The organism is Tenuifilum sp. 4138str, assembly GCF_041102575.1.
GTDB classification, from domain to species: Bacteria; Bacteroidota; Bacteroidia; order Bacteroidales; family Tenuifilaceae; genus Tenuifilum; species Tenuifilum osseticum.
In genome coordinates, this window is the sequence record NZ_JBGCUE010000003.1 from 115344 (window position 1) to 173014 (window position 57671).

The 57671-nt window shown below is 43.2% G+C and carries 43 protein-coding genes and 1 pseudogene (2 of these 44 cut by a window edge); 23 read left to right on the forward strand and 21 right to left on the reverse strand.

Translation table 11 applies throughout. The features are described from left to right. A protein-coding gene (locus tag AB6811_RS04135; protein ID WP_369489171.1) for a GH92 family glycosyl hydrolase crosses the window boundary here: on the forward strand, nucleotides 1–1475 show its 3' portion. 1474 nt of this gene lie to the left of the window's left edge; only the last 1475 of its 2949 coding nucleotides appear in the window; the start codon falls outside the window, past its left edge; it ends in the stop codon at nucleotides 1473–1475. Between the two features lie 12 nt (nucleotides 1476–1487). Next, nucleotides 1488–3743: a glycoside hydrolase family 20 protein gene (locus AB6811_RS04140; RefSeq protein ID WP_369489172.1), complete on the forward strand. Its 2256-nt coding sequence runs from the start codon at nucleotides 1488–1490 to the stop codon at nucleotides 3741–3743. A 251-nt stretch (nucleotides 3744–3994) separates the two neighbouring features. On the opposite strand, the gene AB6811_RS04145 is transcribed toward AB6811_RS04140, so the two are convergent. Continuing rightward, nucleotides 3995–5545 carry an Rne/Rng family ribonuclease gene (locus AB6811_RS04145; RefSeq protein WP_369489173.1) on the reverse strand — a complete coding sequence of 517 codons (1551 nt, stop codon included), beginning with the start codon at nucleotides 5543–5545 and terminating at the stop codon, nucleotides 3995–3997. 223 nt (nucleotides 5546–5768) lie between these two features. Further along, a complete protein-coding gene (locus tag AB6811_RS04150; RefSeq protein WP_369489174.1) occupies nucleotides 5769–6056 on the reverse strand; it encodes an HU family DNA-binding protein in 288 nt (95 codons plus the stop codon). Between the two features lie 139 nt (nucleotides 6057–6195). Here AB6811_RS04150 and mutY point away from each other — a divergent pair, with 139 nt between their 5' ends. Both mutY and AB6811_RS04160 read left to right on the forward strand, forming a co-directional pair. Further along, a complete protein-coding gene (gene mutY / locus AB6811_RS04155) occupies nucleotides 6196–7272 on the forward strand; it encodes an A/G-specific adenine glycosylase (RefSeq protein WP_369489175.1) in 1077 nt (358 codons plus the stop codon). Nucleotides 7273–7337: 65 nt separating this feature from the next. Continuing rightward, nucleotides 7338–7775, forward strand: coding sequence for a single-stranded DNA-binding protein (locus tag AB6811_RS04160; protein ID WP_369489176.1), 438 nt, complete (start codon nucleotides 7338–7340; stop codon nucleotides 7773–7775). 61 nt (nucleotides 7776–7836) lie between these two features. On the opposite strand, the gene glmM is transcribed toward AB6811_RS04160, so the two are convergent. Continuing rightward, entirely contained in the window at nucleotides 7837–9216 is a 1380-nt protein-coding gene (gene glmM / locus AB6811_RS04165) for a phosphoglucosamine mutase (RefSeq protein WP_369489177.1), read from the reverse strand. 172 nt (nucleotides 9217–9388) lie between these two features. On the opposite strand from glmM, the gene AB6811_RS04170 reads away from it, so the two are divergent. Then, entirely contained in the window at nucleotides 9389–11689 is a 2301-nt protein-coding gene (locus AB6811_RS04170; protein WP_369489178.1) for a patatin-like phospholipase family protein, read from the forward strand. Here the strand turns inward: AB6811_RS04170 and AB6811_RS04175 are convergent. From AB6811_RS04175 to AB6811_RS04185, 3 genes are all read right to left on the reverse strand, one after another. After that, nucleotides 11686–13476, reverse strand: coding sequence for a response regulator (locus tag AB6811_RS04175; protein WP_369489179.1), 1791 nt, complete (start codon nucleotides 13474–13476; stop codon nucleotides 11686–11688). The two genes, AB6811_RS04170 and AB6811_RS04175, sit on opposite strands and share 4 nt — an antisense overlap. Before the next feature lie 128 nt (nucleotides 13477–13604). Next, nucleotides 13605–14255 (reverse strand): LysE family translocator, encoded by a 651-nt coding sequence (locus AB6811_RS04180; RefSeq protein ID WP_369489180.1) that lies wholly within the window; start codon nucleotides 14253–14255, stop codon nucleotides 13605–13607. Nucleotides 14256–14330: 75 nt separating this feature from the next. Then, on the reverse strand, nucleotides 14331–15758 hold the full coding sequence (locus AB6811_RS04185; RefSeq protein WP_369489181.1) for an aldehyde dehydrogenase family protein: 1428 nt from the start codon (nucleotides 15756–15758) through the stop codon (nucleotides 14331–14333). A 101-nt stretch (nucleotides 15759–15859) separates the two neighbouring features. Between AB6811_RS04185 and lnt the strand changes: the two genes are divergently transcribed. Then, nucleotides 15860–17482 (forward strand): apolipoprotein N-acyltransferase, encoded by a 1623-nt coding sequence (lnt, locus tag AB6811_RS04190; RefSeq protein WP_369489182.1) that lies wholly within the window; start codon nucleotides 15860–15862, stop codon nucleotides 17480–17482. Between the two features lie 116 nt (nucleotides 17483–17598). Here lnt and gatD read toward each other — a convergent pair whose 3' ends face one another. The 4 genes and pseudogenes from gatD to AB6811_RS13810 form a co-directional block, all read right to left on the reverse strand. After that, on the reverse strand, nucleotides 17599–18984 hold the full coding sequence (gene gatD / locus AB6811_RS04195) for a Glu-tRNA(Gln) amidotransferase subunit GatD (protein ID WP_369489183.1): 1386 nt from the start codon (nucleotides 18982–18984) through the stop codon (nucleotides 17599–17601). 25 nt (nucleotides 18985–19009) lie between these two features. After that, complete coding sequence (gene gatE, locus AB6811_RS04200) at nucleotides 19010–21007, reverse strand: Glu-tRNA(Gln) amidotransferase subunit GatE (RefSeq protein ID WP_369489184.1); 1998 nt, start codon at nucleotides 21005–21007, stop codon at nucleotides 19010–19012. 462 nt (nucleotides 21008–21469) lie between these two features. Continuing rightward, a complete protein-coding gene (locus AB6811_RS13785) occupies nucleotides 21470–22582 on the reverse strand; it encodes a S41 family peptidase (RefSeq protein WP_439655711.1) in 1113 nt (370 codons plus the stop codon). 1287 nt (nucleotides 22583–23869) lie between these two features. Next, nucleotides 23870–24724 (reverse strand): annotated as a pseudogene (locus tag AB6811_RS13810) (S41 family peptidase); the annotation flags it as partial. A gap of 122 nt (nucleotides 24725–24846) precedes the next feature. On the opposite strand from AB6811_RS13810, the gene AB6811_RS04210 reads away from it, so the two are divergent. The 4 genes from AB6811_RS04210 to AB6811_RS04225 are packed head-to-tail and all read left to right on the forward strand — an operon-like array spanning nucleotide 24847 to nucleotide 28960. Continuing rightward, nucleotides 24847–25995 (forward strand): proline dehydrogenase family protein, encoded by a 1149-nt coding sequence (locus AB6811_RS04210; RefSeq protein WP_369489186.1) that lies wholly within the window; start codon nucleotides 24847–24849, stop codon nucleotides 25993–25995. 6 nt (nucleotides 25996–26001) lie between these two features. Further along, complete coding sequence (locus AB6811_RS04215; RefSeq protein WP_369489187.1) at nucleotides 26002–26481, forward strand: hypothetical protein; 480 nt, start codon at nucleotides 26002–26004, stop codon at nucleotides 26479–26481. A gap of 3 nt (nucleotides 26482–26484) precedes the next feature. Continuing rightward, the gene (dprA, locus tag AB6811_RS04220) at nucleotides 26485–27606 is read left to right on the forward strand and encodes a DNA-processing protein DprA (protein ID WP_369489188.1); all 1122 of its coding nucleotides are present in this window, start codon (nucleotides 26485–26487) and stop codon (nucleotides 27604–27606) included. Between the two features lie 4 nt (nucleotides 27607–27610). Continuing rightward, the gene (locus tag AB6811_RS04225) at nucleotides 27611–28960 is read left to right on the forward strand and encodes a YihY/virulence factor BrkB family protein (RefSeq protein WP_369489189.1); all 1350 of its coding nucleotides are present in this window, start codon (nucleotides 27611–27613) and stop codon (nucleotides 28958–28960) included. A gap of 1 nt (nucleotide 28961) precedes the next feature. On the opposite strand, the gene AB6811_RS04230 is transcribed toward AB6811_RS04225, so the two are convergent. Next, a complete protein-coding gene (locus AB6811_RS04230) occupies nucleotides 28962–29480 on the reverse strand; it encodes a nitroreductase family protein (protein WP_369489190.1) in 519 nt (172 codons plus the stop codon). 96 nt (nucleotides 29481–29576) lie between these two features. On the opposite strand from AB6811_RS04230, the gene AB6811_RS04235 reads away from it, so the two are divergent. Continuing rightward, complete coding sequence (locus AB6811_RS04235; RefSeq protein WP_439655708.1) at nucleotides 29577–31220, forward strand: SulP family inorganic anion transporter; 1644 nt, start codon at nucleotides 29577–29579, stop codon at nucleotides 31218–31220. A gap of 33 nt (nucleotides 31221–31253) precedes the next feature. Here the strand turns inward: AB6811_RS04235 and rlmN are convergent, their stop codons facing one another. Continuing rightward, nucleotides 31254–32285, reverse strand: coding sequence for a 23S rRNA (adenine(2503)-C(2))-methyltransferase RlmN (gene rlmN / locus AB6811_RS04240; protein ID WP_369489191.1), 1032 nt, complete (start codon nucleotides 32283–32285; stop codon nucleotides 31254–31256). A 410-nt stretch (nucleotides 32286–32695) separates the two neighbouring features. On the opposite strand from rlmN, the gene AB6811_RS04245 reads away from it, so the two are divergent. Further along, nucleotides 32696–34039, forward strand: a complete 1344-nt coding sequence (locus AB6811_RS04245) for a glucose-6-phosphate isomerase (RefSeq protein ID WP_369489192.1) — start codon at nucleotides 32696–32698, stop codon at nucleotides 34037–34039. Nucleotides 34040–34114: 75 nt separating this feature from the next. On the opposite strand, the gene AB6811_RS04250 is transcribed toward AB6811_RS04245, so the two are convergent. The 8 genes from AB6811_RS04250 to AB6811_RS04285 form a co-directional block, all read right to left on the reverse strand. Then, nucleotides 34115–34252, reverse strand: a complete 138-nt coding sequence (locus tag AB6811_RS04250) for a hypothetical protein (RefSeq protein WP_369489193.1) — start codon at nucleotides 34250–34252, stop codon at nucleotides 34115–34117. Nucleotides 34253–34290: 38 nt separating this feature from the next. Continuing rightward, nucleotides 34291–34650: a DUF3575 domain-containing protein gene (locus AB6811_RS04255; RefSeq protein ID WP_369489362.1), complete on the reverse strand. Its 360-nt coding sequence runs from the start codon at nucleotides 34648–34650 to the stop codon at nucleotides 34291–34293. A gap of 463 nt (nucleotides 34651–35113) precedes the next feature. After that, the gene (locus AB6811_RS04260; protein WP_369489194.1) at nucleotides 35114–37537 is read right to left on the reverse strand and encodes a T9SS type A sorting domain-containing protein; all 2424 of its coding nucleotides are present in this window, start codon (nucleotides 37535–37537) and stop codon (nucleotides 35114–35116) included. A 39-nt stretch (nucleotides 37538–37576) separates the two neighbouring features. After that, nucleotides 37577–38116, reverse strand: coding sequence for a hypothetical protein (locus AB6811_RS04265; RefSeq protein WP_369489195.1), 540 nt, complete (start codon nucleotides 38114–38116; stop codon nucleotides 37577–37579). Nucleotides 38117–38237: 121 nt separating this feature from the next. Then, nucleotides 38238–39563, reverse strand: a complete 1326-nt coding sequence (locus AB6811_RS04270; RefSeq protein ID WP_369489196.1) for a lytic transglycosylase domain-containing protein — start codon at nucleotides 39561–39563, stop codon at nucleotides 38238–38240. 113 nt (nucleotides 39564–39676) lie between these two features. Beyond that, a complete protein-coding gene (locus AB6811_RS04275; RefSeq protein ID WP_369489197.1) occupies nucleotides 39677–40189 on the reverse strand; it encodes a shikimate kinase in 513 nt (170 codons plus the stop codon). A gap of 113 nt (nucleotides 40190–40302) precedes the next feature. Next, a complete protein-coding gene (locus AB6811_RS04280) occupies nucleotides 40303–42957 on the reverse strand; it encodes a DNA gyrase/topoisomerase IV subunit A (protein WP_369489198.1) in 2655 nt (884 codons plus the stop codon). A 26-nt stretch (nucleotides 42958–42983) separates the two neighbouring features. Then, nucleotides 42984–44900, reverse strand: coding sequence for a DNA topoisomerase IV subunit B (locus AB6811_RS04285; RefSeq protein WP_369489199.1), 1917 nt, complete (start codon nucleotides 44898–44900; stop codon nucleotides 42984–42986). Between the two features lie 561 nt (nucleotides 44901–45461). On the opposite strand from AB6811_RS04285, the gene AB6811_RS04290 reads away from it, so the two are divergent. Next, complete coding sequence (locus AB6811_RS04290; protein ID WP_369489200.1) at nucleotides 45462–45644, forward strand: hypothetical protein; 183 nt, start codon at nucleotides 45462–45464, stop codon at nucleotides 45642–45644. A 493-nt stretch (nucleotides 45645–46137) separates the two neighbouring features. Here the strand turns inward: AB6811_RS04290 and AB6811_RS04295 are convergent, their stop codons facing one another. Continuing rightward, nucleotides 46138–46911: a class I SAM-dependent methyltransferase gene (locus AB6811_RS04295; RefSeq protein ID WP_369489201.1), complete on the reverse strand. Its 774-nt coding sequence runs from the start codon at nucleotides 46909–46911 to the stop codon at nucleotides 46138–46140. A 408-nt stretch (nucleotides 46912–47319) separates the two neighbouring features. Between AB6811_RS04295 and AB6811_RS04300 the strand changes: the two genes are divergently transcribed. The 10 genes from AB6811_RS04300 to AB6811_RS04345 form a co-directional block, all read left to right on the forward strand. Then, nucleotides 47320–47895, forward strand: coding sequence for a TetR/AcrR family transcriptional regulator (locus AB6811_RS04300; RefSeq protein ID WP_369489202.1), 576 nt, complete (start codon nucleotides 47320–47322; stop codon nucleotides 47893–47895). A gap of 31 nt (nucleotides 47896–47926) precedes the next feature. Further along, nucleotides 47927–48676, forward strand: coding sequence for an outer membrane lipoprotein-sorting protein (locus tag AB6811_RS04305; protein WP_369489203.1), 750 nt, complete (start codon nucleotides 47927–47929; stop codon nucleotides 48674–48676). A 25-nt stretch (nucleotides 48677–48701) separates the two neighbouring features. Further along, complete coding sequence (locus AB6811_RS04310) at nucleotides 48702–50117, forward strand: ABC transporter permease (RefSeq protein ID WP_369489204.1); 1416 nt, start codon at nucleotides 48702–48704, stop codon at nucleotides 50115–50117. 34 nt (nucleotides 50118–50151) lie between these two features. Then, the gene (locus AB6811_RS04315) at nucleotides 50152–51564 is read left to right on the forward strand and encodes an ABC transporter permease (RefSeq protein ID WP_369489205.1); all 1413 of its coding nucleotides are present in this window, start codon (nucleotides 50152–50154) and stop codon (nucleotides 51562–51564) included. 30 nt (nucleotides 51565–51594) lie between these two features. Beyond that, nucleotides 51595–52278, forward strand: coding sequence for an ABC transporter ATP-binding protein (locus AB6811_RS04320; RefSeq protein ID WP_369489206.1), 684 nt, complete (start codon nucleotides 51595–51597; stop codon nucleotides 52276–52278). Nucleotides 52279–52290: 12 nt separating this feature from the next. Next, entirely contained in the window at nucleotides 52291–53433 is a 1143-nt protein-coding gene (locus AB6811_RS04325; RefSeq protein WP_369489207.1) for a hypothetical protein, read from the forward strand. Between the two features lie 844 nt (nucleotides 53434–54277). Then, nucleotides 54278–54862 carry a hypothetical protein gene (locus AB6811_RS04330; protein WP_369489208.1) on the forward strand — a complete coding sequence of 195 codons (585 nt, stop codon included), beginning with the start codon at nucleotides 54278–54280 and terminating at the stop codon, nucleotides 54860–54862. 360 nt (nucleotides 54863–55222) lie between these two features. Further along, complete coding sequence (locus AB6811_RS04335; RefSeq protein ID WP_369489209.1) at nucleotides 55223–55546, forward strand: helix-turn-helix domain-containing protein; 324 nt, start codon at nucleotides 55223–55225, stop codon at nucleotides 55544–55546. Continuing rightward, entirely contained in the window at nucleotides 55539–57137 is a 1599-nt protein-coding gene (locus tag AB6811_RS04340; RefSeq protein WP_369489210.1) for an Eco57I restriction-modification methylase domain-containing protein, read from the forward strand. The genes AB6811_RS04335 and AB6811_RS04340 overlap by 8 nt, the downstream gene beginning before the upstream one ends. A 1-nt stretch (nucleotide 57138) precedes the next feature. After that, nucleotides 57139–57671, forward strand: the 5' portion of a protein-coding gene (locus AB6811_RS04345) for a BsuBI/PstI family type II restriction endonuclease (protein ID WP_369489211.1). Its footprint extends 403 nt past the window's final position; the window shows 533 of its 936 coding nt (coding positions 1–533); its start codon is at nucleotides 57139–57141; its stop codon lies off the right edge, out of view.

Here is a 57671-nt window from a genome sequence, read left to right on the forward strand (position 1 = left end):
AATCGTATAAAAACCTATACGACCCCGATACCCGACTAATGCGGCCACGCCTGAACGGAGGTTTTAAGCATAATTTTAACCCTGCCGAGGTTGACCAGCATTTCACTGAGGCCAACAGCTGGCAGTACAGCTTCTATGTGCCACATGATGTTACTGGTTTGATAAGTCTGCATGGGGGTATGGAAAAGTTCGAGGCAAAACTCGATGACCTCTTTAGTGCACCCTCGCAGCTTGCCGGCCGAAATCAGGTTGATATAACAGGGTTAATTGGGCAGTACGCCCATGGTAATGAGCCAAGCCATCATATGGCATACCTTTACAACTATGTGGGTAAACCCTGGAAAACACAACAGCTTGTTAAACGTATTATGGTGGAGATGTATAGCCATAAGCCCGATGGTATTTGCGGTAACGAGGATTGTGGTCAGATGAGCGCATGGTACATCATGAGCGCCATGGGTTTTTACCCGCTCTGCCCCGGTTCAACCCAGAATGCCATTGGCTCACCACTATTCCCAAAAATCGCTATAAACATTGAGAATGGTAAAAAATTCACGGTGATTGCTGAAAATTTAAGCAATCAAAACATCTACATTCAAAGTGCTACGCTAAATGGTAAGCCCATTACAAGGAGTTGGATTGACCACACCGAGATAATGGCTGGTGGCGAACTGGTTTTAACTATGGACAGTATACCAAGCGATACCTGGGGTACTCAGCCAGTTGATTTGCCCAGCACCTCAATTAATGAAAATCCAATAACAATAGCGCCATTTTTAGTTGCAGCATCTGATGTATTTACCGATACCTTAACAGTTGCCATTTCATCGGTTCAGCCCGATGCTCAAATTTTTTACTCTGTTGAACCGCTGGACAAACCCCTGCCTAAAACCAATTGGAAGCAAGGAAATAGGGTAACCCTTACTGAAAGCCAAAAGATTCGCGCCTTTGCTATTTTGCCCAATGGGCAAACAAGTGCCGTTGTTGAAGGTACATACAGAAGGGTGAACAGCATTGCCAATGTTCAGCTGAAATCAAAATACAGTTCACTCTACACGGCTGGAGGCGATTTGGGCTTGGTTGATGGGGTGAGAGGAGCTAAGAACTTTAGGATTGGCGGGTGGCAAGGCTACCAAGGACAAGATTTTGAGGCCGTTGTCGATTTGGGTGAGGTAAAGCCAGTAAAGCAAATTTCTGCGGGTTTTCTTCAGGATGCAAGTCCTTGGATAATGATGCCTCGCGAGGTGAGTTTTTCGGTATCCACCGATGGGCAAAGCTTTGTTGAGGTTGGAACTATTAAAAGCGATATTCCCGAAAACCTGATGGACCCTACCATTAAAGACTTTACAGCTAATGTTGATACTAAAGCCCGATTTGTAAAAGTGTATGCAAAGGCATTTGGTCCTCTTCCTTCGTGGCACGAGAGTGCCGGTGAGCCATCTTGGCTTTTTATTGATGAAATTACCATAAAGTAAAAAGCTTATGCCATGCGTAAATTATTGATATTGGTTCTGGTGTTAGCGGTTTTCATATCGTGCAGCAAGAATAGCGATGTAAACATTATACCCAAGCCCGTAAATCTTAAACAGGCCGAGGGCAATTTTTCCATTAGCGACAAAACGATAGTTAGAGCCGATAGCGCCGATAGTGTTGCTGTAAATAATGCAATTTCCCTTGTTGAACTGCTGAACCAAAAAGGGGTAGGCTGTAATTTTAAGCCTGAAGTAGGAGTTGATTCCACCAGTAGCATTGTTTTTACTACAAAGGGTTGCCCCGATAGCTTGGGTGCTGATGGCTACATGTTGAGTATTGGACCCGAGCTTATCATCATTAATGCAAATGGGGCTGCTGGTTTTTTCTATGCCATACAAACCCTCAGGCAACTGATGCCCGCCAATTTCGAAAAAAACGATTTCAGGCAAAAATCGGTAACAGTACCTTGTCTTAATGTTATTGATAAGCCGCGTTTCCCCTGGCGGGGGCTTAACCTTGACTGTTGCCGTCATTTTATGTCCAAAGATTTTGTGAAGCGCTACATCGACCTGTTGGCATACCATAAAATGAACGTACTGCACTGGCACATCACCGAAGATCAGGGCTGGCGAATAGAGATAAAGAAGTACCCTAAATTAACTGAGGTTGGGGCTTGGCGGACCAATGCCGATGGAACGGTTTACGGGGGTTTCTATACCCAAGATGACATTCGCGAGGTGGTTTCATACGCCGCAAAACGCCATGTGACGGTAGTTCCTGAAATTGAGATGCCCGGGCATTCAGTGGCCGCTTTGGCGTCATACCCGAACCTTTCTTGTACAGGAGAGCCATTAAAGGTTGAAACCAGCTGGGGCGTTTTTAAGGATATTTACTGTGCCGGGAACGATTCTACCTTCATCTTTTTACAGGACGTTCTTACTGAGGTTGTGGAACTCTTTCCTTCGCCATACATTCATATCGGCGGCGATGAGGCGCCTAAGTATCGTTGGGAGAACTGCCCAAAATGCAATGCAAGGCTTCATAATGTGAAATTAAATAGCTACGAGGAGCTACAGCGTTACTTCATTAGCCGAATAGCAAAATTTTTGGAGAGCAAAGGGAAAACCATTATTGGCTGGGATGAGATTCTGGAGGGGGGCAGGCCGCACAATGCTATGGTTCAGGCATGGCGTGGTATCGATAGGGCTACGGAAGCCCTGAACGCCAACGCACCGGTTATTGTGTCGCCAACAAGCCACTGTTACTTCGACTATCCCGTTGAGGTTACCAACCTGCAAAAGGTTTACAGCTTCGACCCCGTACCCGCTCAAGTCGATTCAGCAAAGGTTTCGCTGATTCTTGGTGGCGAGTGTAACATGTGGACAGAGTATGCCCCTCAGGAAACAGTCGATTCAAAGGTGTTCCCGCGTATGCTTGCCATTGCAGAGGTTTTGTGGACATATCCACAGGAACGAAACTACAACGAGTTTCTTAAACGGGTTCGTAACCATTATGCACGTTTAGAGGCTTTGGGCGTATCCTATGGTTTTGAGCAATCGGCTGTTGAGTTTAAATCAAGTATAGGTGATGATAAAAAGTCCATTTGTGTTGAGATGAATAAAGGGCAGGAAAATCTTATTATTCGATATACCACAAATGGAGATGAGCCAACCCAGAATAGCGCACGCTATCGTAAACCAATTGTTTTAACTTCGTCATCAATCTTAAAGGCTGCTGCATTTAACAATGGCAAACGGGTGGGTGATGTTTTTGAACGATCATTTGTGGTATCGAAAAGTTTAGGTAAACCCATAATGCTTGGTTTTGTTCCTGCCGAAAAGTATTTGGGCGGTAGTCGGCAGGCTCTTGTTGATGGCCGGCTGGGAACACCCAAGTATAACGATGGCATTTGGCAAGCCGTTCAGGGAAGCAATATGGAAGCTACCATTGACCTTGGTGCTAATCAGCGAATAAGTAGTATTTCTCTGGGCTTTTTACAAAATATTCCCTCATGGATATTCCTGCCCAAACGGGTAGATGTTTTTGTTTCAGGTGATAGTATATCCTTTGAGCCAATTGCCCAGATGCATTGTCCTGATAACATAACGCGCCAACCTCTTGTAGTTTATAGGTTTAATGCTTCTGCAGGAAAGGAAATCATGGGGCGTTACGTGCGTTTTGTTGCCCATAATCCAGGTCCCTGCCCTGAGTGGCATCCAGCATCGGGTTCACCTACCTGGATTTTTGCCGATGAGGTTGTGGTGGAATAAAAAAGCGGTTAATCCTATTTCCGGAAATACTGACTCTAAATGGTAGTTTGAAGCTAATTTAGTTCCGAGTGAAAAACTCTGCAAGCCACCCATCTTATTAACATAAGGGGATAAATACCATTAATGCTTTCTTCATTCCTCTTAGAGAATATGTTGAGTAGGGGTTTTACTAATTCTTAAAACTTAAGCAGGGCAGTAGAGATTTTAAAAATAAAAAAGGGGTGTCATGCCTTGACACCCCACATGGTTGGCTAAAACTCTATCTCGTTATCGTGTTTATCAAAGAAATGGTACTCCAGAAAATGGTACGACGACATGGGTAATAGGTTAATGGCGCACTTAAACCTCAAAGCCCACATAAACCGTTTAGAAAAGAATCCCTTTTTTATGTAAGCAGCAATGTAAGGGTGTAGCTTAATGGTAACGGAGCGATACTTTTTGCTTGCGCATATCAGCGAAAGCTGGTTCTCAATTTGTTCATCGAGCAGGATTGTGGCTGTAACCTTTCCGCTTCCGTTACAGGCAGGGCACTTCTCGCTGGTGTCGATGTGCATTTCGGGCCGAACCCGTTGGCGGGTAATTTGCATGAGCCCGAACTTTGTTAGCGGCAGAATATTGTGCTTGGCACGGTCGCGGCTCATGAGCTCCTTCATGCGCTCGTACACCATCTGCTTGTTCTCGTTGCTATGCATGTCGATAAAATCGACAACAATAATACCGCCCATATCGCGCAACCTGAGTTGCCGGGCAATCTCGTCGGTTGCGGCCAGGTTAACCTCAAGGGCGTTTGTTTCCTGATCGTTCGACGATTTGGAGCGGTTACCGCTGTTCACATCAATCACATGAAGCGCCTCAGTGTGTTCAATAATAAGATATGCTCCGCTTTTAATTGAAACCGTTCGGCCAAAGAGCGATTTAATTTGCTTTTCAACGCCAAACTGGTCAAATATGGGCACATTCCCGTTGTAAAGCTTTACAATTTTTTCCTTTTCGGGCGCAATGCTCTCAATGTATTCGCGTATTTCTTCGTAAACATTCTCGTCGTTCACATGAATGCTGTTGAACGATCCGTTAAGCATATCCCTCAGGATAGCCGAGGTGCGTTTGATTTCACTGGTAAGCAGAACCGGATAACCCGGATTCTTAAGTTTTTCAACGGTGATTTCCCACCTTTTAATTAAGCTGCGCAACTCTGCATCGAGTACTGCAACCTTTTTGCCCTCGGCGGCAGTGCGGACAATAACCCCAAAATTCTTTGGAATAATACTTTCCATTAACCTTTTTAGTCGCTTGCGCTCCTCTGGGGAAGTAATTTTTTGCGAAATTGAAACCTTGTCGTTAAAGGGCACAAGAACGATATTCCGGCCGGCAATTGATATTTCAGAGGTGAGTCTTGGCCCTTTGGTTGAAATGGGCTCCTTGGCAATTTGCACCATTATCGGTTGCCCAGGGTTAAGCACATCGGTTATTTTCCCACCCTTATCAATGTCGGGAAGCATCCCATACTTTGAAATGGGAATGGTTTTGTTTTTCCGCGAGTAGTGATCCTGAACGAACTTCTGGAGTGTTTTAAACTGTGGCCCAAGGTCGAGGTAGTGAAGGAATGCGTCCTTTTCGTAGCCCACATCTACAAAGGCTGCATTCAACCCGGGCATAATTTTTTTTACTTTACCGAGATAGATGTCGCCAACCGAGAACTGAACGTTGCTCCGCTCCTTGTTGAGCTCCACCAGCTGCTTGTTTTCGAGCAGGGCAATCGCAACTTCAGTGTCACGAACATCGATGATTAGCTCGGTATTCACTTTTTAGGTGTATTTTTTGGTTAGCGATTAAACAATGCAACCTAAAGCACCTTGAGGCACTTTAGGTTGCTTATGTCACCATGCTGATTAGCAAATGGTTATCTATTTTTCTTTTTATGGCGGTTCTTACGTAGGCGTTTTTTACGCTTGTGGGTTGCCATCTTGTGTCTTTTTCTTTTCTTTCCGCTTGGCATTGTGGTAAATTTTGATTGTTAGTACTAAACTATTTCTTTACGTGGTTCTTAACCTTGTTTACGAACGATTTTGAAGGTTTGAAGGCAGGAATGAAGTGTTCAGGAATAATGATAGTGGTGTTCTTTGAGATGTTACGAGCGGTTTTTTTGGCACGCTTTTTAACTATAAAGCTGCCGAAACCACGCAGGTAAACATTCTTCTCCTTTACCAAGGAATCCTTTACGGCTTCCATGAAAGCCTCAACGGTTTTCTGAACTGCTACTTTCTCGATTCCAGTACTCTTGGAAATCTCGTTTACGATATCAGCCTTTGTCATTTCTTTTGAAAATCTTTAGTTATCAATAAATTACACAATCACTTTCAAATTTGGATTGCAAATATACATGTTTTGTATCGATATTTAAAATGGTTAAGGTTAATTTTGACAAGATTTTTTTTTCTTTTGATTTGATAGCATGGATTTTAGCTCAATACTTTTGAAGTGGTATCAGGCCAATGCGCGCGATTTGCCGTGGCGTAATACCACCAACCCTTACTATATTTGGGTGTCGGAGGTTATACTCCAGCAAACCAGAGTTGTGCAGGGCATTTCGTATTACTACCGCTTTATTGAGCGTTTCCCAACCATTCAATCGCTTGCCGATGCCGATATTGATGATGTGATGAAGGTCTGGCAGGGCTTAGGCTACTACACAAGAGCACGCAACCTTAAGGCAGGGGCAATTCAGGTTTTGGAGCAGTATGATGGCAGGTTGCCAACAACCTGTAAGGAACTTTTAAAGATTAAAGGGTTAGGTGCTTACTCGGCTGCGGCTATTGCATCGTTTGCATTTGGCGAGGCTGTCCCTGCAGTTGATGGCAATGTTTACCGAATTCTATCCCGTATTTTTGGAATATTTACGCCTATCGATTCCATAAGTGGCAAAAAGGAGTTTTTTGCTTTAGCAAATGAGCTCATCTCCAGGTCTGAACCCGGGCGGTTCAACCAGGCTTTGATTGATTTTGGTGCACTGCAGTGTACCCCAAAATCGCCACGCTGCCCAGAGTGCCCTTTTGCCGACTACTGCTATGCATTTCAAAATAACCTGATTGCTGCACTCCCGGTAAAGGGTAAAAAGAAACCACCCACTGACCGATTCTTTTACTACTTCATGGTAAAGCACCAAGGGTATTCCTACATCAAAAGGCGCGAGCAAAAGGATATTTGGCACTCGCTGTACGAGTTTCCCATGCTTGAAACCTCGGCTGCACTGAAACCCGACGAATTGATTGCAATGTTAAATAACCTAAGTTTCTTATCGGGCTCCAAGGTGAAAGTGTTGAATATCTCACAACCCATCCGTCATGTATTGAGCCATCGGACTATCTGGGCAACCTTTTTAATACTTGAGGTTGATAAACCTAACTATGTGCTTGCCGAAGAGTACGTAAGGGTTCCAATTGACAACATTAACAATTACTCCTTGCCAAGACTGATTGATGCATACATGGCTGCTGAGCCTGCAGTAAAATATTTTTCTGCAAAAAAATAATTGCATTGTTGCATTATTTTTTTTAAATTGGATTGGTAATAAACCTTAACCAAAAATTAGTAACGATGTCAGTAAACAAAGTAATCCTGGTAGGAAACGTAGGCAAAGACCCTGAGGTTCGTCACCTTGAAGGTGGAGTATCCGTTGCCCGTTTCCCATTGGCAACCAATGAAACCTATACCGATAAGTCAGGTAAAAAGGTAACCCAAACCGAGTGGCACAACATTGTTGTATGGCGTGGCTTAGCCGACATTGCTGAAAAGTACATAAAAGCCGGAAAGCTTTTGTATGTGGAAGGACGTATTCGCAGTTCCTCATATGAGGATAAGGATGGTAACAAACGTTACACAACCGAGATCCTCTGCGATAACTTCCGTTTCCTTGGGCCAAATACTGGTCAGGGTGAAAAAGCACAATCCTACGCTGAGGAAAAGAGCGAGAGTGCAATGGCAAGCGATACCGAAATCACAACCCCTCTACCCGACGACGATTTACCTTTCTAGTATAAAAGCGAACTCCGGCAAAGCCGGAGTTCATTATTTTTTTACCAAGGTTATAGGAAATCTATTTTGTAGCCTCATCCATTATTAGCTGTGCCAACTCGTTAGCCTTACTGGGCGATTTGGCTTCGGCATAAATTCGAATAATAGGCTCGGTGTTCGATTTGCGCATGTGTACCCAACCCTCTGCAAAGTCGATGCGCAAACCGTCGATGGTATTTATTTGCTCATTCGAAAATTTGGCCATGAGACGTTCAAGAACCGCATCGGGATTTAACCCCTGTCTGAGCTCCAGCTTGTTTTTTGAAATGAAGTAGTTAGGGTATTGCTGTCGAATCTCCGAACACTTTTTACCGCTTTTTGCAAGCAGAGTGAGGAATAATGCAATACCCACAAGGGCATCGCGACCGTAGTGCAGCTCAGGTAGTATAACCCCACCATTACCCTCGCCACCAATAACAGCGTTTACCTCTTTCATTTTGGTAACCACGTTTACCTCGCCTACCGCGGAGGCAAAGTATTCCTTGCCGTATTTAAGGGTGATATCGCGCAGGGCGGCAGTGCTTGACAGGTTCGATACCGTGTTACCGGGTTTCTGGCTAAGTACATAATCGGCACAAGCAACAAGGGTGTACTCCTCGCCAAACATAGTGCCATCCTCATTAATAATGGCAAGCCTATCCACATCGGGGTCTACCACAAAGCCCACATCGGCTTTGCGTTCCTTTATCACCTGTGATATCTCTGTTAAATGTTCGGGAAGCGGCTCGGGGTTGTGCGGAAAATCGCCAGTGGGGTCGGTATACAGCTCAATGATATCCTTTACACCTAAGGCTTTTAGTAGCCGTGGTAGCGCTATTCCGCCAACAGAGTTGACACAGTCAATTGCAACCCTAAAGTTTGCTTTGCCAATAGCATCAATATCAACGTATTTAAGGTTGATAATGTGCTCAATGTGTTCGTCTATGTAGGAATACTCTTCGTTGGTTACGCCAAGGTTGTCGATATCGGCAAATGAAAAGTTTTCGCTATCTGCTATTTCAAGAACTTTTCTGCCATCGGTGTCCGAAAGGAATTCGCCTTTCTCGTTTAGTAGCTTGAGGGCGTTCCACTGACGGGGATTGTGGCTAGCAGTTAGAATAATTCCCCCATCGGTTTTCTCATGTATTACCGCCATTTCAACAGTGGGCGTTGTGGCAAGTCCAAGGTTAAGTATATCTACTCCACATCCCATGAGTGTTCCAACTACCAAATTGTTAACCATCTCGCCTGAAATGCGCGCATCGCGACCTACTACAACCCTGCAACGCTTACCATTATTACGTTGTTTCAACCACTCGGCATATGCCGATATGAACCTGACAATATCAATAGGGGTAAGGTTTTCACCAACTCCACCGCCTATAGTTCCGCGTATTCCTGATATCGATTTAATGAGAGCCATTTTGGTTTGAATTTGTAGCGCAAAGTTAGAAAAATAGTTGTATGTAGGGGGGATATCTTACCTTACTTGTGTTTTGCTAAAATATGTTATGCTTGCGTTATTTGTTTTGCTTGGTTTTGAAGAGCAGTCAAAAAATAATTAAATTTGGGAATAGCATGTATTTGAGTTAGCCATGGGCCGATTAAAAGTAATTATTCTGTTAATTCTTCTATTTTCAAATGGGCTTTTTGCCCAAAAGGTGAGCCTGGTTTTAAGCGGTGGCGGAGCAAAGGGGTTAGCCCACATTGGGGTTATTAAAGCTCTGGAGGAAAACGGAATTCCAATCGATAACGTTTCGGGTACTTCGATGGGTGCCATAATTGGCGGCCTTTATGCCATGGGTTATTCCCCCGATGAGATGGTTGAAAAGTTTAAAACACGCGACTTTTACAACTGGAGCAAGGGTATAATAGGGGAATCGCTCAAGTACAACATTAACGATTTCTCGTTAACCGATGCCGAAAATCTTAGTGTTGGGCTTATGCTCACATCAAAGGGCATAAAGCCCAAGGTTGCATCGAGTTTCATCCCCACCGTTGGGATGGATATTGCCTTTGATGAACTTTTTGCTCAGGGTACTGCCGTTTCAGGGGGCGATTTCAATAACCTTTTTGTGCCCTTTAGGTGCAACGCCTCCGTTGTGGTTAGTAAAAAAATTGTTTATTTCCGAAATGGCGACTTAGGTAGAAGCATTAGGACTTCAATGACTTTTCCGCTTTACTTTAAGCCTATTTATGTTGATAGTTTACTACTTTTCGATGGGGGAATCTATAACAACTTCATGTGGCCTGAGGCCTTAAAGGAGTTTTCGCCCGATTTCATTATTGGTAGCAAGGTGGCTAACGACTCTAAAAGCCCCTCGGACGACGACCCCTTTGAGCAGCTCGAGGCTATGATTGTAGGTATGACCAACTATGATATTCCCGATTCTATAGGGATTGTTATTGACACCCGATTGTCAAACGTTAGCCTTTTAGATTTTGAAAGGGTTGATGAGATTGTTGGTTTAGGGTACCAATCTGCAATTAACCTAATGGATAGTATTAAGGCTAAGGTTTACCGTAGGGTCCCCCTCGATAGCCTTACCCATGCCCGCAAAAAGTTTCGTGAAAAACTTCCACCATTATACATATCGCAAATAAGCGTTTTGGGGTTGAATCCTAAGCAGCAAAAGTATATCGACAAGGTGTTAATAAACAAGTTCAGCATTATTACCTTTGATAGGTTTAAGGTTAACTACTACCGGTTAATGTCCGATAAAGTGTTTACTCGTCTTCAACCCCAGTTCGTTTACGATAGGAATAGCGGACTTTTTGATGTGAAAATGCAAGCCACGCTTAACCGGTACCCCAGTCTTGGTTTAGGTCTGAGCCTTTCATCAGATATTGGCAATGAGGGCTTTTTTTCCGTTACCCACAACTGGTTAACCAGGACATCGAATACCCTGTACGGCAATATTTATTTCGGAAAATTTCACAGTAGCGCAAGGCTAACAGCCATGAAAACCTTCCCGTCGCGAATACCAATCTCGCTGGTTTCGACCCTTGTAGCCAACCGTTACGATTACCATAGCGGTAATCCGGTTCCTTTTTTTGAGGATGTGAAACCTGCCTATGCCATTCAGGAAGAGACCTTTGCCACTATCGCATTGCGCTTTAGCCATACAAGTGCGCTGAACACATCAATGTTTATAACGAGTGGTGAAAAGCTGGATGAGTATTACCAAACCGAAAACTACTACTCATTCGATATTCCCGATAAAACCCGTTTCCGGTTCTTGAAGGGTGGAATTAGGCTGGAAAAAAATACCCTGAACCATAAGCAGTATGCCAATCGGGGGCGACATCAGCTAGTATCGTTATCGGGGTACTACGGACACCAAATTCATAAACCCGGTACAACTGCCATGCAACTGTCGGAATTTGACGATTATCAATCGTTTATCACTGCATACCTTCACAATGAGAGTTACCATAGGATATTTGGACAGATTTTCTGGCTTGGCCTTTACCTGGACGGTTACTGGTCGTCGCAACGATTTTTCGATAATTACTGGGCAACAATTCTATCAATGAACCAGTTCTCGCCAACCCCGCATTCGCGAATATTGTTTTTAAAGGAGCTTCGTTCAAACAAGTATGTTGCTTTGGGTTTATCGCCGATTGTTGATTTTGGCAGTAATGTGAGTTTCCGATTCGATGCTTTTGTTTATCAGCCTTATAAAGCCATATTGGCCGATAGCAATGGTTTAGCCTACTACGGCGATGCCTTTAAAAGCAGGGAGTATTTGATGTCGGCCTCGGTAATTTATAATTCTCCGGTAGGCCCAGTAACAATATCGGTATCGCATTACCCCAGAAACAAGGGCAAAAATTTCTTTTTTAATTTGTCGTTTGGATACTCGTTGTTTAACCCAAGGGTTTTTGATAACTAACGGTTTGCCTCGAGCAGGTTGCGCATTTTCTGGATTAGCACTTCAATCTGGAAAGGTTTGCTGATGTAATCGTCCATTCCGGCGGCTAAACATTCTTCCCGGTCGCCCATGAGTGCATTAGCAGTTATGGCAATAATAGGGGTGTGCGAGTTTGTGCTTGCCTCAATTTCCCGAATCTTTTTAGCTGCCGTGTAGCCATTCATGATTGGCATTTGAACATCCATCAGTATGATATCGTACTTGCTGGTCCCAAATTTATCCAATGCCTCTTTGCCGTTTACTGCTACATCAATATTTTTAACCAGCTTTTTAAGGCTAAGTAATACAATCTTCTGGTTAATTAGGTTGTCCTCAACCAGCAAAACATTAGCGTTTTCTAAGCTTACATCCGATGTGGGCAACTTCTCAGCCTTGCTAATTTCAGAAGTTACGGGTACGGTTTCATCAACACCTTTCCCCTTGCCCTCAGGTTGTTGGATTTCTTCTTTTAGCGATGTGGGAACTTTAAGTAGCCTGATGTTGAAGTTTATTTGTGATTCCTGCGATGTTAGCTTAACATTTAGTTTGCCCCCATTTTCACGAATAAGCTTGGCTGCAATTTTTAGGTCGAGCATCTCAATAAATACCTGGTTACTCAGTGCGGTTGAGCTATCGGCTAGGGTAGTTGACGATACACCATCGGCATGGTGCAGGAGTAATGGGGTGTTTGTTTTGATTTCAGTATAAATGTCAATTCCATCGCCGGCTTCCTGCATTTTATTGATCTTAATATCAAGTATTACCTTTTGGCTACTTTTGTTTTTAATGATACTCTCCACAATGTTTAGGAAAATCTGCTTTAGCTTAACGGGGTCGCCAAGTAGGTTTTTGGGAAGGCGCTCGTCATACTTAAAGGAAAAACTAACAGTGCCCGATTGGGTTGAAAAGAGGCGGAATGTGTTGTTTACCGTATTTTGAAGGTCGAATGGCACGAGTACATCGGAGTCTTTTGGCATCTCGCTTATGGATAGGTCAATCATACTGTTCAGGGTGCTCATAAGGTTATTTGATGAAGCTTGAATGGTATCAATCATATCCTTGAGCTTCTCTTCCTGAATTTGGTTTGACAGTATGTTTGAAATTATGACAATGTTATTGAGCGGTGTTCTTATGTCGTGCGAAAGCTTGGCAAGATTCTCGGTTCGTTTTTTTATGTCATTTTGAAGTTCAATGCTTTTTCTTTCCAACTCTTGTAATTGTTTAGTTCTGATGAACCAAAGCAGCGATAGAGCGGTTAGGTAAACAATAAATCCAACGCTAATGAAATAACGGTTTTCATAAAAAATATTTTCGTTGGGTAAGCCAATAAAAGGTAGGATAAAAAGAACTATGGTGAGTAATGCTGTAAATACTACAAGTATCACCGATGCTTTATTGAATGTAGTAGAGCTAAAAAACATCAGGGGTAATAACATTGTAACTGCAAGCAGCATAAGGTTGTTTGAACCCAGAAGTATATTAACCAAAATTCCTATAGCAAAAATGTAAGAAATGCCAAGCCCAATACTGCCAAAGCGGTTTGAGCGGTAAAGCATAAAAAGTAAAACCAGAGCTACGAAAAATGTAGAAAAATTAAGGATTGAAACAGGTATAGATGATTTAAGCGATGCAATGGCTAGGATTATGAAAATGAGCAGTGAAGGAATAGCAATAAGGTTAAGCTGTATAATCTTATCGGCAAAATCTTTCGATTTGTTTGTTTCAACACCAAACGATAAAACCTCTATGAGTTTATTGGCTATTTTCATCTGAAATGATTTTTCAATTAAATCAACAATCCAAATATAGCAATATTTTGAATTAATAGGCTAATATAATTCAGTTCAAGTTTTCACAAAAATTCGAAAAGCCAAACTTTGAGAGATTGGTAGCGGTGTTAAAAGAACACCTTGTGGATTACGTTTAAAATGGCAAGGCCTCCTAGGGTGAAAATTACAGCACCCGAAATTTTATTGATCCACCAGAGTTGCTTTAGCCTAAAGTGCCTGCGAAAGTAGTTTACGGTAGATGTAAGTATATACCACCAGAGAGCACCGCCAAGGAAAACTCCAGCGAGCGCTATTAGGTTCACCCATATACTTTGGTCGTGGCTAATTACTCCCGCTGTGGCAAAAAGGGCTATAAAAAAGAAAACGGCGAGAGGATTGGAGCCAGTTAGTAGAAGAACCGACATAAAGTCTTCAAGCAAATTGCTCTTTTTGCGTTTGTTCCGTTTAAGCTGCGAAATTGGATTTGTAGCGAAAATCTTTAAACCAAGTAAAACTACAATAACTCCGCCAATCAGTTCGATAATTGTTTGTCGTTCTTCCAGAAAGCTGATTATGAACGAAAGGCTAAACCCTGCAATGGCAGCAAAAAGGGTATCGGCAGTGGCTGCGCCTAAACCAGAAAGGAAACCGCTAATTTTACCCTTGTTGATAGTTCGTTGTACGCAGATAACCCCAATGGGCCCAAGCGGTATGCTTGCAGCCAATCCTATAATCATTCCTTTGATTAGCAGGGTTAAAAGCATGGTAGTTCCGTTCATAGATGCGGTGCAAATATACCAATAATTAGCAAATAACTGACCGTTATGTTTTGGGAATTGAGAAATAGTGTTAAACTAAAGCGTATTTTTTACTAAAAGCCTTGGCTCAAGCATTTCGAGCATGGCATACTTGACTCCCTCGCGCCCAAAGCCTGAGTTTTTAATTCCACCGTATGGCATATGGTCTACCCTAAAGGTTGGGACATCGTTAATAATTACGCCGCCAACACGTAACTCATTGAATGCAAAATTCATTTCATCGAGCTGATTGGTGAAAATGCCTGCCTGCAACCCATATTCCGATTGGTTTATGAGGTTTACTGCTTCGTGAAAATTGGTGTAGGGTTCAAGTGTAACAACAGGGCCAAAAACCTCCTGGGCGCAAACCTTCATGCTGCTGGTGGTGTTGGTAAGAACTGTGGGCGGGAAAAATGAGCCCTGGCGTTTACCCCCGAGCAATAGTCTAGCGCCAGCCTCAACCGCTTCGTTCACCCATTCCTCTACTCTAATTGCATTTTCCTCGTCAATCATTGATGAAATGTCGGTGTCGGTGTCCAACGGGTTCCCATTCTTTAGTTTTACAGCGCCTTGTATGAACTTTTCGGAAAAGGCTGTGAAAACCGATTGATGTACATATATACGCTGGGTGTGAATGCATACCTGACCAGCATAGGCAAAGGCTCCGCTCAGGCACTTGGTAACGGCCTGTTCAAGGTTGGCAGATGGAGTTACTATTACACCTGCGTTGCCACCAAGTTCAAGCACCACGCGCTTATGACCAGCCTGGCTTTTCATTTTCCAACCAACCTGTGGCGAACCGGTAAAGGATAGTAAGGCAAACCTAGGATCGGTTACCAGCTTGTTACCAACCTCGCGGTTAGTGGGTAGTATAGATAGCGCACCCTTGGGAAGCGAAGTGGAACTCACTACCTCTGCAAGTTTTAGTGACGATAGGGGAGTTGAACGGGCTGGCTTTAAAATAATTGGACAACCAGCCGCAATAGCGGGTGCTATTTTATGAACGCTAAGGTTCAGGGGGAAATTGAATGGTGCTATACCTGCAATTAGCCCAATAGGAAAGTACTTTACCAGTCCCTCTTTGCCTTTCCCTTGCGGTGTCCAATCGATACGTATGAGCTCTGCAGGCGGCCTTTTGGCTTCTTCGGCTGCAATAATAAATGTTTGTATAGCCCTGTCAATTTCACCATAGGCAAGTTTAATGGGTTTACAAGCCTCCAAGGCTAGTGTTTTAGCAAAATCATCGCGCTTTCCCTTTATCCCATGAGCAATTTGCATTAAAATCTCGTATTTTTCATAGGCAGCCAACTCAGCCATTGGGCGCTCCGCTTGCTGTGCAAGCAGTATTGCCTGTTCAAGTTCTTTCTCTCCTGCAAGATGAACCTTGGCAATGGGAGAATTGTCCCAAGGACAATGAACTTGGTAAGTCTCATTTGTGGAAATGAATTCACCCCCAATGTATGGGAATATTTCGGGTAAAGCCATAGCTAGCAAGTTTTAAATTTCACCCAAAAATAGCTTTAAATGGATTAGTTCGAACGGCAAATCGTTTATCTTTACACATGGTTTTTAAAACAACATCCACCATGCAGCTAAAAAATCTGTTTAAATCCAATTTATTTCTGATGTTTCTTTCGGGGTTGCTTTTAGCGCTCCCATGGTATGAGGGTTTACCCAGCTACACCATTTTTTTTGCGTTTGTTCCCCTCTTTGTGTCATACTATAGGCTGGTTGAGCAAAAAGCTGGTTTTTGGAAAATATTTAGGTATGTATACCTCTCTTTTTTCACCTGGAATATTTTAGCTACATGGTGGATATATAATGCTACTGCAATTGGAGCCGTGTTGGCTGTTTTCATTACTGCTATGCTAATGACCACTGTTTTCAGTATTTACCATTTCATTCATATAAATACGAGTAAAACCATTGGTGCTTTTGCGTTTATAACTCTTTGGATTGCCTGGGAGCAGTTTTTTCATAATTCCGAAATAACCTGGCCATGGCTAACCCTTGGCAATAGCTTAGGTAATCATCCTATGGTAATCCAGTGGTACGAGTACACAGGTGTGTTGGGCGGTTCCCTTTGGATTTTAGTGGTTAACTTTTTTATTCTTTCACAGATAACCGCTTATCGCGACAGAATTTATGGTCGCATTGCATGGTTCTTTTCCGATGTTCTGCTCTTTTTTACAATCCCCTTTGCTCTGTCGCTTTACATCTACTTTAACCACGAGGAGAAGGGCGAAAAAGTGAATGTGCTCATTGTTCAACCCAACATTGATCCCTACAACGAAAAGTTTAGCGGGTTAACTAATGAGCAGCAAATGGATATCATGCTTAATCTTGCTGAAGAGAACATTGACAGTACCATTCGCTATGTGGTATGCCCTGAAACGGCCATCGACGACCGTATTTGGGAGCATCAGCTGGCGGATAACGAGAGTGTAAAAAGGCTGAAAGCCTTTGTTGATAGGCATCCCAGGGTGATGTGGATAACCGGTTTGGTATCTCTCAAACTATATGAGCCGAACGAGCCATTATCGCATACTGCACGAAAGCTGCCTTACGATGAAAGATACTACTACGATAGGTATAACTCAGCCATTCAGGTCGACACTTTGTTCAATTTGCCCATTTATCACAAATCGAAGTTAGTGGTTGGGGTTGAGATGATGCCCTACCCGCAATACCTTAAGTTTCTTGAGAAACTTTCAATCGATTTAGGTGGGATTACCGGGAGTTTAGGCACCCAGCCCTATAGAGGTGTTTTCCGTTCAACCGATGGCAAGTGTGGCGTAGGGCCGATAATCTGCTACGAATCGGTTTTTGGGGAGTATGTGGCAGGTTATGTGCAAAATGGGGCAAACCTACTCTTTGTGATTACAAACGATGGTTGGTGGGGCGATACACCGGGCTACAGGCAACACTTATCGTTCTCTCGCATTCGCGCAATTGAGATGCGCCGTTCAATAGCCCGTTCAGCCAATACCGGTATATCGGCCATCATAAACCAGCGCGGCGAGGTTGTTGATTCCCTTGGCTGGTGGAAGCGGGGAGTAATAAAGGGTTCCGTATATGCCAATAATGATTCAACCTACTATTCCCGTCATGGCGATTATATAGGAAATATATCAGCGTTTATGGCTTTGCTCTCGTTTGCCTACGGTATTTCAAGGTTCCTGATGCGAAGGAAGGAACAGGAGTTGTAATAAAGGGCAAACTATATTACTTAGGCCAAAGGGGGAAATATTCCCGAGGTACAAAATGGCTAAAATTTGTGACAGCCCATCAAGCCTGGGCTATTGTGTATTAATCATAACCTTGCCTACTTCCTGAATTTCCTGATGAATTCCTCAACCTCTGGTACGCCACCTTGGTAAATGAGGTAGCCGTTATAGGGTTCACGTGGGGTAATTTCATCGTTAATGGGGGTAAGCATCAGGCGTTTCACTTCCTCGGGGTCATCGGTTTGGCCAAGCACCCAACCCAATTTGATGTAGGCAGTTTCGGGGAGCATGTTCTCGGCGGGGATGATTCCCTTGGCCATCAGGTCGCGACCGGTGTCGTACACGTACATGTGGGCATACCCCCAAAGGGTTTGAACGGTCATGAACATGTGAACACCCTTCTTTTTAGCCCGCTCAATGGCGGGGTATAGAGGTTTGTTAACGTGGCCAAGTCCTGTCCCGGCAATTATTATACCCCTATATCCATTATCGACCAATGAGTCGATAATATCGGGTTTCATATTTGGGTAGTAGTACACTATCGATACTTTTTCTTCAAAGTAGGGAAGTATTTTGGCTTTTCTGTCCTTACGGCGGTGGTTGTAGGTGTCCTTAATGGGTTTAACGCCATCCTTTAGGCTAACGGTTGCCAGCGGCGTATCGCCAATGGTACGGAAGGTGCTGCGGTACGAGGAGTGCATTTTACGTACCCTTGTGCCCCTGTGAAGGAATCCGTACTCGTCGGAGGTGGGGCCAAACATACATACCATTACCTCGGCAATATCGGAATGGCCTGCTGTGTATGCAGCATGCATCAGGTTAAGCGCTGCATCGCTGCTGGGGCGGTCGCTACTTCGCTGGGAGCCAACCAGTACAATGGGGATTGGTGAGTTTTGAACCATAAAGGTGAGTGCCGCTGCAGTATGGCTAAGGGTGTCGGTGCCATGACCAATTATTATTCCATCAATCCCGTTTTCAATCTCTTTGCCAATGGCTATTGCAAGTGCCTTGTACTGCTCTGGGCCCATGTTCTCACTAAATACTGCAAATAACTTCTCTGTTGATAGGTTGCAAATATCGGCTAGTTCGGGTACAGCGCCGTATAGTTCGCCAGGCGAGAATGCTGGTATTACAGCTCCAGTTCGGTAATCGAGTCGCGATGCAATAGTACCTCCGGTTCCCAGCAGCTTAACCTTGGGAAGGTTAGGGGTGTATGGAAACTCCTTTTCTGGAATTTTATAGGTGGCCTTGTAGTACCCCACCTCTTTCATGGCTTTAATTGTAAAAATGTCGATGCCGATATTGTAACCCGTTGCTATCTTTAGCACAATGTGAGTGTCATCGTCGTTTTCGGCACGGGGTAAAACAGTACCCTGAAACTCACCTCGGGTAGTTTCAATGATGGCTTTTCCCCAAACCCTAACGTTGAACTTTTTTAGAACTTCAAGCGCACGGCCTTTATATCCCTGAAAAATATCTTCCATAATCTTTTGGTTATTCATTGAGTTTTTAGCTAATTCGTTGCTTTATCCTTGAGTGCAATACGGCAGGGTCAACATTCCCCAGTGCTTGCTTATGCAGCTGTCCCATTACCCAATTTATAGCATTCTCCGGCTTATCCTTTTTGGCAATCTTTATCTCCTTGAATTTTTCAATGAGGTAATCTACAGGAGCAAGCAGTTCTTCCTCGGTCTTTCGCTTGAAGTTGATACTGGTTAGTACCGAGTTGAAATCCATGTTGGGGTACTGGTAAACAACCGGAAGCATAAGCTTAGCTATGGAGTGATGCAGCTTGTTCTCTTTAATGAAACGGAATAGTTCTACAATTCGGGAGTAGTTAAAATCCTTATGTTTAGGGTATTTCCCTTCAATTCGTTTCAGCTTATGCCCAAGCAGTGAACCTACATAGCGCGAAGGGAATCCCAACCCAACAATTTCCTCGATAACCGGAACCAGGTTTCGCCTTAACAGGAAGGGATGGGCATCCTCAGGAATTTGCATTTGGGCAAGCTGTTGGAAACGGCGCCAGATGTCGACAGGTAATCGCTCACGCAATTTTTCAATATAGGCCTCGTCCAGAGGAATGGGGGCTGAGTCGGTATCGGGGTACATGCGGTCGGCACCGGGTAGAACGCGTTCAAAAATGGTTGTTCCATCGGTAAGCGGGCGGCGGGTTTCGCGTGGAACCCCCTCAAAGGCCATGCGGCATCGCTCCTCAATGGTTTCAATAGCTGTTGGGATATCGTTGGCGGGGCCCCAAATAAGTACAATTGCGTCGTCGGGTGAGGCTTTGAGCAGCGATGCTAAACGTGTAGTGTCGCTTTCAGAAAGCGGAATTTCCAAATCCTCATTACTGGTGATGTTGGGTCGTTCAATGCAGGCTATAACCTTGAGCCTATCAGCTAGTTCATTGGTGAAGCACTTTCCTGGCTGGGTGAAATGCGAGAGTATGCCATGGAATGCCGGAAGGGCAATTGCTACAACCTTGTAACCCATATCGGCAAACCTATTTGCAACCGCATGCTCAATTCCTTGTGAGTAGGGGTCGATTTCAATATGGCGCATTACCCACTTTTCGGGCGATGGCAAGCGCTCCAAAAGCAGTTTTCTGATGTGGAGTAGCGCCCACTGTCTGAAACACTCATTATGCGAAAGCATTGGTAGCCACTTGTTATGCGAAACTCCCTTGATTTCCACACGTGTTCCACCCTCGCAGCTTACGTTTGTGTCCTGTCGTGCAGCACCAATACCAGTACGAACCTTGCCGGTACTACGGTTCAGAAACCGAATATAGTCAGCAGCCTCGCGGAGCTCATCGGGAGTAAGGCACTGAGGATGCGTAACGGTTTCAATTAGCGGCATGCCCAACCTGTCGGTTTTGTATATGCGACGATGCCCAACATCTGAGATTTCACGACAGGCATCTTCCTCAATACTGAGCTGGATTAGTCCAACCTTTTTATTCTTTAGCTGAATCTGACCCTCAACACCCAGAATGGCGGTTCGTTGGAATCCGGTTGGGATGGAGCCGTCCAGGTATTGCTTACGGGTAATGTGAACCTCGCCCACAATGTTGAACTTGCAAAGCAATGATATTTCAAGAGCTATTTCCAGCGCCTCTCGGTTTATGGGAAAAGGAGGCGTGTCGTCAATTTCATAAGTGCAGGTGGTTTTGTTGTTTATGCGGTAAACAATCTCCTTTCGGGTTTTAAACTCCATAAGGGCAGTACCGTCGTATTCGCCCATTTCGCTGAGGGTTGGTCGCATATGGCGAATAATTTCCGCATGGTAGTCATTATCGTCGTGGTAAATGCCTGCCGGACAGCGGCAGAATAGTTTTTGCTTGGTTTTGAGTTGCTGATGAACTTCAAGCCCCGATTTGAATCCAATGCGTTCATAATCCTTAGGGGTGGCCTCGGCTCGGGTTACATAGCCAATAGCCTTCATGGTTTCCCGGTAGTTCTTTTGTGGGTCGAAATGCTTACCGGGCGTTTGTTTTTTGGCCATTTTGGTTTAGGTGTGGGTTGGTTAACAGCCTTCTAAGTTAAAAAACTGCTAGGAATTTCCAAATGATTTATCAGTGCAATGTGATTGCTAGAAAAATTGCGTATAATTATTAAGTAACAGAAAATTAACTTTTTAGTGGTTTTTTGTTGATGATTTATCGGAATTTTAAATTGAAATGATTGCTAGTGGCATAGTGTTTGATGCTAGTTAAATGTTTTTCTCTGGTTTTGCAATTATTTTGAAACCATTCAAAATGTAATCTAAAACCAAACCAAAATCCAATCTAAAAAAATCAACCGCCCCAAAAGGGGCGGTTTTTTTATGCTAAAAGCAAATAAAGTGCAGGCTTAAAAAGGTGTGGCAATGAAGTTTACCCTAATGAATTTCGATGGGACAGCAGCGGTCTAGAAACGAAAAAGCTCAGGCATAGCCTGAGCCAAATCACTTAGAAAGATTGAAACACTACTTTACAGTTGCTTCCATTAAAGTTTTAATGGCCTTTTCGAGTTGCTGGTCGCGTCCCTTAGGTGCAACTGATGGTTCATTCATTATCACGTAATCGGGAATTGCTTCAACATTTTCCATCCAAACACCATACATATCTTTGGCACTGACCGGTACCATACCCCAGCGGATTTGATTATCCTGAAGTGTTTCCCAACCAGCAAAGCTACATGTGCCAGGAACAGGCATTCCTATAAGTTTCCCAATGCCCAATTGCTTGTAGCCACAGGCAAAGCAACTACCATCGCTGTAGTTTGCTTCGTTTACAAGTGCTACAGTTGGTTTTGTCCACCGGAAAGTTGGCTCGGAGCCAAGTTCGCGAACGTGGTTATGGTATGTGATAAACTTAGTGCCGGTAAAAAACATAGCCAAATCCGAAACCAGGTCGCCACCACCATTGAAACGGGTATCAACCACTACGCCTGACCTGTCGTAATACTTTCCCATCATTTCGCCATAAATATTGCGGTATGGGCCATCGCTCATCCCGGGAATATGGACGTAACCCAATATGCCCTTGCTCAACTTTTCTACCTCATCGGCGTTACGCTTAACCCAACGGCGGTATAGCAATCGGGACTCCTGGGATAGGTTTGTAGGTTTCACTGTAACCTGTCTTTCCTTTCCATTGCTTAGTTCTGTAAGGGTGAGTAGAATATACCTATCGGCTTTTCGATTCAGGTAGTATGCCCAATCCTTATCGGTTCCAATGGTATTCCCGTCAATTGCAGTAATAATGAAGGGTGTAGAGAGGTTTAGTTCCTTACGGTCAAGTGGCCCCCCAAGCAGAATCTCATCAACCCTAATGCCTTGCCCCTGATAGGTTACATCGGGTATAATACCAAGCGAAGCGGTTTGGTCACCATTGGGGTTGTTGAGGTAGAAGCGTGCACCTGAATGCGATACGTTAAGTTCGCCAAGCAGTTCGCTGAGCAGCTCTGCAAACTCAAAACCGTTTCCTATATGGGGGAGGAATTTCCGGTAGTGCTCTGCCATGAAATTCCAGTCAATGCCATGGTATGTGGTAGTGTAAAACCCTTTTCGGGTTCTGATAACCACATGTTCATACATGGCTTGCCTTTCGGCATCGGTGTTAACTGTAAGCTCTGCTGCTATTTTTAATGCTTCCCGTTTACCCTTGTCTACATCAACCCTATAGATTTTGCCATCGGCAAGCATGAACATGTTTTTTTCGTCCTTATCCCAGTAAAGCTTAGCATAATCAACATCCATCTCAACAAGGATTTTTGCCTCTTTCTCACGGATGTTCATCGACCAAAGGTTGTAACCCTTATCGTAGCGGGCAAGGTAGTAAAGGTTTTCGCCATCCTTGCTCAGTAGGGCATCGGCAATATCGGCTGAGGATGTGGTCAGGCGTGCTGAACGATACTCAAAGCCTTCCCAGTCGAACTTCAATGAGCTGTCAACCTTTTCATTATCTTTTTTATCCTTATCCTTTTTACCCTTTTTATCGTCAACCTTTTGTTGCTTAGCTTCTTTCTGTTTATCCTCAATTGCTTTCAGCAAGTTGTACTCGTCCTTACTAAGCCTGAATTTATCCCATGAGTCGCGGGTAAGGAAAAGTGTGTAAACATCGCTTTGACGCTCACCGCTATTGGCGTAACTTCTAAGCCCATCGCGAGTTGAAAGCCAAAGAACCTGCTTGCCACCATTTGACCAGCGAGGGGTAAAATCGTCGTAACCATTTTGTGTAAGATTCCTGAAAGGTTCAGAACCATCGGCGGGTATGACAATTATCTCGTTGTTGGACATGGTTGGTGAGTATTCAACCAGGAGCCAGTGGCTATCGGGGCTCCAGCAAAAGCGTTGGTCGCCATCGCTCATGTAGTATAGTTCCTTTGATGTGAGTAATGTTTTTGCTGATTTGCTTTCCAAATCTAAAACCTTAAGGGTTGTTCTATCCTCAATGTATGCCAACTTTTTGCCGTCGGGTGAGGGGAGGGGCTGGTAGTTGTCGTGTTCGTTACTAATCAGCAATTCCTCATTAATTAGGGTTGATGCAAAAAAGAAGGGTTCCTCCGGGCGAACACGCGAAGCTTTAAATATTTGCCAGCGGCCCTCCCGCTCACTTGCATATACCAGGCTTTTACCATCGGGAGTAAAGGCTACAAAGCCTTCCTGTTCAGGGGTTTGGGTTATTCGTTTTGTAAAAGCCCCCTCTACCGAGGTTACAAATACATCGCCTCGTGCAATGAAAGCAACCTCTTTGCCATCGGGCGACACGGAAAGTTCGCGTATGTTTCCGCTAAGTGTTACTGTTTGCTCAGGGTTCTGCTGGAAGTCGCGATTTATCTTTATTTCTACTTTATTGCTAATTCCATTATTACCCATAGTGTATATGGAACCATCGTAGCCAAAGCAAAGTGTTCCGTTTTGGCTGACGCTTAAAAAACGAACCGGATGGGTGGTAAAGTTGGTAACCTGCTTAACCTCCGATGAGTTGGATAGTGAAAGTTTGAATACATTAAAATTACTATCCTCACGGATGAAGTAAATTACTGAATCGCCAGGAGCAAAAACCGGATTACGATCCTCACCCTTATAGCTTGTGATCTGTTTGTATTCCTGGGTTTGGGTGTTGTATATCCAGATATCGCGTGCAATAGAAGAAAGGTGATGCTTGCGAAACTCATTCTCGCCGCCTTTCTTATCGTGAAAGGCTAAAAGCTTCCCATCGCCTGAGACCGATACCCATTCTGCGGGAACGGGTAGAACCTGATTTACCAAGCCCCCGTTGACCGGAACGGAATAAAGTTCAGGTTGCGATGCGGTTGGGTATAGGCGGCTGGAGGCCATGTCGTATCGTGCGGCACCGAATAGCACATGCTTGTCGTCGGCTGTAAAGGCGTAGGGTAACTCATCGGCTGAATGGTAGGTTAAACGTTTGGGTTCCCCACCCCTGGATGGTACAATAAACACATCCATATTCCCATACCTATTCGAGGCAAAGGCAATGTAATCGCCGTTGTGACTCCATACCGGTAGGTAATCGTGTGCCGGGTTAGCTGTCAATGCTACTGCCTCGCCTCCGCTGGCAGAAACCGTGTAAATATCACCCTTGTAAACAAATGCAATGGTTTTTCCATTAGGCGAAATGGCTGGGTAACGATACCATTCTACTTGGTCTTGGGAACTGCTTGATATTGATATGCTCGCAAGAGTTAAGGCGAAAAGTATTTTAGTGAATTTCATTTTGGTATGTTTTAAAAAGTTCGTTTAGTCATACTCTAAATTAAACCGCTTATCCAGTTAATGGTTTAAAATGTTTAGTTTTATTTAAAAATTGATAATTTTGAAGATAAAATTATGAAATAATGTTTTCGCTCAGTAATACTGAACTTGTTTTTGAAGGAAGAAGCAATGCCTCGCTCCGCTACGAATCCTTTATTCTTTTCATTCTTTCCAAAAAAATGCTGGCAAAGTCCTTAATTCTATTCTCAATTTTTGCCAAAAGGTTAAAAATTTTTAGGGATTTTCCGGGTAAACTTTTAGTAAAACAATTTTTTAGCCACAATTCCATAGATGAGCTAAAAGGAATTTCTACCGAAAATTTTCACAATAGAATTCTATCCTGCATTTTGCCAGTTTCAAGCGGAAATGGTTCAGCGGTCAATTTGTTATCGGATTTAGCCAACGATAAATATGATATTCCGGGGTTGGAATTCCTTTTTCTTAATGTTGACGATTACATAGAACCCCGCATTCTTAGCCTGGTATCAAACGATGGATTTTTGAATCAGGTCGATAAGAAAGCTTTTCAATCATTTACTGATTATGTTGATACGCTATGCGAAATTGCAAGTAGAAATAACAAATCGATAATCCTATATACAGCCAATTTTGCAGGTTTTTCAGCAATTCATGCAATAGCCATTGACTTAATGCAACGGTATAACACCCAAAAAGTAACGGTATTTTTACTTTTCCATTTGTGCCATCTTAACTCACAAAACAGAATAGTTGACCTTGTAAGAAGGGGCTCAAGCCAAGGTTTTACCCCTGGTATTGCAATTGCCAAGTATTTAACCACAGAGTATGTGAATAAAAAGTTTGTCGATAATAGCCACAACGACTCTAGCTGTCATGGTTTTAATCAGACCAAGCGAGTGTTTTATGAGGTAACTAAATTTCTGCTAAATAACATCGATCATGTTTCAGCATTACTGATTAGCCACAACCCCGATAATATACTTTACCTTACATCGCTTATGGAGGGATGTGGTGTAGGGTATAGCAATAAGAATGTTACCTTTTTGCAACGTTACGGAATGGCAAAATCCTTAACATTAAACCTTGCCAACAGGGGATATAATGTTGCAACAATTATACCCCACGGTAACTTAACTGATACATTACGATGGATGCATAGACTTTATGGCTTCGACCCGTCGTTGCCAAATATTCTTACCGAGCAGCGTTTTGCCATTCTAAGAGAGCTCAATAGGCGCAAATTTGAAAATTGATACATTATGAAGTTCGATAACCAGGATACTGTATATGGAATCCACTCCCTGAAACTTGTTTTAGCGGTAGTGGTGGTAATTGTTATTGTATTAATGTATTTAACATCAATTCCCGATTACATTGAGAGTAGTATTGGAATTAGCCAGGGATGGGTGATAGCCATTGTTGTAATACTTTACCTTATGTTTTTTGGGTATTTTATTTGGATGGATGCTGCATTTGTCTCATATAACGATGAGGGCAACAAGCTGGTTATTCGAACTTTCAAGCTACGTCCTTGGGGTGGTAAAAAGATATCGATGGAAATACCACACTCTGAATTCTACAAGTATGAGATTACCCACAAATGGCCCAAAAAACAGCTGCACATTTATGTAAAAAAGGGGAATAAGATCATGAAATACCCTCCCGTGTCAGTTGTGTCGTTAACAGCAGAGCAATACCAAAAAATGGAGAGTTCCCTTAACCAACTATCGAAAGCATAATGCATGGGCGAAAGCGAGTTGCAATATCGCATAGCAATTGAGCTTATCCCAAAGGTAGGGAGTATAACCGCTAAGCGTTTAATTGCCTACTGTGGAAGTGCCGAGGCGGTTTTTCGTCAGTCCAAAAAAGCACTGCTCAAAATACCTGGCGTTGGCGAAACCATTGCAGCTGAAGTGGTCAATCAGAATGTGTTACACCTTGCCGAAAAAGAGATTGAGTTTATTGAGAGGTATAAAATTAAAGCCCTATACTTTACTGACCCTGAATATCCCGAACGGCTGCGCCAGTGTGAGGACGGCCCAGTAATGCTTTACGTGAAAACTCATTCCAGCATAAACTTTAATTCTGATAAGATAATCAGCATAGTGGGAACCCGAAAGGCAACGGCCTATGGAAAGCAGGTTTGCGAAGCCATTGTAAATGGACTTGCCGCCAAGGGTCATAGCCCAATAATCGTTAGCGGATTAGCTTACGGGATTGATATCGTAGCACACAAAAGCGCATTGAAAAATAACCTGCAAACAGTTGCAGTGCTGGGACATGGACTGGATGCCATCTATCCTGTGGCTCACAGGACAGTAGCCAAGGATATGCTAGAGCAGGGGGCGCTGATAACCGATTTTATTTCGGGAACGCCATTTGACCCCAATAACTTTCTGAGGCGAAATAGGATTATTGCCGGCATATCCGATGCAACCATTGTGGTTGAAAGCGCCCTGGAGGGTGGTGCACTTGTAACAGCCGATATTGCAAACTCATACAACCGCGATGTATTTGCCGTGCCCGGCAATGTAACATCAACATACTCCACGGGTTGTAACATGTTAATAAAACAGAACAAAGCAGCACTGGTGGAGTCGGCCGACGATATTGAGTTCCTGCTGGGTTGGAGCTCAACCAGTAAAACCCAAACCGTTAAGCAGTACACAATAAACTTTGACCATTTTACCAACGAGGAGAAAAAAATTATTAACTTTCTGAAGGAAAAAGGGGAAGAAACCGTTGACCTGATTGCCCTTGGAACAGGACTTCCGGTTTCAACCGTTTTGTCCTCGCTTCTTAATTTGGAGTTTTCGGGAGTAGTAAGCAGCAAACCAGGCAAAGTATTCGCCGTAAAAAACTAATGCAATGAGCAAACAACGAAAACCAAACAGGTTTATAATGCTGTATAAAAAGGCTCAGCATTTCCTGCTTCACGGTATATGGAGCATGAACCTTGATGAGCTTCCGCCTAAACTGAAATGGCCTTTTAAGTATTTACGGGTGCTCTTGCTTGCGCTCAAGGGTTTCTTTGAGGATAAGGTAATTGTTAAGGCTTCGGCTTTAACTTACTACACACTAATGTCCATTGTTCCAATTTTTGCAATGGCATTTGGAATTGCAAAGGGGTTTGGGTTTGAACGATACCTTGAGCAGCAGCTAACTACCCAGTTTAAGGGACAGGAAGAGGTGATTAATAAGGTTATTGTGTTTGCAAACTCTCTACTAGCACGAACCGGGGGCGGCTTAATTGCTGGAATTGGTGTTGTACTCCTTTTTTGGTCAGTTATCAACGTGCTATCCAGCATTGAGCATGCCTTTAACGATATCTGGCAGGTAGAAAAACCTCGCAGCTGGGTACGCAAATTTACCGATTACCTTTCCATTATGCTCATTTCGCCTGTTTTACTTATTGCTTCCGGGAGTATTCATATTTACCTTGCTACCACAGTGAAAAGTATTGCTGAAACGCATGAGCTTGTGAGTTACATCAGCCCATTCCTGATTGATATGCTCCAGTTTTTGCCATACCTGTTAATTTGGATACTTTTCAGTTTTATTTTTATTTCTATTCCTAACACAAAGGTTTCCTACAAATCCGGTATTATTGCAGGAGTTATAGCTGGTTCGGGTTTTGTAATTCTCCAGTGGTTGTATATCACCCTTCAAATTGGGGTTTCCCGATATAACGCAATTTACGGGAGTTTTGCAGCTCTACCCTTATTCCTTTTCTGGGTTCAAATTAGCTGGCAAATCGTGTTATTTGGTGCTGAAATATCTTTTGCATACCAAAATGTCGATATGTATGAATTTGAAAGGGAAACAACCCATATAAGCCATAAAAATCGGAAATTGTTAGCCTTGCTGGTGCTAAGTACCATTGTTAAACGATTTATGAATGGAGAGAAACCGGCTACAAACCTTGAACTATCTGTAAATCTAAAAATACCCCAACGACTCATGCGCAACCTACTCGATTTGATGGTTAACTGTGAACTGCTAAACGAGGTGGTAATTAACGAGAGTAAAGATATTGGCTATCAGCCGGCACGACATGTAGAACACCTAACAATTGCATTTGTTGAGGAAAAACTCGATAGCTATGGGTTTGAGATTGAACCCGATATCCCAGAGTTGAAGCAGGTAAAACAGGTTTGCACAAGTTTTACCGAGCGTTACCGCGAATTGACCGCTAGCACTTTGATAGGTAGCATTTAGTCTACCAGTGTTGCCAGTGGATGTTTTCTACTTTAAACTTTTCCTTGGGTTGATGCTCCCCTTTAGGAAAACCAATTGGTATCACGTTGAGTGGTAAAACGTTATCGGGGAGTCCTAAAACCTCCTTTACAATTGTAACCCTATCGGGGCGGGGGTAAACGCCTGTCCATACAGCCCCCAAACCCATTGCCTCAGCGGCAAGCAGTATATTTTGCGTAGCAGCAGAGCAGTCCTGAACCCAGTATCCTTCAGGGCTATCGCCTGCTTTGGAAAGGTCGCCGCAAACAGCTATTGCGGCAGGTGCCTCAAAGAGCATTTTGGCGTATGGTAAACGCTTAGCAAGAGTATCCAGGGTGGGCCGGTTAGTAACTATAACAAATGCCCATGGCTGAAGGTTTCTTGCGGAGGGTGCAGCCATACCCGCACGGACAAGTTCTTCTAGTAGTTCATTGCTTACTTCCTGGCCAGTGAAGCTGCGCACGCTTTTGCGGTTAAAGATTGTTTTTAGGCAATTGGTCATATGCATGTTGTTATGTTGTCAAAAATATCAAAAAACATAAAAAGATTGAATAACGAGTTACGGTTTAATCTACTTTTGCAATCATTTAATAAAAACATGAAAGATAGGAAAATGGAAAGGGTTTTTAAGCCAAAACTATTCTCGGTAATAGGTAAGGACTATTTTAAAACACAGTTTACAAAGGATCTTTTTTCCGGAATAATAGTTGGTATTGTGGCATTACCTTTAGCTATAGCTTTTGCTGTAGCATCGGGAGTTTCGCCCGATAAGGGACTTGTAACTGCTGTGGTTGCTGGCTTTATCATATCGTTTCTTGGAGGCAGCCGCGTTCAAATTGGTGGACCAACCGGTGCATTCATAGTTATTGTTTACGGCATTATTGAACAGTACGGCGTAGATGGATTAATTATTGCTACAGTACTTGCCGGATTAATTCTAATTGGGTTTGGATTGCTCCGCCTGGGTACACTGCTAAAGTTCATACCATATCCATTAGTAGTTGGGTTTACCAGTGGTATTGCATTAGTCATTTTTTCTACGCAAATAAAGGATGCATTAGGGCTTAATATCGATAAAGTGCCTTCGGCTTTCATTGCTAAGTGGAGCGTATATTTTAGTTCGCTCGATACCATTAACCCGGCAGCAGTAATTATCACTTTGGCTACCATTCTAATCTCGGTTTACTTTAAACGGATAACCACTAAAATACCCGGTTCGTTTGTGGCTATTATTCTGGTAACTGTTGTTGTGGCAGTTTTAAAAATACCTGTTACTACCATTGAGAGTTTTTTTGGCGAAATTCCTAGCAACTTCTCAGTTTCAGTTCCACATATTGATCAAATTGGCTTTTACATTGCTCCGGCGCTCACCATTGCGCTTTTAGGCGGTATTGAATCGTTACTTTCTGCGGTGGTTGCCGATGGTATGATTGGGGGAAATCATCGTTCCAACACTGAGCTCATTGCTCAGGGTATAGCCAATGTGGTTACACCGTTTTTTGGTGGAATACCTGCAACTGGGGCAATTGCACGAACTGCCACAAATGTAAAGAATGGAGGGCGAACACCCGTAGCCGGTATGATTCATGCCCTCACCCTTCTTCTGATAATGCTTTTCTTTGGCAAATGGGCAAAGCTTATTCCCATGTCGTGCCTTGCAGGTATACTGATAGTTGTTTCCTATAACATGAGCGAATGGCGCAACTTTGTATCTATCTTAAAAGCGCCTTTCTTTGACCGTGCAATCCTGCTTACCACATTCCTGCTCACAGTTCTTGTTGATCTTACCGTTGCTATTGAGGTTGGCGTTGTAATGGCTTCGTTCCTGTTCATGAAGCGTATGTCCGATGCTGCCCAGAAGGTTGAATTTGAAGTTGATTCCGATTTGGTAGAGCAATATCCCGATATTCCAAAAGAAATATCAATATATGAGATCAGTGGCCCATTCTTCTTTGCATCGGCAAAGGAGTATAGCGCTGTAATAAAACAGTTAGGGTTAAGATCTAAGGTGATGATTATCAGGATGCGTCATGTGCCCTTTATTGATTCAACTGGCTTAAACAACCTTAAGGATACCATTAAAACTCTTCAAAACTTTAACGTTAAGGTGGTTCTTTCTGGTGTAAGGAAGGAGGTTTATGCCGATCTGGAGCGATGCGGAGTGGATAAGCTCATTGGGAAGGAGAATATTCTACCATCGTTCGATCTTGCTCTAGACCGGGCAAAAGGTTTGATTGGTTAAGGTGTGGATACCGCCCGTTTACTTTACTGTAAACTATTTTGGGGTGTGTTTGCCAGCCATTTGGCCGCAGGCCGCCCCAACCTCGTTTCCCCTTGATTGACGTATAGTCCAAAGCGCTCCATGCTGGTTTAACCAGCGAGTAAAGTTTTCCAGCTCCACAGGGGTTGGTTTCCTGAATTCGCTAGCAGCAGAGTGCTCGTTCCAGGGAATTATATTGATATGGTTATTCAGCCCTTTCAGCAGTTCACACACAGCTTTGGCGTGCTGCTCACTCAGGTTAATTCCTCCAAGAGCAACATACTCAAACGAGAGCCGTAAAGGCTTTGGTATAGGGTGTTTGAGTAGCATGTTAATCACTCGACCAATCGGATTTTTTATTTCCGATGGCATCAGCATTGCCCTTTCATCGGGAAAGGGCGAATGAAGGCTAATGGCCAGATTGCATGGCGGGTTCATCAAGAAACTCTCTAAACCCTCAAGGATACCTACGGTTGAGAGCGTAATATTTGACCTTCCAAAGGCAACCCCCCAAGCCGATGTTAAAATCTCCAGCGCTTGGCTAACCTCAGCCCAGTTATCGAAAGGCTCACCCATGCCCATGATAACCAATCGGTTTACACTTTTGCTTTCGGGGATTGCTAACAGCTGTCCTACAATACTGCCGGCATCCAAATTACCTTTGAAACCTATACTCCCGGTCATACAGAACCTACATCCCATGCGACACCCAGCCTGAGTTGACACGCAAAGCGTTTTACGCTTGCCATTGTCCATGTAAATCGATTCGTAGTGCTGCCCTTGTGCATTGGTAAACAGGTATTTTACTGAACCATCGGTTCCAGGAAATCGCTCATAGCCGATGTGACCATGTACCTCACCAAATTCATCTTTTAGCGTTTTTAGTATATGCTTGGGAATATCATTTATATCAGCATAATTCTGAATTCGCTTACGATAAATCCATCCAGTGAGTTTAATTCCATAGTGGGTAGGGAATCCCAATTCCGATAACCATGCTTCAACCTGCTTTAGGTCTTTACCAACTAACGTTTCCCCTTTCTGCATTTCGGAATTAGTTTAAACTGCAAATTTAGCTTTTGTTATAATTTTTATTTGAATAAGTGTGGTTTCAGCTTCAAACGGTTGAAATATAGAATATAGGCAATTTATTATCAAACCATACTTGAAATCAAAATTACTTTGATTTTAAATTCTTTGTAACTTCGCGGAGCAATGAGAAATCTTCTAAAAATAGTATTCCCTGTTGCGGCAATTTTTTTATTGCTGCTTGCTTACGGGTGCAATCGGAGGGTGGCGCCCAAAAGCGCTAAGGTTGATAAAACCCGAAAACTAAAGTGCAGGTGTGGTAAAACCAAATTTCCCAAAAGCCATTTCCAGGTTACTATGACCAGTTTTGATAACAGGTGATGCTAGTTAATTTAACAATGATTGGAATACATAAACCATAGACAAAGATGAGTAAACTACAGGTTAAACTTAACAACATTTACCAGTTTGTTGATGCTAGCGATGTGCTTTCGCTTAAGAACAAGGTAAACGATTGCCAAAAGCTTATTGAAGGGAAGACTGGAAAAGGGAGCGATTTTCTGGGCTGGGTAACCTTACCTGCCGAAATCACTGACGATCAGCTGAAAAGCATTGAAAAGGTTGCCAATGAGCTCCGTTCCAAGAGCGAGTTTGTGGTAGTGGTAGGTATAGGTGGCTCTTACCTTGGAGCAAAGGCTGTGATTGAGGCCTTGGGAAATAGCTTCTCCATGCTCGACAACGGTGGCACTAAGGTGCTTTTTGCCGGCAACAGCATTTGTGAGGATTACCATGCCGAGCTTTTAAAGTTACTCGATAAGCACACCTATTCAATAGTAGTTATTTCAAAATCAGGAACTACCACAGAGCCTGCCATAGCATTCCGCCTGTTAAAACAGCACCTTGAGGGGAAGGTGGGGAAAACCGAGGCAGCATCGCGTATAGTTGCAATAACCGATCAATCTAAGGGTGCTCTGCGCAAGTTAGCCGATACCGAAGGCTATCGCACTTTTGTAATTCCCGATGATGTAGGCGGACGTTACTCAGTATTAACCCCTGTAGGGCTTTTGCCCATAGCCATTGCTGGTTTCGATATCAGACAACTGGTTGAAGGCGCACGCCAGGCAATGACCGACACTTCGGTTGGCGTCCCTTTTGAGCAAAACCCTGCCTGCCAGTACGCAGCAGCCCGCAACGTACTTTACGCCAAGGGCAAAAAGGTTGAGATAATGGTGAACTATACACCCAAGCTACACTATATAACGGAGTGGTGGAAGCAGCTTTACGGCGAAAGCGAAGGCAAGGAGAATAAGGGTATTTTCCCCGCCGGCGTCGATTTTACCACTGACCTTCACTCCATGGGGCAGTATATCCAGGAGGGGGAGCGCTTTATTTTTGAAACCGTAGTCTCGGTTGAAAAGCCATCGCACACACTCAACATTCCAAACGACCCCGAAAATCTTGACCAACTTAATTTCCTTACAGGCAAGCGTCTTTCGGAAGTTAATCATATGGCCGAATTGGGCACCATTGTTGCCCACAACGATGGGGGTGTACCATGCATCCAGATTAGCATTCCTGAGCTTAGTGCATTCTGGATTGGTTACCTGCTTTACTTTTTTGAGCGCGCTTGCGCCATTAGCGGTTATTTACTGGATGTAAACCCATTCGACCAACCGGGAGTGGAGGCTTACAAGAAGAATATGTTTGCCCTGTTAGGTAAACCCGGTTTTGAGGATGAGGGAAAAGCCTTACGGAAACGTTTAGGGATTTAGCTACCAAGTAATTTCTGCAAATAAAAAAAAGAGGTGCCCTAAAAAGCACCTCTTCCTTTTATTGATTTGAAAAGATTAGAAAGCAAAACCAATTGAGAATCCAATACGAATACGGAAACCCTCAAATTTTTCCACATCAAAATTTTCACCCGTAGCACCTTCTTCGGTTTCGATACTTCCTTTGCTGTAATGGCCACCAAAGAAAAGATCCATTGTAAAACCAGAGTTAGTAATCCACTGACGACCAATGGCTAAACCACCACCGTAATTTGCATAGGTTCCTTATCGTTGGTTTCAGTATTTTCAAGTTTGAAATTCTGATACCTGAAGTAGGGAGCAAGGTAGAAACCATCAATGGCATTGCTTTTTGGATAAAAGCGTACCTCAGGGGTTAGGATAAGACCAGAGAATTTTGAATCCTCAATTTTGTAGCTAAGGTAGCCAACACCCATTTGTCCGGAAAGATTATCGGAGAGCTTGCGTTCATAGAAAAGCGAACCAGTTCCTACAAGTAAACTTAAAGTGTTTACATTAACAACATTGGGCCCTCCGAAACGGCAGGTTTTTCCTGTGCAAACATGGGTAATGCTAGCATTACCAGGGTTGCAAATGTAATTAGTTTTTTGGCTTAATAGACATTTTTCAGGCTGGCATAGTGTTTAACTCCAATAAATATCGAACTTTGGAGAATTTGAAAGCCTTGAATGGAAGATTTGCTTTTTTTGCTAAGTGTCAAGCTGAAAAAAAACTATTAAATGAGTTTTCGAAGGCATCTGCTCTTGGAATTGTCAATAAATAAAGGCTGACGAGTGTCAGCCTTTATGACCATTCCAGTCGGTCAGGATATTCCTGACAGGTTGCTCTCCAGCAGAGCCTGTTTCTGCTTACCTGACATACAAATCTATTAATACTATTTGCTTCTTTCGAAAAACATTAAAATAAAAAGCCTGAAAAATGTCCATTAGAACAAACTACCTAAAAAATAGCCTGAATTTTGTCCATTACGCCAGTTTTTTCATTTTTTAAATTTGGATTAGTTTACACGACCATTTAAGCAAACATTATACCAAATTACTATTTTTTATTAAACTTGATAGTTTTTGTACTGATTACTTGTAAACTGGACTGGTTAATCGTACTTATTTTAATAATATAGATCCCTTTTGATAAAGCCGATAGGTTAACAGGCATAACATTTTCGCCAGCAGTCAGGTTGCTAATCGATTGGGAGATGATCACCTGCCCAAGCATGTTAATCACTTCGATGTTTGCGTTAATGGAGTTTTGGTTATTAACAAATTTAATATATCCATCGTCTTCAACAGGGTTAGGGTAGAAGGATATGGCGTTTCCCTCTGCTGAATTAACTGGAACATCGGTAGTTTTATCGGATACAATGGCTCGAATTAGAAAGTTGTAATCCAGGTTGGATTGAGCAAGTTGATTCCATTGGGTCCCGTTTGTTGTGTACCAACCTCCCTTATCGGGCACCATGGGGCCTCTATCGGTGGCAAAGGGATAGCCGCCGGAGGCGGTTGCAGTGTAGCCTACCCAGTACTCCTTATCGGCCTTTATTTCAACTGGTGTAGTAACGTTGTGGGTTGTCCATTCATCCACCTTAACCTCGGCCGAAGCGCTTTGGGAGTATACCAGGGTGCCGGGGTTTCCTATTGTTCCACCTTCCCAAATCTTAACCATTTCACCTGAGGTTAGCCTTTGTCCATTATCATTTCCCCTTAGGAAGAAATCAACCTTTTTGATGTACTTACCTACATGGTTAGCCATATCGCTTGCGGAAAAGCGTGTAGCCACAGTTAGGGTAGTAGCTCCATTACCAATAGCCGAACCATACCCTCTATCGTTTTTAAGCACAATCCAGGGTGAGAAATCGATAGTTGCATTGAACGAAATGGTAGAGCCTGCGCTAGTAACGTTAGTGATATTTATTCCTCCATTTGATCCGTCGGAAAGGAAACTGCGCGGGTTGGTTTGGTCATTCATGGTGGTACGACCATAATCGGCATTAAATGTGGCACTACTTATAGTTCCATTCAATGTAAGAGAGCCGTTTGGTCGGTAAACATATACTTCGTCGGGTGGGCCATCGGCATTTCCCATGCCTTCAAGTTTGGAGTTAATGCGGTAAACCAACATCCCATCGTTAGGTAAACTGGCATCGTAGGCCTCGCGCTTACGGTACTCAACCAGAAAATACTCAGTATGAGTAGCAGGCGAGGGAATAATAAAGCTATTGTTGGCGGCCGATGTTGAAAGCGGGTTTAACGTGTAGGTGCCTGTTTGGTTAATCACAGGAATGTTATCTATCCAGCCCCCGTAAAGATACTTCATGTAAGCACCCATGTTCTGTGGCTCATCCTTGGTGCCTTCCATTATATCCCAAACTCCAACCGGTGCACGGTTTAAATTATCGTCGTAGTGGTAAAGGTCAGGAGCTCCCACTGCATGAAACATTTCGTGGCAAAGTGTTCCAAGGTCAATTCTGGAACTGCCAAAAAATTGTAGTTGTAGGGTATAATCACCTACTTGCTTGCCGTTTATTGATGCATTTTGACTCCATAAACTCCATTGGTGTGGCCAAAGAAGATCGTTCCATGAATCGTTTGTGCCAGCAATGATAAATGATACAACATCAACGTACTCGTCATTGTTAATATCAAGGTTGATACTTGTGGGTATCTGGCTACTAACCGAATTTATGGCATTTTTAAGTAAGGTGTGCTCACGGTAGGTCTGGCTTTTATTGCTGGAATAGTTATCGTCATCGGGATCATAGCCAATGGGATTTGTTGTTGCATTGTAAGGGCGGTAGTAGTTCCGGTTTTGAGAATCCTGGTACCACACCACATAGCTGTTTGAGGTTGTTGGGTAAAAAGTGGTACTTATTGTGAATTTCCCGTAGGAAACACTGTTGTAGTAGTCGGTAACCGACATTGAGGCACCATTATAGATGTTCTGGTAGTAATCAATGGGTTCATCACCCGGATTGTCGTCGGCAAAGCGAATGAATATAACGATGTTATTCATAACGGTTGCTTCCTTTGTATCCTTTGCCCTAAGTGGGGCAATACCGTTAGCACCTTTCGCTGGATTTAAGGAAGAGTAATGAGTATTTACCCTTTTGCTCTTGCGCTTTGCAATGTACTCCTCGCGCGTGATGTTGATAAATGGCTCTAACCCTTTTGTTGCGGTTGGTTTTACTTTCCCAACAACTAAATCGCTGGCTACAAGTTTTCCGTTCTCTTTAACAGCATAAACATAGTAGCCCGTTTTAGGATGCTGAACGATGGTGTAACCATCAGCATCGTGTAGCCAGTTGTGGAATTCATCGCCACTGGCAAAACATTCAATTTTTGTCCCATCGGGTTGGTAAACTACCATGGGAACATACTTTTTGGGCACCCCAAAAAGCAATGAGTACGAGGTTAAAAGCAGCAACAATGCGGCTACTAAACCCAAATAAATGCCTCTTTTCTGCATAAAGTTGATGTTACTGGTTACTAATACCTGAGTTATTGTTTATTTGTTTTTAACAAACCCTGTAAATGCTACCTTCCAGGTTGTGGTGGTTTGAACCGCTGTGGTGTTAGGCAAAGTGTCGATTCTGGTTTCGGTAAATAGGAATTCCTGGCCTGGTTTTAAAACAAACCTTTTACCTTTATAGGAACAACCAACTTTGGTTTTGGTTGCATTTGTAATTGTAAAATCGTTATGGGTAAATGGCAGGTTATTTACACCAATAATCATACTCGATACCCCTTGGCCGGCAGTACCCTTAAGCACCTTGCCAACTCCAAGATATAGTTTAATGTTTAGTGTGTCAGTAAGATTGTTGCGGTATATTTCCAATTTTTGGGAAACTGAATCGTAGGAATAACCTGGGCCATCAATTCTCCGTCCTGGGGTTGTTGTTCCGCTCAGAACTTTACCCTCCGTGATTGTATAGAACTCAACAAATGGAATTAGGTTGTTTTTACCCGGAACCTTTTCCATTTTGGAGCTCGAAGCGCAGGATAAAAGTAAGGCGAAAGCCACACCCGTTGTAATGATTCGTTTCATACTAATCCTTATTGGCTGCAAAGAAAACATAATTTATTGGGTTACGCATTGAGTAAAATAATGAAAAGGACGAACAACAGGTTTTGTTCGTCCAACTGCAAGAAAAATGACCTAAACTACATCACGATTTTTTTTCCCGAACAATACCTAATCTTGTTGCGGTTCGTTCAGGAACATAAATAACCAACCGTTGACCTACCCTGATAAGATTTCGGTGTAGGTTATTCCAGCCCTTGAGCTGCCTAACCGATACATTGTATCGTTCAGCAATTTTGCCCAGTACATCGCCTTCCTTCACCTTGTAAACTATACGAATTGAACCCGGGGGAACCTCGTACTGATACGATGCAGTGTATTTAGATGGGTTTGCCAAAATTTTTTGGTTGAAGAAGATGCTGTCCTTGTACGCATAAATGTCCTTCTCCCTATCAAGGAATGGGCCTACCATCTCTTTGGGTAATCGTAAAACATACGATTTGCCCTTGGCAGGAATTATATCGATTTTGTATTGCGGATTCAAATCGCGAAGCAGTTCAATGGGATAATCGAGCACCTCGGCAATCTGTTGCAGGTGTAACATGTTGTTAACAATTATTGTGTCGGTAGCAGGGGGTAGGGTAATGGGTTTAGGTTGTAGGTTATGTTCCTTGTAAAAGTAGTAGGTGTAGCTGGCTGCAATGAAAGCCGGGACATAACCACGGGTTTCACGGGGTAAATGGTAGTAAATATCCCAGTAGTTGCGCTTTCCACCCGAACGTCTGATGGCCTTATTTACATTGGCAGGGCCGCAGTTATATGCTGCAATTACCAGAGTCCAGTCGCCGTAAATGGAGTATAGATCCTTGAGGAAGCGACATGCTGCATGGGTAGCAGCCAGTGGATCGCGGCGTTCATCGATGAAGGAGTTGATGGTAAGGTTGTACATTCTTCCTGTTCCGTACATGAACTGCCAAAGCCCCGTGGCTCCGGCCCTGGAAACAGCACGTGGGTTTAAAGCCGATTCAATAACAGGTAGAAACCTGAGTTCCTGTGGTAGCTGATACATGTCCAGTATCTCCTCAATCATGGGGAAGTAGTAATCGGTTAGCCCAAGCATTACTTCAACCTTGTCGCGCTTTTTCTCAGTGTAGGCTTTTATGAAGCTCCTAACAATATTATTGTAGGGTAAATCAATTAACGAGTTGATGGTTTGCAGACGCTTTATGTAAAATGAGTCGGGGAGTTCGGGCCCTTCAATGGTATCGCCCTCAATATCGGCTACTAGGTTATTATCTTCATTGGGTTGCTGGATATACCACTGGTAAAGCAGACTATCCATCTGGTTTATTTGTCTTTGCTCATAAATGGTGTCGGAGTTTAAGCTCTGGCTCTCAACCTGAGCAAATACTGGAGTGTTAAAAGTTAGGACTAAGCACAATCCACCCAAAATGTATCGTATTGCCTTCATTCTGTTTCAAATTATTAGCAAACATAAGTATTTTAAAGAAATAATCAAGAGGAACGGCCAAAATGTTTAAGTAAAACTATTTGTATTGCACCTGAAAATGATATTAAGCCTATCTACTCAAGTGCTGACATAATTATTTTGGCCAAATCGATTGGTTTGGTATTGTCGGCATCCACAATGATTTGAGCTTTCTCGTAAAATTTTTTTCGTTCGTCAAGAACACGTATAATGTAATCGTTCAGCTCCTCGCGAGTTTTGCCCCAAAGTAAAGGCCTATCGATTTTTGACTCCACCAAACGCGAAACCAGGGTTGAAACCTCAAGCCTAAGGTAAACAGTGATACCATTTCGGTTCATGTAGTCGATATTGTTGTAAAAGCACGATGTTCCACCACCCGATGAAATCACAAAATCGCCTTTAAATGAACAAACCTCTTTAAGTGCTTCGTTCTCAATAAGCCGGAAGTGCTCTTCGCCTTTTGTTTCAAAAATTTGTTTAATTGTTCTATTGTGCTTGGTTTCAATATACTCATCCAAATCGAGGAATTGGTAACTTAGGAAATGAGCCAACTCCCTTCCAACTGTGGTTTTCCCGCTCGACATGAATCCAATCAGAAAAATCTTCATCGCTTAATGCTTTATTTAAGTTTAATGCAATATGTCTAATTCACAATATTTTATAAAAAAAATTAAGGGAGATCAAAGATATAAAAAAAGAGCAGAAAAACTGCTCTTTTTTGCTAAAGTTCCAAGCTCATTTGCTCAGCTGAAGAACCTGAATCGTTATCTTCCGATTCTGAATCAGTAATTACGCTTGTTTCTTCCTCAAAAGCTGATCTTTCTTTTTCCAGGGGCTCAGTAAACTCAACCCGTTTTACTTCGAACGTGGTTAGACGTTTGCCTTTTGCCTTGTAGCCCTTTACGGCAATAAAGGCATCAACATCGATATTCTCAGGTTCGCGATTTGCGTGCTTGCCTCCAAAAACAAGTTTCAAAGCCGGGAATACGTCGGCATTCAAAGCTATAAGCTTTGAGCTATACTCGTCGGGGATAAAGGATTGGGTTTTCTCGGTGGGTTCAAAACGGAAACGTTTAAGGTAGTGCTGTTTTTGTTCGCCATCGAAATAAACGGCCGAGAACACCTTGTGGGGGTTAAACTTTTCAACCAGTAGGGGTTGCACATCGAACCTGAGTGCATAATTGGTATTGGCAAGGAAATAGGTACCATCGGGGTTTACAACCAGAACGCGTTCATCGGGCAAGAATTCGCCAAGCGGTTCACCATGTCCCTCGTGGTTCAAGCGCATTACCTCAGGGTCGTACCAAACCTTTACACCCTCCACTGCGCCAGCAATCTTTTCCTTGAGCATGATTTTGTGGATAGCGTATCGGGTAAAGATATTTCCCTGGGAGCCGCGTCCTTTAACTGCCAGCTGGCTGAAATCCAGCTCAAGTATAAGGTTACGGAGGCGTGGCCTTGGTTTCAGGTAAACCTTCAATACTTCGGTTTCACCATTTGGGTTTGCCGAAAGCCAGAGTATTTGTGAACCCTGCGTCCCCTTTGTTATGTCGTACTCCTTATCGCGTGTGGTTCCGTTAATGGCGCATCGCTTCATCATGATATCGCCGTTTAGGCCATCGCGGTAAACCACATTGTAAATCGTTCGGGTATCGTTCTTCTTATAAACTCCAACGTGGACAATATCCTTGCCAAAGAAGTCCTTTTCCTGAACTTTACGGATGTAGTACTTGCCATTGCGGAGAATAACTATTACATCGTCGATATCGGAGCAATCACAAACGTATTCGTCCTTTTTCAGACCTGTACCCACAAAGCCTTCGGCTCGGTTAACGTAAAGCTTTTCGTTTGCCACAACCACCTTAGTGGCAACAATGGTATCGAAACTGCGGAGTTCGGTTTTGCGTTCCCTTCCTTTCCCGTACTTCTTTTTGATTTGCTGGTAGTAATCGATGGTATAAGTTACAATATTGGCAAGGTGATGCTTGACTTGTTCCATTTCGGCTTCAACGGCCTTGATATGCTCATCGGCCTTTTTGATATCGAATTTCGATATCTTGCGCACGGGCTTCTCGGTTAGCTTCAGAATATCGTCGCGGGTAATCTCGCGCCGGAGTAACTTTCGGTAAGGGTCAAAACCCCTCTCAATGGCTTCGATTACCAAATCCCATGTTTCTGTATCCTTTTCCAGCTCGCGGTAAATGCGCTCTTCAAAGAATATCTTTTCCAGCGACGAGAAATGCCAATCCTCCTCCAGCTCTGCAAGCCTAATGTTAAGCTCCATGGTAAGGAGTTCCTTAGTTCTATCCACCGAAGCCCTAAGGATATCCTTAACGCCCATGAAACGGGGCTTATCGTCGTAAATGACGCACGAGTTGGTTGATATTGACATCTCGCAGTCGGTAAAGGCGTAAAGGGCATCAATTGTCATATCGGGGTTGGCGTCGGGGTGCAGGTGGATGAGAATTTCAACATTCTCGGCGGTATTATCGTCAATCTTTTTGATTTTAATCTTCCCTTTGTCGTTCGCTTTAAGGATTGATTCGATAAGCGATGTGGTGGTTTTCCCAAAGGGAATCTCGGTTATGGCAAGGGTTTTACGGTCGATTTTTTGGATGCGGGCGCGTACCTTAACCGCGCCGCCGCGTAAACCATCGTTGTAACGGCTACAATCGGCTAATCCACCTGTGGGGAAATCGGGGTAAAGTTCAAAATCCTTACCCTTTAGGTAGCTGATTGCCGCATCAATTAGCTCATTGAAGTTGTGGGGTAAAATTTTAGAGGCTAAACCAACTGCAATTCCTTCCACTCCTTGCGCTAGCAAAAGCGGGAACTTAACCGGAAGCGTTACAGGCTCCTGGTTGCGGCCGTCGTAGCTGAGCATCCACTCAGTGGTTTTGGGGTTGAAAACCACCTCAAGGGCGAATTTTGATAGTCTAGCCTCAATGTAACGGGGTGCGGCTGCACCGTCGCCTGTAAGTATGTTGCCCCAGTTACCCTGGGTGTCAATCAACAAATCTTTTTGGCCTAGCTGAACCAAGGCTTCGCCAATTGATGCGTCGCCGTGGGGATGGTACTGCATGGTGTAACCAATAATATTGGCCACCTTATTGTATCGCCCATCGTCGAGCCGTTTCATGGCATGCAGTATGCGGCGCTGCACGGGCTTTAACCCGTCATCGAGGTGCGGAACGGCGCGTTCCAGTATAACATACGAGGCATAGTCCAAAAACCAGTCCTTGTACATCCCGGTGATGTGGGTCTTTTTGGCGGCCTCGCCGGTAATCCTTTCTATTTTGGCATGAAGTTCGGGCGAAACTGGTTTCCCTTCGCCTTCGCTTAAAAGCTCATCCGCTTCAAAATCGTCCAATCGCATTTTCTTGAGCTATTGTAGGTTGATGTTTATGCTACCAGGTTTTTATTCTCATCGTCAAGGTTGCCCTCCTCGTCGATGTTATTCTCATCGGCTTTTGGGGCTGGTTCCTCATCAATAATATCCTCCTCAATTCTGAGGTTATTGATAATGAAATCCTGACGGTCGGGCGTGTTCTTGCCCATGTAGAACTCCAAAAGGTCATGTATTTGGTCTTCCTTGGTCAAACGAACCAGGTCGAGCCTCATGTCGGGGCCAATGAAGTTCTTAAACTCATCGGGCGAAATTTCACCTAACCCTTTAAACCTTGTTATTTCAGGGTTTGGGCCAAGTTCGGCTATTGCCTTTTCCTTCTCCTCGGGGGTATAGCAGTAAACGGTCTTCTTCTTATTACGAACCCTGAAAAGTGGGGTTTGGAGGATGAAGAGATGCTCCTGGCGGATTAGCTCAGGGAAGAACTGTAGGAAAAAGGTTATGAGCAGCAACCTGATGTGCATACCGTCCACATCGGCATCGGTGGCTATTACAATTTTGTTGTAGCGGAGGTTTTCCATGTCCTCCTCAATGTCCAGCGCAGCTTGTAGTAGGTTAAACTCCTCGTTCTCGTAAACTATCTTTTTGGTTAGCCCGTAGGTGTTTAACGGTTTACCGCGGAGCGAGAATACTGCCTGTGTATTTACATCGCGCGATTTGGTGATTGAACCGCTTGCGGAGTCGCCCTCGGTAATAAAAAGGGTACTTTCATGCGCACGGTCATCCTTGCTGTTGTAATGGATCCTGCAATCGCGTAGCTTGCGGTTGTGCAGGCTTGCCTTTTTAGCCCGCTCACGGGCTATCTTTTTGATACCCGATATAGCTTTACGTTCCTTTTCGGACTCAATAATCTTTTGTAGCAGAATTTGCGCAGTTTCGCTATTGCGATGCAGGAAATTATCGAGTTTTTCCTTAATAAAATCGGTGATGAATTGCTTTACCGAGGGACCGTTAGGGCCCATGTCCTTGCTACCAAGCTTGGTTTTGGTTTGTGACTCAAATACGGGGTCTTCAACCTTAATGCTTATGGCTGCTATAATGGAAGTACGAATATCCGATGGGTCAAAGTCCTTTTTATAGAACTCCCGGATGGTTTTAACGTAGGCTTCGCGGAATGCGGTTAGGTGTGTACCACCCTGAGTGGTATGCTGGCCGTTCACAAAGGTATAGTAGTCTTCGCCGTAGCCAACACCGTGGGTAATTGCCACCTCAATATCTTCACCTTTCAGGTGAATAATGGGGTAGAGTGGCTCTGTTGTTATGTTTTCGTTCAGTAGGTCGAGAAGTCCGTTTTTTGAAATATACTCCTTGCCGTTAAAGCTGATGGTTAGGTTGGTGTTGAGGTAGGTGTAGTTTCGGATCATGGTTTCGATATACTCATCCTGGAATGAGTATTGACCGAATACCGCCTCGTCAGGAGTAAACTGAACGTAAGTACCGTTTGCCTCGCCATTGGCGGGGTATTGCTTGTCGTTTACAATGATACCTCCGGCAAACTCGGCCTCGCGAACTAATCCCTCGCGAATACTCTTTATGATAAACTGGTTGGAAAGCGCATTTACCGCCTTTATACCAACCCCATTTAAGCCTACCGATTTCTTGAAAACCTTGGAGTCATACTTGGCACCCGTGTTCATCTTGGAGGCCACGTCAATTAGTTTCCCTTGCGGGATACCACGGCCATAGTCGCGAATGGAAACAGTTTTTTCATTAAGCTGAATGTCGATGCGTTTACCGTTTCCCATCATGAACTCATCAATGGAGTTGTCAACCACCTCCTTAAGCAGAATGTAAATGCCATCGTCGGGCTGAGAGCCGTCGCCAAGCTTACCGATATACATTCCCGGGCGCTTGCGAATGTGCTCCTGCCATTCCAACGTTTTAATACTATCTTCAGAATATCCAACACTCATGACTACTTCTCCAGTTTGCTGCAAAAATAACCAAATTGAATTGGCATGAACTTTTTTTACCCAAATAAATATCAACAGGTTTGGGCGACTTGTAAACCGATTGGAATTTAATGAGTTATTGTAATAATTTGGCTTGCGGTTTTAAATCATTAAGCCAAACTCGTTGTTTCCGAAAATTGGGAGATTTAGCTATGCGTTATTGGCAATGTTTGGGTATTGTTTCTTGTAAATCAATGTTGTTTGGTTAACAAAAATATACATGTCTGTCATCCTGAGCGCAGCGAAGGATCTCTAATCGACCCTTTGAGATATTTCGCTTGCGCTCAACATGACAATAACTTCACGAACAACAAACAACGCTTCCAGCCCCGTAGGGGCGTAATATTTGTAACACCATGATTATTCTTAACTGTATAGCGATGCACGCAATACATTTTCCAAAGAGCAAGGGGAAAGCGTTGCATCGCAACAGAAAAGTATGGTAAAGAGCGGTTTATATGTTCTTTCTTGTCTTGATACAAGAAAGAACCAAAGAAAATCAAGGCTGAAAAGCCCGACCCGATGGGTATCCCGCGGGGGGAACTTCCACGCGATACTATTCGCCACGCCTACGGCGTGACTCATGTGGTATCGCTTACTAAGCCCAATGCCACGTTCCACCCCCGACCCATTGCCGGGTCAGGCTTTTATGCCTCTGCTAGCTTCTTCTGCTCCATTCCCTCTCAGGGAAAAGGGCTGGGGTGAAGTCAGTTTCACGAACAACTCTCCCAGCCCCGTAGGGGCGTAATATTTGTAACTCCATGAAACTCCCTCATGTATAGCGATGCACGCAACTCATATACCAAAGAGCAAGGGTGAAACGTTGCATCGCAACTGGAATGCAATGCAATGAATGATTGGCGGAAAACCCATCAAAAGAGAGAAAGGGAAGGAAAATTCAAGAGATGTTTCGGCTAGTTCAGCACGACAAGGGAGCAGAAAGGAAGATAGGATTTTTGTCATCCCAAGCAAAGTCGAGGGTTCTCTTCAAAGGATTGAAGAGAAAAGAGCAATGTAATGCTTCGGCGAAGTCTATCCCTATAAATCGGGACTTAGCACAACAGCGTGAAGTTTCGCTTGCACGTAACATGAAAAATAACCTTAACTTAACAACATTGTCTTGTAAATGTCAGCATGGATATGTAAAAAAAGGAAAGGGCTACGGCATTTGAGGGTGTAGCCCCTTCCTACTAATCAACTACATTTTCTTCCCAATATAGAAAACATAGCCATAGTAATCCTTGTACCTGGCGTAGAGTTGAGCCTCGTGTTGTAAGTTTTCAACCAATCGCTTGGCATTCAGATTGTCTGCATACTTTTCCATGAAAAGTTTCTGCGCTGATACTTGTGGAGCATAAAAATGCTCAGTCCAACAGTTTTCGGGCAGTATGAAAGTAGCAACCGGAATATAACCAGCCTTTTGCATGATTGCCACCTTGCTTGGAATGGTGTCAATTTCCGGGTAGGCATCTAACCAGAACTGCTCAATTTCTGCAGGACGCTCTGGTGTAAACCACGATGCTTCAGTTACTGCCACGTAGCCCCCTTTCTTGAGGAATCGCCGCCATTCGGTTAGGCCGCGTTCAAAACCAATGTTATAGATGGCTCCCTCTGACCACATAAGGTCCAACTCTTCGTCCTGAAAGGGCAGGTTGTCCATTGATCCAACTATTGCTTTGGCTTTATCCGTTAGGCCTAGCTTGGTAGCATTTTGGTTGAAAATATCAACAAATTTTGGGAACAGGTCAATGCCTAGTATTGTTCCCGGTGTGTTTTGGGCAAGCACCATGGTTTGCCCCCCTGTTCCGCATCCTATGTCGGCAATTTTGGCGTTTTGGGTAAGATTGTCGATAAAACTCAATGCCTTGATTGTTACCTCAGGGCTACCTGGCCCTTGACGTTCGACATACGAAAAATACTCACATATTAATGCTATATCGAAATCGTGTATGGAGTTGTTTTCTTGTTCCATGATCTAGTAGTTATGTTTTAACAGGCAAAAGCATCGCTTTGCCGTCATTGAATTGTTTGAAAATTATTAAAAAGATAATAGATGGCAAATTGCTGCCAAACAGAAAAGGTTGTGTAATCTTGTGATTTACTCAAGATTACCTAACCTACCAGCTCCGAATTCGATATATACATCCAAAGTTTTTAGACCTTTCAAAGGTAAGCATATTTTTTTGAGTTTCAATTTTTTTTACAACAAATTATGTAACAGTTAAGTTTAGGGTAGATTGAATAGATTTTTTATTGATAAACACGATTTTTCGTAGTGTTTATCAATTCAGGAATCAAACGCAAAAATTTTCTTCCAAAAAAATTTGCATGGTAAAAAACAATCTTTTATATTTGACCGACCGTTCAACCAAAAATAAATATGCCTCGCACAAAGCAGCAAGTTGAAGTAATCCGCCAGCAGCGAGTTATGCAGATTTTAGATGCTGCACTTGATGTTTTTGCCCACAAGGGTTTTCATTCGGCAACCATTGCCGACATCGCCCAAAAGGCAGGAATTGCAAAAGGGTTGCTTTACCATTACTATAGCTCCAAGGAGGAGCTGCTCTCACATATCGTGATTAATGGAATGAACAATTTGATAGAAAAGTTTGATGAAAACCACGATGGGGTACTAACCGATGCAGAGATGGAACTGTTTATTAACGATATGTTCCGTAAGATTGTCGAAAACCGCAACTACTGGAAGTTGTACTTCTCCGTTATGCTGCAACCCAACGTTTTCAGCAAGGAGTTGATGCAAAAGCTTGAGGGTATCTATGAACCAATGGTATCAATCTTAATTCAGTACTTTAGGCGCAAGGGTTATCAGAATCCCGAAATGGAGTTTATGATACTGCATGCCCTTTCCGATGGCATTGTTATTAATTACATCTCAAATGAGAACTTTCCTCTCGATGCAATTAAGGAGGAAATCATAAAGCGTTATATCAAGTAAATTGTTTAATAAACCATTAAATTAACAGGAGATGATTCCACGAGTTTTATTGTCAACCCTTTTGATTTCAGCCACTCAGCTTTTGGTTGGCCAGAATGCAAGCGAGATAGTTCGAAAGGCCGATGAGATGATGCGTGGCGAAAAATCGAGCTATAGCGAGATGACCATGCGTATAGTACGCCCCAAATGGGAGCGTTCGCTCTCATTTAAGAGCTGGAGCAAGGGTACTGAGCTTTCTTTGGTCTATATCACTTCCCCGGCAAGGGAAAAGGGACAGGCCTTTCTGAAAATTAACCGTGAGATGTGGAGCTGGAACCCAACCATCAACCGAACGGTTAAGCTGCCACCTTCCATGCTCTCACAGGGGTGGATGGGCTCCGACTTTACTAACGATGACTTACTGAACCAGCGGTCAATTGTGGTTGACTACAACCACACCATTTCCGGCGAGGAGCAGATTGACGGGTGGGATTGCTGGCGAATTACCCTTACCCCAAAACCCGACGCTCCCGTTGTTTGGGGCAAAATGATTCTTTGGGTTACCAAGAAACATTACCTTATCCTGAAATCGGAATACTATGATGAGGAACAATTGCTCGTAAAAACTGAGATGGCGCACAGTATTAAGGATGTTGACGGTAGAACAATTCCTACAATTTATGAGCTAATTCCGGCCGAGGAACCCGGCAACAGAACTATTGTTGAGCTGAATGCCATTAAATTCAATATCGATATTAACGATAGCTTTTTCTCGCTACGCAATCTTACCCAGGTTAAGTAGACGAAAACCAATAATACATTTTGGTATGAGTTATTTAAAAATGGCACAACGGAACCTTTGGCGCAATAAGCGCCGCACGGCCATAACCATTTCAAGTATCTTTTTTGCGGTACTATTTGCGGTGGTAATGCGTTCGTTTCAGCTGGGTTCATACTCACTCATGATACGCAATGCCATTGAGCAGTACTACGGCTATATCCGTGTCCAACACCCCGATTTTGCCGACGATCCCTCGCTGGAGAACACCTTTGAGTTCGACGGGAGCCTGCCTGAAAAAATTTCGAAGGTTCCTAATGTTAAGGCAGTAACTGCAAGGCTCGAAACCTTTGCCCTGGCTTCGTCGGTCAACATCACCAAGGGCGTGCTTGTGCTTGGGATAAACCCCGAGGCCGAAAAACAATTCTCAAACCCTGAACAGTTCATTGTTAGGTATACCATTCCTAAGATGCTGGCCGATAGTTCAGGCATGGAGCACATTTTTACTGATGAAGTAAAAAGGATACTTGGTGCACACGCCGGCGAATCGTTTACCGATTCTGCAAAGCTGGCCAGAATTTTCGACGACCAACCGGTTGATGCTGTCCAGCTAAACCAAATCCTGAATATGTCCCGGGTGAACGGACGATTTATTACCAGTAACGATAGCGGTGTTGTAATCTCATCGAGGCTGGCCAATTTCTTAAACATTCAGGTTGGCGATTCCCTTGTAATGCTGAGCCAGGGTTACCAGGGTGCTTCTGCCGCAGGGATTTATCCGGTTGTTGGTATAGTTCGAATACCCAACCCCGAGCTCGACAACCGAATGGTTTACATGCCGCTGCAGGTGGCACAAAGTTTCTCCAATGCGCATAACCTTTTATCGTATATGGCTGTTAACCTGTACGATGCAAGCGACGAAGCACTAATGGTCACAACCGATAGCGTAAGAAAGGTGCTGGCGCATACCGGGCTGGATGTTAAAACATGGCAAGACCTGAACAGGGTTTTGGTTCAACAGATTGAAAGCGATAACCAGAGCGGGAAGGCTTTCCTTTTTCTGCTCTATTTTGTTGTGTTCTTCGGGATTTTTGGAACTGTAATAATGATGGTTCACGAACGGATGCATGAGTTCGGTGTGCTTGTGGCTGTTGGTATGCAAAAAATTAAGTTGGCCATAACGGTTTTGCTCGAGATGCTTATTATGGCATTGATTGGTGTAGCGCTTGGGTATCTTGTTGGGTTACCAATAATCCATTACTACCATGTTCACCCCATTAGGCTTACCGGTGAAATGGCAAAAATGATGATGGATATGGGGTTTGAACCACTAATGCCAATGGCTCCGTTCGATGCATACGTCATTTGGCAGGGTGTTTCGGTGGTATTCATGGTGTTGCTAGTATGCATTTATCCTACACGGAAAATACTAAAGCTTAACACTGTAACAGCAATTAAACGGTAACCAATTGAGTTGAAAACATTAAAACTTTACAAACATGTTAGTCTCACTTAGCTGGCGAAATGTTTGGCGTAACCCAACCCGGAGCATGGTTGTGGTGGTGGCTGTTGCCCTTGGCCTTTGGGGTGGGGTTACTGCCATGGCCCTTATAAACGGGTGGGTTAAGCAGCGCATTGCCGATAGCATTCAGAACGAGATATCGCACATTCAGATTCACAATCCCGATTTTTTACTCAACGAGGAGGTCGATAAAACTTTCAATTTCGACTCGGTGGCCGCTACCCTCGATTCTACAAAGGGAGTTATTGGGTTTAGCGGTAGATTGAAGGTTTTTGCCATGGCTCAAACCGATAGGGCCAACTCGGGCTTGGTAGTACTTGGCGTTAAGCCAACCAGCGAACGTAGCATTAGCGGTATTCCCAACAAGCTGATATTGGGTAGTTTCCTTGAAGGTGATTTTAAAACCCCTTCGATTGTTCTTGGGAAGAAAGCAGCCGAGGAGCTGAAATTGGTTAACTATGAGCTAACCGATAGCATTGCTCATAAACTCTCGGCAATTGAGCCAAGGCTTGGGGAGCAAATCCAAACACTTGTGGGTAGGAGGTATAGGACTCGCTCCAACCTTATGAACGCCCTTAAAGCTGAACTTGAGCCCGCTCTGTTTAACCACTACTCCGAAACCATAGCCGACTCCTGTGCTTCGTTCAGGTTAAACGGCCCTGTGGTTCTGACATTTCAAACACCCACTGGGGAACTGCATAGCGAGATGTTCAGGGTTCGTGGTATTTACCGCACCTCCAATACAGCCTTTGATGCGCGTATGGCTTTTGTAAATTTCGATAATCTTGCTTCGGCGGCTAACATCAATCCAAGTCACGTTCATGAGGTTGCCATACTCTGCAAGGATAACACCCATGCGGTAAGTATAGCAAAAGCGCTATCGGCTACGCATCGTAGCCTGAAGGTTCAAAGCTGGGATGAGATATCACCCGAAATTGCCCTCTATGCTGCATTTGGCGATTTTGTGGGAATGATTTACGTTGTTATAATCCTGTTTGCCCTGGCATTTGGCATTATCAACACCATGATGATGAGCGTTCTGGAACGGTACCGTGAGTTTGGTATGCTCATGGCCATTGGCATGAACCGCTTGCGCGTTTTTAGCATGATAATGATGGAATCGGTTTTCCTTACCCTTACCGGTGGGGTAGCGGGCATTTTGCTTAGCACCGGATTCATCAAAATATTTGCCCGTACCGGAATTGATTTTGGCATGTGGGCCGAGGGTTTTGAAGCCATTGGATACTCCTCAGTGGTTTACCCTGAAATTACCACATCCAACTATGTACTGATTACCATGCTGGTGGTTGCCACTGGCATTCTTGCTTCGTTGTGGCCTGCCCGTAGGGCGCTAAAGCTAAACCCCATGCAGGCACTAAGAGTTGAGTAAATTCTGATAATTTGTAAAATATAAAACCATATGGCAATAATTGAAGTTGTAAACGTTGATAAGATATACAACGACTCAGAGGTAAAGGTCACCGCTCTGAGAAATATCAACCTTAAAGTTGAAAAGGGCGAGTTTACCGCTATTGTAGGACCATCTGGGTCAGGAAAAACCACACTGCTCAACCTGCTTGGTGGGCTCGATAACCCAACCAACGGGAAAATCCGTGTTGGCGATGTTTGGCTAAATGAGCTAAAAGGCTCAAGGCTGATTGATTTCAGGCTTCGTAACATTGGGTTTGTGTTTCAATCATACAACCTGATACCCGTGCTCACTGCTGGCGAGAATGTTGAGTTAATCATGCAACTACAGGGTGTTCCGGCAAAGCTGCGCAAGCAGGTTGCAGCCGATATGCTGGGAAAGGTGGGCCTGGCCGATAGGTTTAGTAGCCGTCCGGCTAAACTATCGGGGGGGCAGCAGCAGAGGGTTGCCGTAGCCCGCGCCCTGGCCTCGAAACCGCAATTCATACTCGCCGATGAGCCCACAGCCAACCTCGATGGCAAATCGGCCGAGAATCTTTTGCAGATCATGGAGCACCTTAACCGGACTGAGGGTGTTACCTTTATCTTTTCCACCCACGACCAGCGTGTGGTTAACCGGGCCCGCAGGGTAATTCTGCTGGAGGATGGTAAGGTTAAATCCGATACACTTCAGTAAACTTTCTACACTATGCGAAAAGCGTTATATTCCGCTCTACTTTTGGTTTTGCTGCTCTGCGGTTATGCGGGAGCACAGGAGTTTAAGGGTCACGTAAAGCTGCTGAACAACCTATTTGTCCCTTACCCCGATACGTTGGTTTGGTTTACTGACCAAACCCTTGAGAATAGGCTTGAGGTTAAATGGGATGCCGCTTCCTGGCTAAGGTTGGAGGTTCAGGCACGTAACCGTTTTATTTACGGTGATTTTGTTGAGAATATCCCCAATTACTCATCGCTGATTGGCAGCAGCAACGGGTTTGTTGACCTTTCGTTCCTCTGGGCTGAGGGTCGCTCGTTTGTTGGGCATACCGAGTTCGACAGGCTCTTTGCGCGTGTCAGCTATAGCCGGTTTGAGCTAACGCTTGGCAGGCAACGGGTGAACTGGGGAATCGATTTGGTATGGAATCCGAACGATATCTTTAATGCCTTTTCGTACCTAAACCTGGAATACCCTGAGCGTCCGGGCACCGATGCTGTTACATTGAAAGCGTACACTGGCTCACTATCGTACATCGAGGCTGTTTACCAGCCCAACAAAACAGCCGATAGCAGTGCCTACGGCGTAAGGTACAGGGCAAACATAGCCCGTACCGATTTTCAGGTTTTGGTTGCCCGAATGGCTGGCTACTACGTGTTGGGCGGAGGACTATCGAGTGAGTTAGGTCAATTTGCCATAAGAAGCGAGGTTTCATATTTCAATGCCCAAAAGTCGAACGAAAAAAGCGGTTTGGTGGCCACCCTCTCGGCCGACCGCTCTATGGGGAGCAATAGCTTTGTTCAGCTTGGAGCGCTTTACAACTCCTTTGGCAGCAGGGGCAGCCACGAACCTCTTAGCCTCATTGAACCACGCGCGCAAAGCCCAATGATGCTCAGCCGTGGGAAGGTTAACCTTTTTGCCGGGGTAAACTCAACTGTGGCTACGCTTTTTACCCCATCGCTGGCTATACTGGTAAATCCTGCCGACTGGTCGGCAGCGGTTATACCAAGCCTCAACTACTCAGCTTCCGATAACCTAACCCTTGCCCTAACGGGTATGCTATTTACCGGGAACCGCACCGATGAATACCCTAATATTGGCCAACTTGCATACTTTAAGGTGCAATGGAACTTTTAGAAACTATTACCTTTCAGTTGAGGGGTAGGGCTGAGTTTTTTCACTATCAATCATTAAACTTAAAGTATCACAGTGTTTCACAGAGTAACACGGAGTTTCACGGTGTAAATCAGCAGTATTTGTGTTCCATTCCAATTCACGAACAAGTATTAACCATCAACTTTTCCTTTCATGCTGAGCGCCCTTTTGTGCCTTAACGAGGAGCGAAGGGTCCAATTTCTAGTGTACCGTGTACAGTCTGCAGTGTACAGGGAGGGTTGTGTTTATGTTTGTTTGGATGGTTGTAATGTTGCGCCTGACCCCTCTAAATCTCCCCTGAGAGGGGAGACTTTAACGGCACTCCCCTCTCCTGTCAGGAGAGGGGTTGGGGTGAGGTCGTTTTCCACGAACAACGAACAACGTTTCCAGCCCCGTAGGGGCAAAATATTTGTAACGCCATGGCAACCCTACATGTACAGCGATGCACGCAATACTTTTTCCAAAGAGCAAGGACTAGGCTTTGCATCGCAAAGGAAAAAAATTGCAAAGAGCGATTCACACGTTCTTTCTTGTCTTGATACAAGAAAGAACCAAAGAAGATCAAGGCATAAAAGCCCTAAAATAAATGGAATTTATACTCATGTGTCTCAAAAAAGTTTACAAAAAATTATAAGTCCATTTGATCATTTGTAAAAAATCTTTATTTTTACAATAAGTATGATTCAAGTCATACATATACGTCCAATTTAGGAAATATTGTATGATTTTATCATACCTATAAACGAGTTATAGGCAATTATATCTTCGACAAACGATGGATTACCTTGAAAACAAAATAATTCTACTAACTTAAATCCGAAAAGAAATGACAACCTTTATCGTTATTGTTGTAATAGTCGTAGTCCTTGTGATGATTATTGGAATCTCAGGAAACATGAAACAAAAAAATTTCGAAAATGCCGAAATCGAAAAACTTAAAAGTCAAGGAATAGAATTGACTAAACAAACAAAAACATTTCATGGCATAATTGGTATAGACCAAACCAACGAGAAACTTGTACTCATTCATTCAAAACTAACTGTATCAAAAACTGAAGTCTTTACCTTCGCAGACATTTTTAGTTGCGAATTAATTAGAAACGGTAAAACTATTTATAAAAAATCTACAACTAGAACTATTGGTGGTGCAATTGTTGGAGGCGTTCTAACTGGTGGCGTCGGTGCTGTAATTGGAGGATTATCTGGCGGTTCAAAGGGAAAAGAAAACATTAAAAATATAGAATTGAAAATTGTTGTTAGAGATTTATCGAATCCAACTCATCGATTTGTATTCTATGAATCAAGTTCTGATAACAAAGCTCTTCTAGATAAATTAATCAAAGAAGCTGAAAGTTGGAAAGATACCTTGTCACTGATAATTGACATGAAAGACAAACAAGAAAACAAATAACTGCCTATAACAGGTGGTTTAGCCTACTGGGGCTGATGATGCAGATACCAAAGTTTATAGTAATTTAGTATGGTTTTAACGTGGGATGACGCCGCTGGCCATTAACTCCCCAGCAGCCCAAACCACCGACCGTTGTGTGCAACCTTAAAAGACGACACGACCGATAGAAACGATTGAACAAAATGAAAAAGCCAACTCATATTTTAGCACATTTGGTTTTGCCCAACACACAAGCCAACTCCTCACAAAACCAAAAGAGCTTAAATTTTTTAACGCTTAACTAAAGATGTATAAAACTTTTTGTAGACATTTTTTGTCCATTCAAAAAAGATTCTTATCTTTGGACATAATTTGTCCTTAATGACAACCGTGAAAAAACATACAACATTTGGAGAACAACTCAGACAACTGAGAGAAAATGCTGGTATGACTTTGAGAGAAGTTGCTGCAAATATTGAAATTGACCCTTCTCTACTTGCTAAGATTGAGCGTAACCAAAGACAGCCGACAAAACATTTAATCAAAAATATCGCTGACTTTTTTGAAGTTAATGAGAAGAAATTGCTCGAAGAATTTTTGAGTGACCAGATTGCTTACAAAATTTTGGACGAAAATGCAGACTTGAAAATTCTGAAAGTTGCAGAAGAAAAAGTAGCATACATCAAAACATTACGAAATGAGTAGAACAATAAGTATCAAACCATTCAAAAAAGAACTGCCAAGCGACTTTGCAGACAGGTTGGGTATTTATTACACGCAACAAGTAAACACTTTTCACAAGAAAGCCAACGGACAATTCTTCACACCTACTCCAATTGCTCGACTTCTTGCTTCATTTTGCGACTTTTCAAAAGCAAGAATTAAAATTTTAGATCCTGGTTGTGGTACAACTATTTTATCATGTGCTTTAATTGAGCATTTAGTAGAATCAAAGAACAGAATTGAGATAATTGACTTAGTGGCTTATGAGACCGACCTTGAATTAATTCCATATTCACAAAAAGCACTTGATTACCTTAAAGATTGGCTTTTAAATAAAGGAATACAATTTAACTACACCTTGCACTGCACCGATTTTGTTTTGGAAAATGCAACTGTTCTTAAAGAAAATAGATTACCAAGTTTATTTGAGGAAACAAATAGCGTAGTTAAAAATTTCGACATCATTATTTCGAATCCACCCTATTTTAAACTTTCTAAAGATGATAAAAGGGTAATTGCTTCGCAAGAATTAGTTAGCGGACAACCCAATATCTATTCATTTTTTATGGGAATTGCTGCTAAACTACTTTCTGAAAATGGCGAATTAATTTTTATCACACCTAGAAGCTTTGCATCAGGTAACTACTTCAAAGCTTTTAGAGAATTGTTTTTCAATACAGTTCAGATTGAAAAGATACACTTATTCAATTCTCGAAAAGACACTTTCAATCGTGATAACGTTTTACAAGAAACTGTTGTAATAAAGGCAATCAGAGAAAAAATTAATCCAAACAAGAAAGTGTTTGTTTCTTCAAGTGAAGGCATTAAAGATATTTTTGAGCCATCAATTAAGTACTTTAATTCTTCTGATCTCATTGATTTAAACACAAAAGAGAAAATTTTGTATTTGCCGACAAGTGACAAAGAAGAAAGGATTTTGAGTTTAGTTTCCAATTGGGAGAATGTTTTAAGTGATTTCAATATAAGGATTTCAACGGGTCCTGTTGTTTCTTTCCGTGCGTTGAACTTTATTCAAAATAGATATGAAAACGGAACAGTCTTTTTGGCTCCACTATTTTGGTTGCATAACGTAAATAAAATGATTTTGGAATGGCCAAAACAACTCAGAGAAAAGGGGCAATACATTAGAATAGAAAGCAATTCAAAATCCTTGCTTATTCCTAACAAGAATTATATTTTTTTAAGACGATTTAGCACCAAAGATGACAAGAGTAGACTAATAGCAGCCCCTTATTTCTGCAACTATGTTAACTCGGAATATATCGGAGTTGAAAACAAACTTAACTACATCTATAGAAAAGACGGGCATTTAGACCGTGACGAAGTAGTTGGACTTTGTGCTTTGCTTAACAGTGAATTGTTTGACACTTACTTTCAAATTTTCAATGGTAACGTAAATGTAAGTGCAACAGAACTAAGAGAAATGAGATTTCCACCTTTAGCCAAAATAAAAGAAATCGGTAATAAAATCATACTTTCAAACGACTACTCAATGAAAAATGTAAACAGCTTTGTTAATGAGCTATTTGAATTGGAAGTAATAATGAACTGATATGAGTAAATTAAAAGAAGCACAAGAGATACTGAAAGCATTAGGACTACCGCCAGCACAATATAACGAAATGGCAGCATTGACATTTTTAGCACTCTGCAACATCAAAGAAAATGACAAGTGGTCAAACGCTAAGCGTCAAAGTTTGGGAGTTACAAAAGGCATTATGACTTTCGTGAATGAAAATTATGGTAAATCATACGCTCCAAACACAAGAGAAACATTTAGAAGGCAAGTTCTTCACCAATTTGTTCAGGCAAGAATAGTTGATTATAATCCAGACAATCCGAAATTACCGGTCAATAGCCCAAGAGCACATTACGCTTTGACAGCAGAGGTTTTGGAAGTCGTAAAAACCTACAAAACGAGAAATTGGAAGAAGTCTTTGAAAAACTTCATTGATACAGTTGGAAAACTTTCAGAAGTCTATTTGAAAGAAAGAGAACTGAATCAAATCCCCGTCACTCTTCAAAACGGTAAAACAATCAAATTATCCGCAGGAAAACATAATGAAGTTCAAGCTGCAATAGTTGA

Excerpts from the sequence above, each read along its gene's own strand:
- AB6811_RS04140 (WP_369489172.1), top strand. The coding sequence starts at position 1,488 with ATGCGTAAATTATTGATATTGGTTCTGGTGTTAGCGGTTTTCATATCG.
- AB6811_RS04150 (WP_369489174.1), bottom strand. The coding sequence starts at position 6,056 with ATGACAAAGGCTGATATCGTAAACGAGATTTCCAAGAGTACTGGAATC.
- mutY (WP_369489175.1), top strand. The coding sequence starts at position 6,196 with ATGGATTTTAGCTCAATACTTTTGAAGTGGTATCAGGCCAATGCGCGC.
- AB6811_RS04160 (WP_369489176.1), top strand. The coding sequence starts at position 7,338 with ATGTCAGTAAACAAAGTAATCCTGGTAGGAAACGTAGGCAAAGACCCT.
- glmM (WP_369489177.1), bottom strand. The coding sequence starts at position 9,216 with ATGGCTCTCATTAAATCGATATCAGGAATACGCGGAACTATAGGCGGT.
- AB6811_RS04170 (WP_369489178.1), top strand. The coding sequence starts at position 9,389 with ATGGGCCGATTAAAAGTAATTATTCTGTTAATTCTTCTATTTTCAAAT.
- AB6811_RS04175 (WP_369489179.1), bottom strand. The coding sequence starts at position 13,476 with ATGAAAATAGCCAATAAACTCATAGAGGTTTTATCGTTTGGTGTTGAA.
- AB6811_RS04180 (WP_369489180.1), bottom strand. The coding sequence starts at position 14,255 with ATGAACGGAACTACCATGCTTTTAACCCTGCTAATCAAAGGAATGATT.
- AB6811_RS04185 (WP_369489181.1), bottom strand. The coding sequence starts at position 15,758 with ATGGCTTTACCCGAAATATTCCCATACATTGGGGGTGAATTCATTTCC.
- lnt (WP_369489182.1), top strand. The coding sequence starts at position 15,860 with ATGCAGCTAAAAAATCTGTTTAAATCCAATTTATTTCTGATGTTTCTT.
- gatD (WP_369489183.1), bottom strand. The coding sequence starts at position 18,984 with ATGGAAGATATTTTTCAGGGATATAAAGGCCGTGCGCTTGAAGTTCTA.
- gatE (WP_369489184.1), bottom strand. The coding sequence starts at position 21,007 with ATGGCCAAAAAACAAACGCCCGGTAAGCATTTCGACCCACAAAAGAAC.
- AB6811_RS13785 (WP_439655711.1), bottom strand. The coding sequence starts at position 22,582 with ATGTATGAACATGTGGTTATCAGAACCCGAAAAGGGTTTTACACTACC.
- AB6811_RS04210 (WP_369489186.1), top strand. The coding sequence starts at position 24,847 with ATGTTTTCGCTCAGTAATACTGAACTTGTTTTTGAAGGAAGAAGCAAT.
- AB6811_RS04215 (WP_369489187.1), top strand. The coding sequence starts at position 26,002 with ATGAAGTTCGATAACCAGGATACTGTATATGGAATCCACTCCCTGAAA.
- dprA (WP_369489188.1), top strand. The coding sequence starts at position 26,485 with ATGGGCGAAAGCGAGTTGCAATATCGCATAGCAATTGAGCTTATCCCA.
- AB6811_RS04225 (WP_369489189.1), top strand. The coding sequence starts at position 27,611 with ATGAGCAAACAACGAAAACCAAACAGGTTTATAATGCTGTATAAAAAG.
- AB6811_RS04230 (WP_369489190.1), bottom strand. The coding sequence starts at position 29,480 with ATGACCAATTGCCTAAAAACAATCTTTAACCGCAAAAGCGTGCGCAGC.
- AB6811_RS04235 (WP_439655708.1), top strand. The coding sequence starts at position 29,577 with ATGAAAGATAGGAAAATGGAAAGGGTTTTTAAGCCAAAACTATTCTCG.
- rlmN (WP_369489191.1), bottom strand. The coding sequence starts at position 32,285 with ATGCAGAAAGGGGAAACGTTAGTTGGTAAAGACCTAAAGCAGGTTGAA.
- AB6811_RS04245 (WP_369489192.1), top strand. The coding sequence starts at position 32,696 with ATGAGTAAACTACAGGTTAAACTTAACAACATTTACCAGTTTGTTGAT.
- AB6811_RS04250 (WP_369489193.1), bottom strand. The coding sequence starts at position 34,252 with ATGGATCTTTTCTTTGGTGGCCATTACAGCAAAGGAAGTATCGAAACC.
- AB6811_RS04260 (WP_369489194.1), bottom strand. The coding sequence starts at position 37,537 with ATGCAGAAAAGAGGCATTTATTTGGGTTTAGTAGCCGCATTGTTGCTG.
- AB6811_RS04265 (WP_369489195.1), bottom strand. The coding sequence starts at position 38,116 with ATGAAACGAATCATTACAACGGGTGTGGCTTTCGCCTTACTTTTATCC.
- AB6811_RS04270 (WP_369489196.1), bottom strand. The coding sequence starts at position 39,563 with ATGAAGGCAATACGATACATTTTGGGTGGATTGTGCTTAGTCCTAACT.
- AB6811_RS04275 (WP_369489197.1), bottom strand. The coding sequence starts at position 40,189 with ATGAAGATTTTTCTGATTGGATTCATGTCGAGCGGGAAAACCACAGTT.
- AB6811_RS04280 (WP_369489198.1), bottom strand. The coding sequence starts at position 42,957 with ATGCGATTGGACGATTTTGAAGCGGATGAGCTTTTAAGCGAAGGCGAA.
- AB6811_RS04285 (WP_369489199.1), bottom strand. The coding sequence starts at position 44,900 with ATGAGTGTTGGATATTCTGAAGATAGTATTAAAACGTTGGAATGGCAG.
- AB6811_RS04290 (WP_369489200.1), top strand. The coding sequence starts at position 45,462 with ATGGGTATCCCGCGGGGGGAACTTCCACGCGATACTATTCGCCACGCC.
- AB6811_RS04295 (WP_369489201.1), bottom strand. The coding sequence starts at position 46,911 with ATGGAACAAGAAAACAACTCCATACACGATTTCGATATAGCATTAATA.
- AB6811_RS04300 (WP_369489202.1), top strand. The coding sequence starts at position 47,320 with ATGCCTCGCACAAAGCAGCAAGTTGAAGTAATCCGCCAGCAGCGAGTT.
- AB6811_RS04305 (WP_369489203.1), top strand. The coding sequence starts at position 47,927 with ATGATTCCACGAGTTTTATTGTCAACCCTTTTGATTTCAGCCACTCAG.
- AB6811_RS04310 (WP_369489204.1), top strand. The coding sequence starts at position 48,702 with ATGAGTTATTTAAAAATGGCACAACGGAACCTTTGGCGCAATAAGCGC.
- AB6811_RS04315 (WP_369489205.1), top strand. The coding sequence starts at position 50,152 with ATGTTAGTCTCACTTAGCTGGCGAAATGTTTGGCGTAACCCAACCCGG.
- AB6811_RS04320 (WP_369489206.1), top strand. The coding sequence starts at position 51,595 with ATGGCAATAATTGAAGTTGTAAACGTTGATAAGATATACAACGACTCA.
- AB6811_RS04325 (WP_369489207.1), top strand. The coding sequence starts at position 52,291 with ATGCGAAAAGCGTTATATTCCGCTCTACTTTTGGTTTTGCTGCTCTGC.
- AB6811_RS04330 (WP_369489208.1), top strand. The coding sequence starts at position 54,278 with ATGACAACCTTTATCGTTATTGTTGTAATAGTCGTAGTCCTTGTGATG.
- AB6811_RS04335 (WP_369489209.1), top strand. The coding sequence starts at position 55,223 with ATGACAACCGTGAAAAAACATACAACATTTGGAGAACAACTCAGACAA.
- AB6811_RS04340 (WP_369489210.1), top strand. The coding sequence starts at position 55,539 with ATGAGTAGAACAATAAGTATCAAACCATTCAAAAAAGAACTGCCAAGC.